Source organism: Psychrobacter cryohalolentis K5 (assembly GCF_000013905.1).
Classification (GTDB): domain Bacteria; phylum Pseudomonadota; class Gammaproteobacteria; order Pseudomonadales; family Moraxellaceae; genus Psychrobacter; species Psychrobacter cryohalolentis.
Genome location: NC_007969.1, coordinates 1,787,813 through 1,845,483, shown reverse-complemented (window position 1 = coordinate 1,845,483; position 57,671 = coordinate 1,787,813). Strand labels below are relative to the sequence as shown.

Here is a 57,671-nt window from a genome sequence, read left to right as displayed (position 1 = left end):
TAAATGTGCGATGCATAATGACGTACTTGGCGAGATTCATATCGCTTCACGTACCCAAGATAAATGCGATGCCATCGCTCAGAGCGTTATAGAAAAGAACAGCTTTAAGCAGCCAGCGGTATTGCACACGCATGAAGTCGATGCCATGGATACCCAAGCGCTGATACAGCTGATTGAAGATACGGGTATTCAAATCCTTATCAATGTCGGTTCGGCATTTGTGAATATGACCGTATTGGAAGCTTGTATTGAGACTGGCGTAGCATATATTGATACCGCTATTCATGAAGATCCTCGCAAGATTTGCGAGACGCCGCCATGGTATGACAACTATGAATGGAAACGCAAACAGCGTTGTGCCGATAATAATGTCACTGCGATCTTAGGTGCAGGTTTTGATCCTGGTATGGTCAATGCCTATGCACGTCTTGGTTATGACATGATGGATGCAGGTTCAGTGACTGATATTGATATTATTGATATTAATGCTGGTAGTCATGGTAAATACTTCGCCACCAACTTTGATCCTGAGATTAACTTCCGTGAATTTACTGGTACGGTTTATTCTTGGCAGGACAGTAAGTGGCAGTCTAACAAGATGTTTGAAGTAAAGCGTACAGATGACTTGCCTGTTGTTGGTGTGCAAAACAGTTACTTAAGTGGTCATGACGAAGTGCATTCTTTATCAGCCAACTTAGACGTGCCCAATATTCGTTTTTGGATGGGCTTTGGTGAGCATTATATCAATGTCTTTACCGTTCTACAAAACTTGGGCTTATTGTCTGAGCAGCCAGTGATGACTGCTGAAGGACAAGAAGTGATACCGTTAAAAGTAGTGAAAGCGGTCCTACCAGATCCAAGCTCACTTGCGCCGAACTACACGGGTAAAACCTGTATCGGTGACAAGGTCAAAGGCAAGATCAATGGTGTCGATAGTGAGGTATTTATCTATAATATCGCAGACCATAAAGATGCCTATAATGAAGTTGGTAGTCAAGGTATCTCTTATACCGCAGGCGTGCCACCAGTCGCCGCGGCGATGCTAGTTGCAACAGGCGAGTGGGATGCAGGAAAAATGGTCAACGTTGAAGAGCTTGATGCCAAGCCATTTATCAATTTATTAAATAAAATTGGTCTGCCTACGCGCATCAAAGATAGCGAGGGCGATAGAGCGCTTGAGTTTGATATCTAAATTATCGTGTTGGTTTTTATTGTTCGTTAAATAAAAAGCACCCTATTGAGGCAGACTCGATAGGGTGCTTTTTTACGTATCTGCTTCTATAATAAAAACGAGTATCATAAAACTGATAGCTATAAATGGCATAAGAAGAATGGCTATGTCTTTAGAAAAATATAAAGTATTTAACTTGATTGAGGATATGACAAAGTTAAAAGTGTTATTTATTCTAGAATCTCCCTATATCAATGAATATATCCATCAGCATCCAGCGGCAGGCGAGTCGGCGCTTGAGCTTACTCAATTTTTGATGACTCAAGGGTATTTAAAGGATTTTGATGCCCAATTGCCATTAGGCTGTAATATCAAAGCACTAAATTATCAGCCACTGGGTATTTTGAACTGCTCTACGTTGCCACTGAATAAAGCGTTTTACCCTTGCGCTTTAAATAGTGAAGACTTAGCAAAAGTAAATGAATTGGCAGCTATCAAACAAAATTTAAATCAAAGTAATCCGAATAAAGTACCTGTGGATTTGAAGAAAAACGGTATTTTTAAAGACTTTGTGAGCCGATTAACTGAAGTGCTTGAGCAAGCGCCACCTGATATTATCATCGTACCTTGCGGCGATACCGCAATTGGGTTTATGGATGCTTTTAAAACAATTTATCAGAAGCCTTTGACGGTTTTAGATAGTTTACCGCATCCAACTGAGTCAGATTGGGCTGAGAAAATAGCCACTATTAATTTGACCGATTATATCGCGCCTCAGATATTGCCTTAGCTATGATTGTACTCTGTCTATAATCGCCAAATAGTAAATGCAAATCTTTCAAAGATGTATACTGATGTGCAAAAGATAAGCTCGAGAGTCTGTAGGAAAATACAGAGGATGATAAATACCAAGTTATTTTCTACAAATATAAGCTCTTCAAACCGATGCGACAATCCTTTAGATAGAGCCTTATAAAGGCTGTGAAATTTCATTCTACTTCTATTAACAGTAGTGTGTTTTTTACCGTAAATCAGCGATATCCCTATCATAAAAATAAGAGCGTAATATGCAATTAGAAATCAATGTTATCGATGCCTTTACTAATACTGTGTTTAAAGGCAATTCAGCGGCAATGATTATCACAGAAAGTTGGTTGTCTGAGAAACTCATGCAATCTATTGCTTTTGAAAATAATTTATCAGAGACGGCTTTTATAGTCTTGGATAATAAAGGTACTTATCATATTCGATGGTTTTCACCGCTTACGGAGATTGATTTTTGTGGTCATGCGACCTTGGCTTCTGCCTTTGTACTGTTTAAGAAAAACCCTACTTTGACGTCTATTAAGTTTTCAGCTGAAGCAGTTGGGGTTTTAGCGGTCAAGCAAACCGATCATGATAAAATACAGATGGATTTTCCCAATACTAAGCCTGAGAAAGTCAGTGATATCCCTGATAGTTTGCTGGCAGGATTGTCTATTGTCCCTATTGAAGTCTATAAAAACTCACAGGCATATTTTGTGATTTATGACTCGGAATCTGACGTGTTAAATGTAGAGCGTGATAATGACGCGCTAAAACAACTTGCGCCTCTCGATGTGGTTGTCACTTGTCAGGCTAAATCTGCTGACTACAAAGACTACGATTTTATTTCACGTTATTTCTGGCCTGCCAATGGTGGTGATGAAGATCCAGTTACGGGTTCGGCTCATACTGGACTAGCGCCATTATGGGCACAGCGACTGGGTAAAAATACATTGGTTGCTTATCAAGCGTCAAAACGTGGCGGGGTACTAGACTGTGTGGTTGCAGGAGATAGAGTGCTTATCTCCGGTCATGCTGTGCATTATTTGACGGGATTTATTACGGTCGAGGAGTAAGTTTTGTCTGAATTAAAAACAGTGGGGCTTTTTGCTCTTACTGCATTGGCTGAAATCGCAGGTTGTTATCTGCCTTATCTGTGGCTACGAGAGGGTAAGTCAGTTTGGTTGCTCATACCTGGTGCCCTGAGTTTGATAGCTTTTGTATGGCTGCTGTCATTACATCCCACTGCTGCCGGTAGGGTCTATGCCGCTTATGGCGGTGTTTATATTTCGATGGTGATTTTATGGTTGTGGACAGTGAACGGGATACGTCCAACGACTTGGGATATTGTAGGTTCTGCTATTGCTTTACTGGGCATGGCAATTATTATGTTTGCGCCGCGCAGTGCCTAGCTTATGAGTCAAAGTGCGCAAATTAAAGCTTATTAATTCAAGATTTAGTAAATTCAATATACAGTCAAAATACCCTAAAAACGTTACGGTACTGCTGGTATAAATTTTTTGTAGCTTCTGTCTGCGTAGGCACAGCAAGCAAGAAAAATTCATACCAGCAGTACAATAAGGTATCGATATTGCTTTTCACTGATCATATAAATAAAAAAATGCCAATCAAACCATTAAGCTTGATTGGCATGTTAAGGCATTTATTATTAATGCTTTCCTAAGATGCTACCATTATCATCTTTCTTTGATTGCTTAGCCGCTTTTTTCTCTTTTGCCGTTAACAGCGGCTTCTTTTTGACATTCTTCTTACTATCTTGACCTTTACTCATGATGTTTTCCTTTTATGTGACCGTTTAATACTTATTAAAATCAGTATAGCCCTAAGAGTGATTAATAGCTAGCTTCAAGCAAATGGACGCTGGCGTTAATAAGTGCTTACTTACGAATACATCACGATTTGCTATAATGAGCATCAAGCCGATAAATCGCGGCAAACCTTTATCCTATTATTATTTAGCACAATGATGCTTACTGTTTTGGTTGATTAATTATTATGCGTATCCGTAAACTGTTTAAATTTGAAAACGCCCATATTGTGCGTAACTGTAGCTCTGAGCGCTGCAAACACTCGATTCATGGTCATAGCTATCAGATTGAGCTGATACTTGAGGCCAAGCGTTTAGATCATGGGCAGATGGTCTATGATTTTGGCTTATTAAAATCTTCTATTAAAGACATTATCGACAGCTTTGATCATGCGATTTGTTTTTGGAGTAAAGACGATCCTGAATACATCGCTGCCTGTAAGAAATTCAGTGCACGCTGGATCAGCTTGCCGGTATCGCCGTCAGCAGAGCAATTCTCGCGGGTGATATTCTTTTGGGCGCAAGAGATTCTACAACAGACACAAATGCAAAATGGCGAAGCGGATGTGAGCGTATATTCAGTGATTGCGCACGAAACTGCGACTGGTTACGCGCAGTGTTTTGCTGATGATGTGAGCAATGAGCAAATGGGTAAGTTGGTGCTAAAGGATTTCGAATTTAGCGAGCAAGTATGTGCAGAGTGGCATGACCCTGAGCTATATGCCAAACTGATACGTGGTGAGAGTTTCGTTAATCCAGCAGTAACAATGCAAGTACAGGTAGATTGAGTTTAATGAATAATAATCAAACGATTGAAGACGCAGCTATAAGTGGTAAGAACTTGCAGACTTTGACGCTGCATTCAGAAAAAGATACCCAGCGTTTGGCTGAGCAATTGGCAGCTTTGCCGCTGATAGGTAGTGTATGGCTGGCAGGAGATTTGGGTGCAGGTAAAACCACATTAACTCGCTATTGGTTGCAGGCGCTAGGGCATAAAGGAGCGGTAAAAAGTCCGACTTATACCTTGGTTGAGCCTTATAGTATTACCCAAAATGACGGCTCAATTAAACCTGTTTATCATGCTGATTTATATCGTTTGCAAGATCCAGAAGAGCTGTCTTTTATTGGCTTTGATGAGTATTTGGATGAGCCAAATGCGTTGGTTATCATTGAATGGGCGAGCCGTGCGGACAGCTATTTGCCGCTGCCTACTATGTTTATTGATATGACTCAAAGTAATAGCAATGATGATAAAGAATCTCGCCAAGTTGCAATACGATTGTCAAAGGCAGGACAAGTACAAGGTTTTGACTTATCCAGTCTAAATCTTTAGTCCAAATCGTGCTACAGATGTTTAAAGGCTTAAAATCCGCCTCTATTATTTTCAATATATGATACCCATCAATGCTACATAGCCACACCAATACACGCATTAAAAAACTATCACCGCTGCTTATTAATCAATTAGCGGCGGGTGAAGTCGTGACGCGTCCAGCAGCGGTGGTTAAAGAGCTCCTCGAGAATGCAATTGATGCTCATGCCACAGATATCGAGGTCCGCATTACCCAAGGTGGCATGGGTATGATTGAGGTGATTGATAATGGCGTTGGGATTCATCCTGATGATATGGTCATGGCAGTCACGCGTCATGCCACTAGCAAAGTCGCTGATGTGGCACACTTGCATGGTATTACAACGTTGGGTTTTCGCGGGGAAGCACTGGCAGCGACGGCTGCTGTTTCCCGTTTGACCTTAACCAGTAGTCATAATGACAGCGGTATTGGTCGTCAGTTGCAAGTTGCCGGTATATTGGGCGATACGCCAAAATTAATACCCGTTGTGCATCATCGCGGTACTACTATTACAGTCAAAGATTTATATTTCAACGTACCAGCACGCCGCGGTAATTTGAAATCTATCGCGACTGAGTTCAGTCATATCGAAACGATTGTCCGTGAAGTGGCTTTAGCACGCGCTGATGTGGCGCTGACGCTTTTTCATGATAATAAAAAACGGCTATCACTATCGGTAAACACTATAAATAAAGTTACTGAAAAGTATCTGCCGTTATCACGTTTGGAACAAGCGACTGGATTGGCACTTGCAGAGCAGGCAATTGAAATCGCGGTTGATTTATCTAGCCTAACGCAGCAATTTGGAAGTTCTTCTGCTACTAATGCTAATGGTGAATATGCTGATAATGTACGCACTATGCAAGCGGCGAGTATTGGCGGTTGGTTGTGGGCAAGTTATGATGCCAACCATAGTTTACCAAAGCTCATTTATGTAAATGGCAGATTGGTAAAAGAGGCATTAATTAGCAATCAGCTTCGTCAAATGGTTCAAAGTGTACAGCTAGCAGGTATGGGTTATGCGCTTTATTTTGAGTTACCAACTCAGTGGCTCAATGTTAATGTTCATCCTTCCAAGCAGCGTATCAAGATTAGCCCACTGAACAATATCATGGCGCATTTAAGTCATGCGATTCGTGCGAAGTTAAGAGGGCTTAATACCGCGAAAATTGTTCGCTCTAAAGAGCGAGCACCAAATGATAATATCTCCACAAGAAAGTCGTTTAATGCGTTAGACGCAATAGCATCATATACCAACAATGCAACGGCAAGTCAGCAAGTTCAAGCTCCTAAGCAACCATATCAGCTGTCAGAAAATGAGTCGTTATTCGAAAGTATTAAAGACTTACATATTGATGAGCCTGTAGAAGACAGTCGTCATGCTGTTAACAGTTACCCTGTAAACACACCACCTTTACCAGTTTGCTTACAAGTTATAGATAGTGTCACTGGTCTGGTAGCTTCTTCAGTTATATATAGCAATGACGATAAAGCGCTGCCTTGGTTGCTATTTTATTATCAAGGACAGTGTGCGCTAATTAGTGCTGAGAGATGGCAGTCAAGATTAAAAGTATTGTTTGAGTCAAGTGTCTTTAGCAGCACTATGTATGACAAAGCCAAAGAATTAAATAGCACTACTATTAATCAGCAATTGGCGAAGATAATCAAGCAGATGTCATCACAAGATGTACAAGCTTTTGTATCAGATATGGAAGCTATACTGAGCAAATATGCTATCCACTCTATAGATAGTCATCAATTAGTCACATTGATGTTATCATCTGCGCTTAAATAGCGCTATTGTGAAAATAACGTATTTTCTATAGTTAGGACATATCGCTGAGCTATCAATAATTTACCTTATTGTTCTTAAAACCATGACCATCAAAGGCAAGTATATGCGACTTTCGTCTGATAGCCTATCTTCTTACTTAAGTCCCAATTTGGCGGACAATAGCGTGGTGTGCTTGATGGCACCAACCGCGAGTGGTAAGACTGCTTTGGCTTACGAGCTTTATAATAGCGGTCGTTATGAGCTGATTTCGGTAGATTCAGCATTGGTGTATCGTGACATGACGGTCGGTACCGCAAAACCAAACGCTGCTGAGCTGGCACGATACCCTCATCATTTGGTCGATATCATTGATCCTATGCAAAGCTATAGTGTCGCTGAGTTTGTCAACGATGTGGCAAGATTGATTGATAGCTGTCATCAGAATGGCAAAATACCCTTGTTGGTCGGCGGTACGATGATGTATTACATGGCATTACTCGACGGACTCTCACCAGTGCCTGATAGTGATGACAGTGTTCGCGCGCGCGTTGAGCAGTGGCGCCAAGATGAGGGTATCAGTGCGCTATATGATTATCTTGGTAAAGTTGATGCTATCAGCCATGAGCGTCTTAATGCAACTGATACCCAGCGTATTACCCGTGCTGTTGAAGTATATTTGCAAACTGATATTCCTATTAGTGACTGGCAGCGTCAGCCCAAGCAAGCATTGGCATATAATCCCAATCAGCAATGGCATGCTTTGGCGGTTATGCCAGATCGTCCATGGTTGCATACGCGTATTGAGCAGCGATTAGATATCATGTGGCGTGAAGGGTTAGTAGCAGAGGTTATCAGTTTGCTTGAGCATTATCCTTTGACCCCAGGCTTACCTTCGATGCGCTGTGTTGGTTATCGACAAGTATTAGAGTATTTGGTACAGACTAATCACCCTGTATTTGAACAGCCTCATTTGGATAAAGCGCAGTTTTATGATGCTTTTGCTCAATCGGAACCATCAAGTAACGAAAGTAAAGAGCAAGATACCACGATTCAAAGTAGCATAACTCAGACGCATCTACCAATGGCAACTGCCCAAACCGAAGCGCTTGCTTGTCAGCAAATGCAAAATAAGGCATTATATGCTACAAGGCAGTTAGCAAAGCGCCAATACACGTGGCTGCGAAAAGTGATGCAACTGTCTAATACGGCAGCAGTGCCTACAACAGAATCAATAACAGCGTCGTCGACATCCACTGTTGGCTCTGATGATGTGACAGATTTTCAAAAAAATAAGTTAATATTGCACTCATTTAGCACTATGGAGCAGGCGAGAGCGTATTTGGTTTAATGAATGATATCAGTCGTTTGCCTATATCTAGATTTGCCAGACCATTAGTGTTCTGTAATATCAATGGTCGAGCTGTAGTAATAAAAACACAGCATGACCGTATAACATCATACAAAGATACCAAAGTAATGACAATTAGTTTCAAAGTATAATGTATATAACTGTTATAATTTGATTATATGAAAGTGTTAACTGTTGCAAGCGTTAACTGCTTTTTAGTGATTATTCATCAACATTTGGTGATAGAGGTGACCCATGCAACACTTGGTTACTTAATTTATGAAAATAACGACATATTCACGATAAAGTAGAATGATTTAACAAGCTTTAGCACTTATTTAGATACGTTTTATAAATAAAACTTATTATTGTATCTACCCTTAGCCATTATAATTGCAGTAACCCTTAAAATAATTGGCGCTAACAATAATTATATAATATTTAGGAGAGATTTCATGTCAAAAGGACAAACTTTACAAGATCCGTTCTTGAACTCACTACGCAAAGATCGCATTCCTGTTTCTATTTTTTTAGTCAATGGTATTAAGCTGCAAGGTCAAATAGAATCATTCGATCAGTATGTGGTTTTGCTGAAAAATACCGTCAGTCAGATGGTATATAAGCATGCTATCTCAACAGTCGTCCCAGCACGTAATCCTCGTAGCAGTACAACGCCAAGCGCGACTACTCAAAGCCAAGGCGCAGCACCGATGGGCTATCCGAGTCAAAGTGGCGGTGTGAGCGGTGGTTTTGAGCGTGGCGGTAGCGCAAATCCAGCTACTGGCGGCGGCTTTGAAGAACGTGGTTTTGCCAATCGTAGTGGCTTTAATCGTGGTGGCTTTAGTCAAGGCCAAGAGCGCGGCTTTGAGCGCGGTAGCTTTGGTCAAGGTCAAGAGCGCGGCTTTGAGCGTGGTGGTTTTGGTCAAGATCGTGGTTTTGAAGCGCCGTTAGAGAATGTGGGTTATGACAACAAACCTAATGACGAGTCTGATGATAGTAACTCTTAGACCCTCCTACTAAGACATGAGATATCATATTGAGACCTACTACTATAGTGGGTTTTTTTGTATTGATATTCTTATAAGCAATAACATTTTAATGTGTCCAAGATAGCCTTATGGCTGTATTCCTACAGCATCATATTAATATTGACCATAATTATTAATATGGTTCATAGTATTATAAAATGTATAGTAAAATGATTCATCAAATTATAAGAATATACAGCCAAAAACATAGAGTCATTGCAAACAAAAAATTAATAAAATATAGAGCCACTGTATGAATAGTCCTGAACGCAATCTAACCCATGAGCAATTTATTAGTACCGCTATTGATGCCATCAATACTGAAAAGGCGGCACTAGCATTACTGACCGAGCAAATAGATGATAGATTCGCTCAGGCTTGTGACATCATTTTGGCATGTCAAGGCCGTGTGGTTGTGACAGGAATGGGTAAGTCGGGATTGATTGGTCGTAAGATAGCGGCGACATTTGCGTCCACTGGTACGCCATCGTTCTTTATGCATCCTGGTGAAGCAGGGCATGGTGACCTCGGAATGTTGGTCAAAGGGGATGTGTTGCTTGCCATCTCTAACTCTGGCGAGTCAGATGAGATAAAAATGCTCTTGCCTGTGGTCAAGCACTTAAATATTCCGCTGATTAGTATCAGTCGAGATAAACGAGGTATGCTGCCACATGCTGCGGATATTATCTTGACTCTTGGTAAGTCGCAAGAAGCTTGCCCGCTCAATCTTGCTCCTACCTCAAGTACCACAGCAACTCTAGCACTCGGTGACGCATTGGCAGTTGCCTTAGTGCATGCCCGCAATTTTACCTCAGAAGATTTTGCGTTATCGCATCCTGCAGGTGCATTGGGTCGTCAATTACTGACCCGCGTAGAAGATTTGATGCATACTAAAACAGAGGACTTGCCACTCATCAATCAGCAAGCACCGTTACAAGAAGCATTATTTATCATGTCAGCTGGGCGATTGGGCATGACGGTGGTCACAGATGCTGAGAAAAAAGTAGTCGGTATATTTACCGATGGTGATTTAAGGCGAGGATTGGAAAAAGGCATTGATTTGCAGACCCCGATGCGTGAGCTGATGGTAAGTAGCCCTCGTCGTATCAGTAAATCTATGCGAGCATCAGATGCGCTTAGCGTGATGAATGAGAATGCTATCAGTCAATTGCTTATTATCGATGATGACCAGCGCCTAGAAGCCATTATTACAGTACATGATTTACTACAAGCTGGTGTAAAATAAGCGTTATATTAGAATATCTATTAATAAAAGAGATGACTGATGCAAGACTTAATCAAGAAAGCCGGACAAGTGAAGTTATTGGTCATGGACGTTGATGGTATTTTATCAAATGGTCAAATTATCTATGATGCCAATGGTGTTGAGACCAAAGCGTTTTCTGTCTATGATGGTGTAGGCGTCAAGTCATTAGCCCGTTATGGTATTTTGACTGCGATTATTACCGGTCGTAGCAGTCCTATGGTCGATAAACGCGCCACTGAAATTGGCGTAGATTATATTGTCCAAGGACGTGATGATAAGTTAGTAGCATTAAACGAGCTGCTGGCAAGCCTTGATCCGGCGCTTAATATCACAGCTGCTGATTGCGCTTATATGGGTGATGATTTGCCAGATATCAAAGCCATGCAAACAGTAGGATTTGCTGTTACTGTGCCAAATGCCCAAGCAGAGGTTATCAATCGCAGTGATATGGTAACCACGCGAGCCGGCGGTACAGGCGCCGTACGTGAAGTATGTGATCTCATTTTAAAGGGTCATGGACATTACCAAGACTTTATCGCGCACTATACGCTTGATGAAGTAAAAAATCAGGATGACTTATCGTGAATACTCGTGTTTTAATAGTCATTACCTTGATCATAGCTGGTCTTGCTGGTTGGTTTTTTAAGCAGCAAGGAGAAATCACGCCGCCAGTCAATATTGAAACCTCTGATGTCGATTATGAAGCAACAGATATTAAGGCGGTACAAACGAATGAGCAAGGCGAGACCGAATATGAGCTGAGCGCTGAGTCATTGACGCACAATCCGGTTACCAATAAAGATGAGATGAAAGGCATCACCATGAATTGGGAGCCGTCAGATAAGCAGCGTTATCGTATCGAAGCGGGTACAGCGGCTATCAGTCAGCAGACGGGCGAGCTGAGCTTATCAGGTGGATTTTCTTTAATCAGTGAAGGCAAAACAGCTAATCCTGAAGTTGAACCTATTAAAGTCACTGGTGCTACATTGAAAGGCAATACTAAGTCAGGTCAAGTGTATAGTAATGAGCCAGTTAAGGTTGAACAAGGTATGAACCGTTTTGAGGCATCGAGTATGAAAGCCAATCTTGAAACGGGCGACTATGAATTTGGTCAAGTGGCTGTCTCTTTTACGCCCGCTGACCGTCAAGACAAAGCCCTGTTTTAATTAGCATATTATTTAGTGAAGCATCTATAGTCAGGGAAAAGTAATATCGATACATCAAGTACTGCTGATATTAATTTTTCTTGCTTGCTGTGCCTATGCAGACAGAGGCTGCAAAAAATTTATACCAGCAGCACTGTAGTGTTTTTGAGATATTTTAACTATAGCAGGAAGTTTGCAAACTCTACTACCCATTATAAAACGAGTAATTTTCATGAAATCTAATTCTTTGCCTACTTTACGCTTGCTATCGACACGCTCTATTCAAGTGTCGCATAGATTGCGTGCACTGCCAGTAGTTATGCTGTTGGCGCTCCCACTATACAGCCATGCTCTGCCGTCAGATGCCAATCAGCCTATTAAATTATTGGCAGACAAAGCCACTTATAGTGAGCGTAGTGGTATTACAAGTTATTCTGGTACAGTAGTTATTACTCAAGGTACGTTTAAGATGACCGCTGATAATATTACGGTCAATTTATCACAAGGTCGAAGTATCAATTCTGCAGTAGCAACAGGGCGTCCAGCGACGATGCAGCAAGTTGTGACGCAAGAAAAAGGTCTGGCAAAAGGTCAGGCAAATAAGATTGACTATAACGCTGTGACGGGTATCGTGACACTAACGGGCAATGCAAAATTGGTACAAAATGGTGCAAGCTTCGCAGGTAATGTCATTCGTTATAGCCTCAAAGCTGGTGATGTGGAAGCGACTGCTGGCGGCAATCAGCGCGTCGAATTGGTATTCCCGCCTAACAATAGTACCAGTCAGAGCGGTATACGTTAGGCTATATGACGACTTAAGTCATATATCCTGTGATAAATATAAACCAACGACTAAACATTTCAGTGGTTGCTATCCATTTAAATGCGACCACCTTATGAGTAAGTTATGAATGATAATAAAAATAATGCCATTTTAGTAGAGAATCAAACCATAACAGCGAATGATGCTGTTGAGCCGGTCGCTCGTTTGTCGATGCAAAACTTGGGTAAGCGCTATGGTAAGCGCTGGGTCGTCAAAGATGTCTCATTCTCTGTTGAGCAAGGGCAAGTCGTTGGATTGCTAGGTCCAAATGGAGCCGGTAAAACGACCAGTTTTTATATGGTAGTCGGACTGGTCAATATGGATAAAGGCCGTGTCACCTTGGGGAATATGGACTTATCTAAATATGCTATGCATGAGCGTGCGCGTGCCGGTATTGGTTATTTACCGCAAGAAGCCTCTATTTTTCGTAAGCTATCCATTGAAGACAATATTTTAGCCATTTTACAAACTCGTAAAGATTTGAATGGTAACCAGCAGCGTCAAGAGCTTGAAAAGCTCATTGGTGATTTTCACTTAGAACATGTACGAAAATCTCTAGGTATGAGCGTATCAGGCGGTGAGCGTCGTCGTTGTGAGATTGCTCGCGCTCTAGCAGCTGACCCCAAGTTTATCTTATTAGATGAGCCTTTTGCCGGTGTAGATCCTATCTCTGTCGGTGATATCAAAGATGTCATTTTAGCGCTCAAACGACGTGGTATCGGTGTGTTAATCACTGATCACAATGTTCGTGAGACTTTAGCGATTTGTGAAAAAGCCTATATCGTATCAGAAGGCGCTATCATTGCTGAGGGTACCTCAGAAGAAGTTCTGGAAAATGAGCTGGTGAAATCTGTGTATCTTGGTAAAGATTTTCAGGTATAGACTAATTGATTGATTACTGAATTATGCTGACATAAGATTTGTTACTTTGCATTCTTAGTCAGCCATCTCTATATTGTGCCGTTTGCAAAAATCCTTCTATAAAACATTGCTTCTTACAGCAACTGCTTGTTTATCTTAATATTTATACTTTAGTTCTTATCTTCAAAAATACGCTTATAAGCGTCATTCCCTTTCATATACTCTCTCTTTTAAACTTGAACACCTGCATAAGGCTTCTATATTATGGCAAAAAATAAAACCAGTTATGTCTGTCAAGCTTGCGGTGCTAATTTTGGCAAGTGGGCAGGGCAATGCAGTGATTGCGGCGAATGGAATACCTTGACTGAAGCGCCTAACGTCAGTATGCCACATCATAATAAAAACGTAGCAAAGCCCAATGCTGGTCGCGCCATACCTCGTAATGCAAGTGGTGCTGGTACACCGGCGGGCAATTATGCAGGAACGCATAGTGCTGTGATGCCGCTCAATGCGGTGAGCGTAGGTTTAGATACTAGGTTGCCGACGGGTATTAGTGAATTTGATCGTGTGTTGGGCGGTGGATTGGTTGCAGGTTCTGTGGTACTGATTGGTGGTGATCCCGGTATCGGAAAATCGACCATTCTATTGCAAACCGCGACCAATATGGCAAAAGCGGATTCACTGGCAGGAAGCGCTTTGTATGTGACTGGTGAGGAATCATTGGCACAGGTTGCTATGCGGGCAAAGCGCTTGGATTTGCCTGCGGACAGACTTCGTGTGCTTGCTGAAACCAATGTCGAGACTATTTGTGCTGCCTTGACTCAAGAGCAGCCAGCAATTGCTATTATTGATTCTATTCAGACTATTTATACTGATGCGATTAACTCTGCACCAGGCGGGGTCAGTCAAATTCGAGAGTCAGCGGCGATTTTGACGCGTTATGCTAAGCAAACAGGTACAGCGCTGTTTCTAGTGGGACATGTCACCAAAGAAGGCACGCTTGCTGGTCCACGCGTTCTTGAGCATATGGTCGATACGGTATTGTACTTTGAGGGTCAGTCTGATTCGCGTTTTCGTATGATTCGTGCCGTTAAAAACCGTTTTGGCGCGGTCAATGAGCTAGGTATTTTTGGCATGACGGATATGGGACTAAAAGAGGTTGCCAATCCATCAGCGATATTTTTGAGCCGCTATGATAAGCCCGTGGCGGGTTCTGTGGTTATGGTCAGCCGAGAAGGCACAAGACCGCTATTGGTAGAGGTACAAGCCTTAGTTGATGACTCGCAAGGCTCACCAAGACGTATGGCATTAGGATTAGACTTTCAGCGCTTGTCTATGCTGTTAGCAGTGATGCATCGCCATGGCGGTATCCATACCAGCGGGCAAGATGTCTATGTCAACGTTGTTGGCGGTGTCAAAGTCATAGAAACAGGGTCAGACTTGGCAGTATTATTAGCCTGTGCATCTAGCATTAGAGAAAAAGCCTTGCCATCGTCGTTGGCGGTCTTTGGTGAAGTGGGGTTATCAGGAGAAATTCGTCCTGTACCCAATGGACAAGAGCGTTTAAAGGAAGCCATGAAGCATGGTTTTAAGCATGCCATTATTCCTAAAGCCAATGCGCCTGCCAAAGATGCGCCGCAGTTTAAAGGCATTAATGTCATTGCAGTCGAACGTCTTGATGATGCGATTGCGAGTGCATTCGAGTTATAGTTTGTTGATCTAACATTTATAACTATAAACCTTATAAATTTAAGACACGAAAAAGCGCCTAACTATCAATTAGTTAGGCGCTTTTAGTTAAATCTAAAAATATTTGTACAAAACCGTTAAAGGCTTAAACCGCGAATGGTCTAAAACGTTAATGGTTTAAGAAGAAGGTCCTGAAACACGTTCAATAGCGACGTTGCCGACACCTTTAGCAGTAATACCAAGTTTTTTGGCAGCACCATAAGATAAATCCATCACACGATTACCATGGAACGGACCACGATCATTTACTTTAACGATGACGCTTTTACCATTGGTTTTGTTAGTCACTCTAACATAGCAGTTTAATGGCAATGAGCGATGTGCAGCCGTTAAACCATTCATATCAAAAGTTTCACCACTGGCGGTTTTGCGACCATGAAACTGGCGACCATACCAAGAAGCTAAACCGGTTTGCTTGAATTTACTGACAGAGTTAGAGGCAACAGCTGTTAAGCGCTCTAACACATCTTCATCATTACTGACTTGGGCGGTATCACTGGCTAACAGTGAGCTGCTAAGCGCTAATGAAGCAGGTTGGCGTGCAGACTTGACTAAGCTTGATGCGCCATCATGTTGACGACTAAGTTCACCAAGTACGCGGTCGATATGGGAGGCGTTATCTTGCGAGATCATAGCAAGGGAGGTTCTTGATTCTACAGCATTTGCATTAGAAGCGATTGCAGAGCCAGCAAATAGTACCGCTGACATTGTAAGTAAACCAGATAAACGCTTATTCATAAATACCTCTATGACTTATACCTTAGAACCTAACTCTAAAAACATCTTAGATTGAGCGAGATAGTGTTAGACCAATCTAACAATACCGCAAACTCCAAAACCGATATCAATCTATCTTCTTTATAATGACTGATTTTATCATTCGGCTTTTATAAGTTCTAACGTATGGTAATTTTTAATTCATGATCATAACTGGATTGATGATTGTAAATAATCCACTTATGACACGCTCAAATGATAGTTAACAATCTTAATTAAAATATTCATCAACAACTAAAATCAGATACTAATATTCGATAAACAGCCTTTTTAACATTGCTAAGTTAATAAAGGGTTTCGAGAGTTTTACGTATGAGTTTGTTATTAAACCGTTAATTAAGTAGTGACTTTGAAAGTCTAAAATCTACAAGTTGCTAACTATACGGATGAGCTACAACGACAATATAATTAAATGCTAACTTTCTTAGTAGGTCTGTACGGGTTATGTATAAATGACACTAAGACGAGATTAACGCAAATAATTGTAAAAGACAAGGAATAAAACAGACTGGTATTCAATCCTAAATACTGAATATTAGGTATAATTTGCAAGAATGGTATTTGAAAATATTAGTAATTAAATCATAATCTTATATATTTATAGGGAGTAATAAAATTATAGTTTTTATCACAGTTCATGCATAATTGATTACAAATAAGATGGGCAAAAATGAACTTATTTACTAAGATTTTTGCACATTCTATCTTTACGTATAGTTACTTAGTAATTAGATTTTAAGTCAAATTTGTACGGTTATTTGTTAATCGATTCAATTTTGAAACATGCTATGTTATGTTTTCTTTATGTATTCAGCCATCTATGTATCATCGCCATTTTTACTATTTTAGATACTGACATAAGCTATTGAATACTTAATTTCTGAAAAATCCATTGCACCTTGATATAGCTTATAGGGGGTATAAAAAAAGAGACCGTATTATTAAAATATTGTCTCTTTAGATATAAAAACAGAGATACTTAGTCTGACTTGTGCGTATGAATGGACATCAGTAAACCAAAACCTGCCATTAAAGTAACAATGGCAGTACCACCATAACTGATAAAAGGCAGAGGTACGCCAACGACAGGTAAAATACCGCCGACCATACCAACATTGACAAAGACATACACAAAAAATGACATCGCAATCGCGCCTGCTAATAGTCGGCTATAAGTATCAGGATGAGAAAAGGCGATATATAAGGCGCGGGTCAATAAGCATGCATAAATAAACATCAATAGTATGACGCCAAGCAAGCCAAACTCTTCAGAGAAAGCCGCGATAATAAAGTCGGTATGACCTTCTGGTAAGAAATGCAAATGCGACTGCGTACCCTCTAAATAGCCTTTACCCGTTAGACCGCCGGAGCCGATAGCAGTTTTGGACTGAATGATATTCCAGCCAGCACCTTGCACATCTGCCTCAGGATTGAATAGTGTGAGTACACGGGTACGCTGATAGTCGTGTAACAAAAAATTCCAAGCAAAGGCAACAAGCGGGATCGACAAAGCAACCGCACCAGCTATCAGTTGCCACGATAGCCCTGCCAAAAACAGCACAAAGATACCGCTAGCAGCGACTAATAATGAAGTGCCAAGATCTGGCTCTTTAGCGATTAATAAGACTGGCACCACAATTAACGCCAAGGTAATGCCGATACTGGGTAGTGAAGGGGGCAGATCACGCTTAGACAAAAACCACGCACACATCATAGGCATGCCAAGCTTCATAAACTCTGAGGGCTGCACACTACCAAATCCTGGTAGATTAATCCAGCGCTGCGCCCCCATACGTACTTCACCGATAATATCAACCAACACCAATAGTATCAGACCTAATACATAAAAGATGGGCGTAAAAGTACGATAAAGGCTCGGTGGTATCTGCGCCATGATAAACATAACGGTAAAAGCGACACCATAGCTGACCATTTGTCGTAGCACCATACTCGTATCTTGAGCGGCTGCACTATATAAAATCGTTAGCCCAATACAACAAACGGTCAATAATAAAAGGGTCAACCAAGGGTCAATATGACTACGTTGCCAAAAGGTCGGTGTCTGACCTTGACCGAAATGGTGGCTCTGTCGGGAAAAACGATATTGCGGGTTAGAAGACATAGGCAAAGTGTGACTGGCAGTTGGCGTGGAAGAAGGGCTATATTTAGCAGAAGACTTAAGAAAATCGATAATTATAGGGCATTTAACCGATTAGATGATAAAAAAAGTAACTTGTCGGTAATAAAGTAACGTCAATATAAAAATAATGAGGATAAGTGTTAATAACGAATAAGTCGCTGCCAATTGGTGACGATAGTTTAGCTTGCTTGCTTAAAATTTGATAGTATCGATAAAACGTTTTTAGCGGTGTTTGTTGCAATGATCGAAATAACAAAACAAGTTTACAGGCAAATCCACAAGCCTATTATTGCACTCTGTATTTGTGCCAGCATTATGAGTGCCCATGCCGCTATTATTAGTGATAATAGTGAGCGCCGTATCCAAGTACGTCAGGGTAGCAGTGTGAACAACAGCAATGCCAATACCTATATCACGCCATCTGCACAAAGACCGCCTTATAATGCAGGGGTCACTATCTTAAGTGGGTCGGGCGGCGATAGTATGCAAGGACTGATTCAGCAAAAGCAGCGTGAGTTTGAATTTGATGCCAGCTTATCAATAGAAGAGAATAAACGTGTCATTACCAATAGAAGTACGCCGCGTTATAACACCACCTATAGCACGGGTAATAACAATTACAATGATTTTATCAGCATGGATTTTAATACTTGGCTCAATAGTAATAGCTATCGCGCAAGCCAAGTAGCAAACTATCAGCGCTATTTAAGCGCGCGTGTCGGCGCTCGAAACGTACCGCCTTTGTCACAGCTACTGACCACCGCTCGCAGTTGGGACAAATGTGGCTATGAGCCGTATCAACTGCCTCCTCAGGAGCTGTGGTCAAACATTGTACCGACATTGCAGCTATATAGTCAGCTGAAAAGCCAAGGGATACTGCCAGCAAACAGTGAGATACGCTCGGTATATCGTAGTCCTGGATTAAATGACTGTGCAGGCGGAGCTAGTAGTAGTAAGCATATGACAGCTGGCGCGATTGATATTTGGGTGCCAGATTATGAAAGTAGTCCATGGCAGCTGAGCCGAATGCAAGACAGCTTATGTGAGTTTTGGCAATATCAGGGTCAGTCGCACAATTTTGGTCTAGGGTTGTATTCTACAGGTGCTATACATTTAGATACCGATGGTTATCGTAAATGGGGCTTTAATCATGCCAGTAGCAGCTCTGCCTGCCGCTACTGACGATAATTCTAAGATAGAAAAAAAGCTCAGCCCGTATATATAATGGGCTGAGCTTTTTTATAGCACTATGAAAGATAAATTAACTATTTAGCCGCCTTCTTATCCCAAGGATTGACCTCACCAACGGTCACAATTAAGAAGTCATCAGGCTTTAAGGTATCACGCAGGGTCTGATTCACCTCTGCTAATTTGACTTGTTCGATACGATTGACATAGTTGCTAAGATAGCTTGTTGATAGCTGATAAAAATTCATCATACCAAGCAAACCATTAATACCAGCGTTACTGGCAAAACCCATTGGGAAGCTGTTTTTTAAATTGTCCGTGGTCAGCTTCATCTCAGTACTAGTAATGCCATTTTTTAACGTGTTATTAATAACGTCTAAGCTAGCATCAATCGCAGCACGAGCCTTGTCATTGCGAGTCGAAAAACCTATCTGATAAGGTCCACGTGTCAGCATCGGACTCATCGAGCCTGAAATACCATAAGTATAGCCAAGGTTTTGTCTGATTTCCGTCATCAGTCGTGCATTAAAATCGCCCCCTGCGAGCACCTCGTTGCCAACGGCAAAACTGGTTTGCTTTTGCTGCGCTTGCGGATCCGTTGCACGCTTATCACCAAGTTGCCCCATCAGTACTGTCGTTTGAGTGCTAGGAAAGGGAATATGAATATGCTGAGACTTCGTCAATGGTTTTGGTTCAGGCAGAATAGGCGCTGCTTGACCAGTAGGTAAACCCGCCGTGATGTTTTCTGCCAGTTTTTTGGCTTGCGCTAAAGTGAGATTACCTGTCATAGAAAGGCTAGCGTTGGCGGCAACCAGATAGCGATTTTTAAAATCTATCAGCTGTTGTCTTGTGATATTAGGTACTGTTTCAAGGGTGCCAACAGAAGGATGAGCATAAGGATGGCCGCCATAGAGTGCTTTATCAAAAGCAAGGCTGGCAAGGCTGTTTGGGTCTTGTTTTTGCTGCTGCAAGCCGACCAATAAACGGGCTTTATTGCGGGCTAAAATTTGTTCATTAAAACTTGGTTCGATGAGCATTTGGGTCATCAAATCGATGGCAGGTAATAGATGTTTATCGTCAGATAAACTGCGTAATGAGACCGTAAATATATCTTTATAGGCACTGCTGCCTAGATTGATGCCTAAGGTTTCAACCGCGCGAGTAAATTCGTTTTCATCTAAACGTTTTGAGCCTTGTTCAAGCATGGTCGCTGTCATATTGGCGATACCAAAACCTGTGCTACTGATACTGCCATCGCGCGCGCTACCAGCATTAAAACGTAAATCGATGTCGACAATGGGTAATGCCGTCGTCGGTACAAAAAGTACTGGCACACCCGCTTTGGTCTTAAACTGTTGAATCTTTGGAACGGTGACTTTTAAAGGCTTGGCATTATCAAGGCTAGTCAACTTAGACAAAGCAGCAATAGGCGCATTGACATCAACTGCAGATGCCTGAGTACGATAATCCTCACCAGTAATGCCATCAGCCTGCGCGGTCATGGTCAAAGTAGTCAGCCCCAAAAATAACCCCATACTCAAATAGGGTAGTCGCTTAAATGTCGGCTTTATTGATGACACCAGAGCAGTATTCTTTTTGGCTTTTAAAATGGTATTTTGAGTCATAGCTTTCTTCTTATTAATAGCGTTTTTAGTCGTTGGCAGTTTTGGTCATGATATTTGATAACATCATCTGATATTACATTAACCTTATTTTTTCTTAACGACCTTTTTGACTGGTTCTTTAGGTGGGATAATATGCATGACCGTCAAATTGTCTTTGACCAAATACTTTTTACTAGCTGCTTGTATGTCTTCAACCGTTACGGTATTCATTTTGGTGGGTAGCTGAGCAAGTAACCTATCATCGAGACCGATAGATTGTAGTGAGCCAATTATACGCGCTTGACCTTCCATGCTGTCTTGCGCGTATACCAGACCAGTGACCGTATTGGTTTTGGCGCGCTCAATTTCATCGGTGGCAATTGGATCGGTTTTAAGCTTTTCTATTTCAGAGATGATGGCTTGCTGCGCTTGCGCTAAGCTGACGCCTTCACGCGGAGTCGCTTGTATCAAAAATAGCCCGTCGCCACGATCTAATAGATCATAAGACGTACCCACCGTGGTCAGGAGCCCTTGCTCGCGTACCAATCGACTCTCAAGGCGCGCTGATAAACCGCCATCCAATACGTCTTGCGCAAGGGATAGCGCGTAGGCTTGTTTTTCGTTACTTGCGCCTGCTGTCACAAGGCTTGGTACGTTATAACCCATCAGCAATACAGGCACTTGTACTGCTTGCTCAGATTCTACTTGCTGATAACCGCGAAAGCCTTTTTGACTCACTTCAGGACGTTTTGGCAGCTTACTCGGTTTTAGCTCACCAAAGTAGCGCTTTACTTGGGTTAAGACTTCAGTGGGCTCAACGTCGCCAACAATAACCAAGGTGGCATTATTTGGTGCATACCATGTTTTATACCAGTCTTTTAAGTCTGAGAGCGTAATCGATTCAAGCTCATTCATAGGTCCGATGACTGACTCGCCTTTGGGGCTATTTGGCAATGCCAGCAAACGAAATGATTCATAAGCTTTAGCAAGTGGATTGTCATCAGTACGCTGACGACGCTCCTCCATGACAACTTGATGCTCTTTGACAAACTCTTTTTCATTAAATACTAAGTTTTTCATCCGATCTGCTTCAAGCTCAAGTGCTAAAGGAAAACGGTTGGCAGGGAACAGCTCGTAATAACCCGTATAATCATAGCTAGTAAAGGCATTATTGACGCCACCAAACTTAGCAATTAAGCGTTCATAATCAGCGCTTGAAACGTTACTAGTGCCTTTAAACATCATATGCTCAAGCACATGCGAGATACCACCTTTATTGACCGGCTCATCAGCTGAGCCAACCCGATACCAAATCTGAGTCATCACCACAGGCGCACGGTGGTCTTCTTTTACCACTATTTTTAGACCATTTTTCAGCTGATATTCATGGCGACCAGACATATCCATAGTCAGCGCTGATGATGGCTGAGCGTCCTTGGTAACTATGTCTTCAGGCACTGGATGCTTGACCGCAGTCACAGGATTGGCGTTAATGGCACTGGTTTGACAAGCAGCAAGCGTGGTCGCCATGGCTAAGGCAGATGCAAGACGTAGAGAAAATGTGGTTCGGTATAAAGGGACAGACATGATATGTTCTACTTATATAAAAGGGAGACTTTTAAACGGGCAGCTTATAAATGGATGAGAGCGTATAGTAAGTTCAATGTAAAAGAGTTACGTTCAGAATAGCATTATGCTGGTATAAATTTCTCTCGCTTGCTGTGCGCTTCGCACTCCAGAGGCTTCGCAAAATTTATCCCAGCAGTACTGTGTTCTTTTTAAATTGAATTGACTATATATCTATTTTCATCATGGTACTGATACTTATACCATCATAAAGATTTGTGCGCCCCAACCATGACACTGGCAGTCGGCTTGAATTCTTGAGTCGTGTTACAACCTGTCGCTGATAGTGCCATCGTCGCCAGTAATAAAGCAGCAGTGATATGGGTAATGTTTTTATAATGATTGGATAAAGACAACATAAGACATTCCTAATATAAGTAAGAAGCATGGAGATAAAGGGTATAAACAGGTATTTAATTAGCTTTGCTAAGAGTAGGCGAAGTTTGCCATCGCAAAGGTCAGATTTATGTGTCCAAACCTTAAGCGAAACTTGCTCAATGAGCGATCTTATTTATCATCTTTTTCACACTAAAGGTTTAATAGTGCTTTTGTATCACTTGATGATTTTTGCCATTTACAAGCAATCTAGGATGCGAAAGGCTGAGCTCAACTTGAATTATGCTAAACTAGACTAAAAATAATCTCTGCATTGAATCATAGAAAACGGACAATACAACGATATACAGATCCGGTTTTACCATAAACATATTACTCATACTGATGAACTTTAGGGCAAACTTATGAATAACCCCAATAATAGCAATCGTGTGGTCATTAATCTTGACAGCGGACTTGATGAATTAGATGACGATGATATTACCTTACCCAGTCTGCCAGTGCAATCTGTCCCTATTATCGATGCCCCTGAAAGAAATGGGGTAAGTAATAGCAATGAGCCAGTAACGCCTACAGTCAATAAGCAAGTATCAAGCACCGATGCAGCTGAGAGCATTGCCCTAGGCGCGCCTATCCTCATGACGCAAAAGCAGATTCATACAGACAATACCTCAGAGAGCTTTGCAAATACCAATGATACAGAGAATACAACACCAGCTGTTTCTGCGTCAAAAATCCCCACTATGCCCTTACAAGCACAATTAGGCGATTTGCCAAGCGTTACGCCTAGCAATGCAAGTAGCATTAATAGTAGTAGTAATCAAGCGTCCTCTGAGCCACAGCAAACGATTCCAGTAGAGTCGCAAGCAAATAAAGCGTTGCAAGAGGAACAAGAAAGCAGCAAAAAAGGCAGCTGGTTTAACCGGATGAAAACCGGTTTAAGTAAGTCGCGTAAGAACTTAGCCGAAGGGATGGTCAGTATCCTTATTGGTGGCAAAGAGATTGATGATGAGCTATTAGAAGAGGTTGAAGACCAACTGTTGGTGGCTGATATCGGTGTCAATGCAACCAATCGTATTATCAAAAGCCTTACTGAGCAGACAGATCGCGGTGATTTAATCTACGCGCATTCACTATACAAGGCATTACAGACTGAATTGGTCGATATCTTAACGCCAAAAGTTGCGCCGCTTATTATTGATAGCAGCAAAAAACCATTTGTTATCTTGGTCGTAGGCGTGAATGGCGTAGGTAAAACGACGACTATCGGTAAACTTGCCAAACGTTTGCAAGGCGAGGGTAAGTCTGTGATGTTAGCAGCAGGGGACACTTTCCGCGCAGCTGCTACTGAACAGCTGCAAATCTGGGGTGAGCGTAATCATATTCCAGTTGTGGCGCAAGGTCATGGCTCTGATAGTGCATCAGTTATCTTTGATGCCATGCAATCTGCTAAAGCAAAAAATATTGATGTGTTAATTGCCGATACTGCTGGACGTTTACAGAATAAAACCCATCTAATGGCAGAGCTCGAAAAAGTCGTACGTGTGATGCGCAAAGCGGATCCAAGCGCGCCACATGAAGGTATGATTGTGCTTGATGCTGGCACGGGTCAAAATGCCATTAATCAAGTGGAATTATTTAATAAAGTGGTGCCATTAACCGGAATCACGATTACAAAACTAGACGGAACTGCAAAAGGCGGTGTGGTCTTTAATATTGCCGAAACGACGGATGTACCTATTCGTTATATTGGCGTAGGTGAGTCGATTGATGATCTGCGTGCCTTTAGTCCAAAACAATTTGTCGCCGCGTTGTTTGAAACTGATGACAAAGAATAGCGCTCAACAGTTTATTTTAGCCAATACTCAAGTCTTGAAAATACAACGATTTGAAAGGAGTAGTTATGATAGTCACCACAGCCGCTTTTGGATCTAATCAGTTAACATTAATTGCGAGTGTCAATGAGCATAGCAGTCCTAAGCTGGTTGAGGTCAATTGGCTGCTGGCAGGTGACTCTTGGCACAGCTCAAAATCTATTCCCAAGCTTAAAAAGCATTATGGTATTGACGATCAAAGCTTCACATTCATAGATAAAGACAGCCTAAGCAAAAATGAACCTACTCAAGCATTATTAATAGAGGCTATAGCACAATTAACGGAGTATTTTAACGGTGAGCGTCAAGCGTTCGATTTGCCACTAGATGCAAGCTTAGGAACTAAGTTTCAGCAGCGAGTTTGGCAAGCACTACAAGATATTGCTTATGGTGAGACGATTAGCTATGCAACGCTGGCACAAAATGTCGATAGTCCCAAAGGCTTTCGTGCGGTTGCGAATGCCAATAGTAAAAACCCTTTTAGTATTATCGTTCCGTGTCATCGTGTTATTGCAAGCGACGGCAAACTTGGTGGTTATACAGGCGGCTTAGATAAGAAAACGCATTTGTTAGCGCTTGAAGGCGTCACGTGCAAAGCTTAGTTTGAAGTAATTGCTCGTCACATGTCACATATTGTTGAACAAAAAAGCCAAACGCTAAAAACGTTTGGCTTTTTTAATACAAAGCACAAAAATTACTGCTCAAGTTGCGCCATGACTTCGTCTGAGAAATTGACGTTGCTATAAACTTCTTGCACATCATCAATATCTTCTAACATATCAATCATCTTCATGACTTTTTCGGCATCTGCAACGTTGTCTATTTCAGCACTGGTTGATGGCGACATAGTTACTTCAGCATTGTCAGAGACTAAACCAGCAGCATTAAGCGCGTCTTTAACATGACCGAAATTTTCCCACTCAGTGATGACAAGCAAGCTTTCGCCATCATTTTCGATATCAAGCGCACCTGCATCTAATGCCACTAGCATAACTTCATCTTCTAAACTTGTGTCATTAAAGCTTATTTCACCGCGTTTATTGAATAGGTAAGCCACAGAGCCAGTAGTACCCAGATTGCCATCATTTTTGGTAAAAGCATGGCGTACTTCACTGACTGTCCGATTGAGATTGTCAGTCATGGTTTCGACTAATACTGCGACGCCGCCGATGCCATAACCTTCATAGCTGACTTCGTCCATATTGTCATTGTCATCACCGCCTGTACCACGAGCTACCGCACGATTGATGGTGTCTCTTGTCATATTGACGGAGAGGGCTTTTTCAATAACCGCACGTAGGCGCGGATTCTTATCAGGGTCAGGATCACCTTGCTTGGCAGCAGAAACAATTTCACGAATAATTTTGGTAAATACTTTACCTTTTACCGCATCCTGACGGGCTTTACGGTGTTTGATATTTGCCCATTTTGAATGGCCTGCCATATGACGTCCTTAAGTATTACGAGTGATGTATTGTACAGCTAAAACATTTATTGGTAAAAATTTTTTATAGTTAATGCAGTTTTTATTACCTGATTGCGCTGTTAAGCTCAGGTAAGTGATCTGTCGCTAAGTTAACGATTTGTATGTTGTTAATAGCGCTTTTTTGCTACACTGCTATGTTCTGGCTTTTGACCCGTCATCGATTATTTTCGTAGTGACGGATAGCAGCCAATAACCACATTACTTTCAATATTATAAACCACTTTCACGTATTTTGACCAATCTTAGCTTATGCATATACGCCTAAGTTGTCCGGTTTTAGATATCCATTGATCCTATGATTTGATTGACTTTATGAAGCAGCCGAATACCGAAGCCGTTACTCATTTGCGTAACCGCATTCATATTATTATTGAAGGTACAGATACTCGTTTGGGTAAGCTGTTTGATATTGTATTGTTGATCGCGATTTTGGCCAGTGTGGCGGTCGTGATGCTCGATAGTGTGCTCTATATGCGCTTGCAGTATGGCACGCTGTTTTTGTATGCAGAATGGTTTTTTACTATTTTGTTTACGATTGAGTATATGCTCAGGTTGTTCTCAGCACCCAATCGTTTTCGTTACGTGTTTAGTTTTTTTGGGATAGTGGATTTATTGTCCGTACTACCGAGCTACTTAAGCTTAATGTTTGTGGGCGTACAGTACTTACTTGTCATTCGTATCTTACGTATTTTGCGTATCTTTCGGGTACTTAAGCTTGAAGCCTATATGCAACAAGCAGGATTTTTGGCGTCTGCGCTTAGAACCAGTCAGCAAAAAATCACGGTATTTTTCTTATCACTGGTGTTACTGGTCACCATTTTCGGCTCGATTATCTATGTCGTAGAAGGACCAGAAAACGGCTTTACCAGTATTCCGCTATCTATCTATTGGGCAGTTGTTACTATGACGACGGTTGGTTACGGCGACATGTCACCAAAAACACCATTGGGGCAAGCCATTGCAACCATGGTCATGATTACAGGTTACTCAATCATTGCTGTACCGACAGGGATTTTCACCTCAGAGCTTGCACGTAATATGCGCCCGCAGCTCAATCCTGTCACGTGTCCGAACTGTGGTAAATTTGGTCACGCAGTAGGTGCGGATTTTTGTGACCGCTGTGGACATGCCTTGCATGTATAATCAATACTAAAACTTGTCCTATATATTTATAGCCATTTAACGCTCTAAAAACCTATATATTCATGTACCAGTGGCGACAAATCTATCGTCACTCCTAGATTGACTAGGTTCCAGTATTGTCCTGATATAGTACGATCGAGCATCATCGTAGAGGCTGATGGTTGAAACTGTCCAAAGTATTTCAAAGAAGTGCGCATTTGGGCGATGGCTTCATGATGGGTTTGACTGCTTGCAAAATCAAAATTACCGTCTTGATAGGGTTTGATAGATAAGGGTTTCAGCCCAATCTCTAACCATTTTCCATAAAACTCGCCCGGTACGATTTTATCGTCTTCACGGCGTATATCCAGAGCAACCAAATCTTGCTCAAGGGCAGTGACATCACCTTTTAAGGCATGCTTGGCAAATCGGCGAAATAATTGAACTTCGCTGTCGCTATAGCTACGAATCCCGCCAAAATCATAGGCAACTACACTGCCATCAGCACGGAACGCAAAGTTGCCCGGATGAGGGTCGCAGTGCATTCGATATAACCCAAACAGCTGCCCTGCGGTAAAATGAAACAAGCGCACTGCGATTTTTTGCTTAATATCATTATCCCACGTTGCTGCCACTGTTAAGGTTTCGCCGCTCTCTTCTGTCAAGGTCAAGATTCTTTTAGAAGAGTGACTGCTAATCACTTTTGGGATGATGAGACCCGTATCTTCGGCATGAAAAGCGCCGAATACCCGCAGATTATGCGCCTCTTTAATATAATCAAGCTCATCATGTAAGCTTTGGCGAATTTCGTGAAATAACTGCTCTTGCAATTGCTTACTCATATTGAGCACGCCAGCGATTTTTAGTGCCATACGCACTTGTTTTAGGTCGCTATCACAATTTTTGTCGACATCAGGGTATTGCACCTTAACCACAACCCTTTGCCCAGATGGCAAAATTGCGCGATGTACCTGTCCGATGGAAGCTGCAGCAAATGGCATTTCTTCGAATTCAGTAAACAATTCATGAATAGGTGCTTTGAGCTCACTTTCAACTTGTGTGCGTATCTGCGCATAGGGCATCGCCGGTGCATCTTTTTGCAGTTTCTCTAATGCGGTTGCAACTTCAGGTGGAAACACATCTTTATACTGCGAGGCAATTTGACCTACCTTCATGACCGCACCTTTCATCTCACCTAAAGTTTCAGCGATTTGAATACCGACATCTTGCATCAATTCTGAGCGCGCTTGTAGGCGTTTTTCTTCGTCACTTGAGAGATGCTTTAAGGAGTTTTTAGCTGCTTTTCCAGCAATACTTGCTGTCATGCCAGCAAGTTTCATAAAGCGCGTTCCGGACGATTTTGCCATGCCTATCACCATATAGTGGGGTATTTAGTGGGTTATTATTTAACCCCTAATATTATTATTTTAATCGAATGAATGCTGTTTAACTACTGTGCTAAAAGTATCGCGATAACGGTTTGTGTAGTACTTGTCGCAGTAATTTTTGTCATGTGTTCGGCAGTATTGTTTAGATAAAAACCTTAACGTCATTAAACTACTTATTCAGTGTTATTGCATAAGTATGGGTCAGCCAATAATCCAATGCCATATCATAGCCCAAATGCCCCAAACCACAAATCACGCCAACTGCTACATCACATAAATAAGAATGCTCGCGAAACGATTCACGTGCGTGGACGTTCGATAGATGCACTTCTATAAATGGCTTTTGGGTAGCAAGTAGCGCATCGCGTATCGCAACAGACGTATGAGTAAAAGCAGCAGGATTGATGATTATGGCATCGATCTGTGCGCTTGGCTCTGCCAATAGACCGTAATACTGAATATCATCGACCAGTTTGCCTTCGTGATTCGACTGACTACAAATTAGCTCAATACCATGTGCCGCGGCGCGCTTGATTAAAGCACTCTCAATATCAGCAAGCGTCATATGACCATAAATATCAGGCTCACGTTTGCCGAGTAGATTTAGATTGACACCATTAATCAATAATAGCTTATGAGTAAGGGTTTTATTGGCTTTTTTATGGGAAGCAGTGCTGGTCGTTGCTGATTGAGATGAGGCGGTCATAATGGTCTCTATGAGTAGCAATGAATATGTCTAGATAAATTATTGGTGAGTATAAGCGTACTACAATAACAGGTGTTAGGAAACATAGCGCTCTCTATCCTTTTATATTAACAGCTTGCAAGCTAACTTATAAAAAAATAATTCTAAAAAATAGATCGAGGTATAAAAATCATATTAAAAGCCTTTGTGTTGCTAAAAACCCGTGTTATGATATTTTTTACACAATAAACATTACATGTTTGTTGCTAACTCTAGTTTGGTAGATAATTAACGCTTTTTTGATAAAGTAGTTTTAATTTCTATCAAAGAAAAGACTAGGGGCAGTAAAATGACTATATGCTAAATACTAAAAGTAAGTATAAGGCTTTCATATGTCGCTAATACTGTATTAGATAGTCACTTTTAAGTTTTGATTTCATCATCTTGGTACCCGTTTATATGCAATGATGCAAAGGAATTTGGGACTAAGTAAACTTTTTAGGAAGTAATATTATGTCAGCTCGCGAGCAAGGTATCGTTAAGTGGTTTAATGACTCAAAAGGCTTTGGTTTCATTCAACGTGATAGCGGAGAAGATATTTTTGTGCATTTCCGCGCGATCCAAGGTGATGGTTATCGCTCTCTAAAAGACGGCGAAAAAGTTGAGTTCAGTGTAGTAGAAGGTGATAAAGGCCTACAAGCTGAAGAAGTCAGAAAAGTAGAAGAGTAATCGTAACAGTCATTCGTGCAGTTTAGCTATAATGTCTGTACAAACTACTGATATACTACTGAGTCAAGCTCGTCCTGTCTTACTTATGTTGATTTTAACGCAGCATATTTGGTAAGCATCGACATGGGGCTTGGCTTTTTTATGCTTATCAGTTTTATGGGGCTTGCCTGCTGACTAATCGTTGCTATAAACCGTTAAGCCTTATAGCCTCTCATTTATTTATGATACACAAGCGATTTATATAAAAGGATATTTTTTTGAGTAACTTTACGACGTTTACGGATTTGCCACTTTCAGCAGCGACCTTGCGTGCAGTAAGTGACTTAGGTTTTACTGAATTGACGCCGATTCAAGCAAAAATACTGCCGCATACGCTGGCAAACCAAGATGCGATCGGACAGGCGCAGACGGGTACGGGCAAGACGGCTACATTTTTATTGACCATTATGGAGGCGTTACTTAAGCGTCCGTTTGCTGCTGATGAAGAACGTCATTTAGGTGAGCCACGTGCTGTCGTTATGGCACCTACCCGTGAGCTTGCTCAGCAAATATTCGATGATTGTATCGCTTTGACCAAATATACTTCTTTGCATAGCGTCTGTATTATGGGTGGTACCAATTATGAAACCCAGCAGCATGAGCTTGAGCGTCAATACGTCGATATCTTGATTGCCACACCTGGTCGTTTGATTGATTTAATGCACAAAGGTATGGTTTATCTTGATCGCGTAGAAGTATTAGTATTAGATGAAGCAGACCGCATGCTCGATATGGGGTTTATACCTGATATCAAACGCTTAGTCGGTCGCATGCCACCCAATACCGACCGTCAAAGTTTATTGTTTTCTGCTACCTTTAACCAAGATGTGATGGGTTTGGCTTATCGCTGGTTACATGAGCCAGAGTTTGTCGAAATTGAGCCTGAGCATAAAACCAGTGAGCTGGTAGACCAACATTTTTATCTCTTAACCGAAGATCAGAAGCTAGAAGCGGTTGAGCGTATTATCACGGATAGTACGGTAGAGAAAGTGATTATTTTTGCCAATCGTAAAGACCAAGTAAAGCGCCTATATCATAAGCTGCGTCAGGGACATAAAATTGTCATGTTATCAGGCGATGTGATTCAGCAAAAACGCGAGAAATATCTACAGCGCTTTAAAGACGGGCATGCCTCTGTTTTGGTCGCGACCGATGTAGCAGGGCGCGGTATTCATGTTGATGATGTCAGTCATGTGATTAATTATACCTTACCAGACCAGCCAGATGACTATGTACACCGTATCGGTCGTACTGGGCGCGCTGGGCAAACCGGTATTAGTATTAGCTTTGTCAGCGAAGATGATGCCTTTAATATACCAGCATTAGAGAAGCATTTGGATACGAAGTTTAAGCTTGAGCAGTGGCAGCCTTAATCAGATTTTTTTAATTAAGCTCTAAAGTCTTTAGACAGTAAAAAGCCCTTGATAAATCATTAAGGGCTTTTTTTATGCATGTAATATTGGTTATAACATTAAGCAATTATCATTGATTAGTAATGCTATTCCATCGTCTCCGAGTCATTATTCATATTGTGCATACTGTGATCCATTTGGCTCATATCATGGTGAGTCGTATTATCCGTATCAGTCATCATCATAGTATCACCATGCGCCATGCCCATGCTATGACCGCTGCCATGATTACCATGCATACTGGACATGGCGATAGGAACGAAGACCACAGCCAAACCTGATAATACCATCACAGCACCATTAAGCTGTCTTAAGCGAAAACGTCCAATCTTATCCCGTAACCAACCAACGGTCTCATGAGTAGCGACTAACATCGGTACGGTTCCTAAACCAAAGACGAACATCAAGGCAGCACCGCTGAGAGGGTTGTGCGCGACCACAGCGATAAGTAGGGCGCCATAGACTAAGCCACAAGGTAAGAATCCCCATAGAAGGCCGGCAGACAATGCTCGCGGAAAAGTGTTGAGTGGAAATACTTTTTGACGAATAGGGCTTAGGTATTGCCAAAATCGCATACCAAAACGCTCAAGTCTCTTTAAAAATGGTGCACCAAGCATGGTCATGCCGACGAACACCAATACCAAACCAAGCAAAATACGTGGTGCACTATTGCCTTGCATCAGTGGTTGTAATACGGCAGTACCTAACAGTCCTGCGATCAAACCCAAAAATGCGTAGCTGGTTAAGCGACCGAAATGATAGGTCGCCACCAATGCACGGCGCTTGGCGGGGCTGACATCCTTCATCGACAGACCAAAGGCAGTTACTAAGCCGCCACACATACCTAAGCAATGCGGCGAACCAAAAAAACCCATTAATAATGCCGCAACGAGTAAAGCTGTGGTCATGGGAAGGTACTCCTAAAAATGGTAAAAAGCGTACCGACTTACCACTGTCTTATGCAGATAGAATAAGTGGGTAACGCATTAGTAAAATAGCCCAAGGCTATGTTTTTGAGTGCTTGTCTGTATCAGAGAGAGAAGGGGTGACAATATGCGCATTATTTAGCTTATTAGATTCTTTTTCAATCGAAGTAGTAGCGCTCACTTCTTTTACTTCTTGAATAGGTGTTACATTTTCTTGAGCTTGTATGACTTGTCGACGTTCTTGGCGATCATCTAAAATAATGCGCTGGGAGGCGTTATCTAAATCCTCAAATTGATTGGATTTGACCGCATAACGTACTGCCCAAATCGCGACCACAAACAGCATGAGACTTAATGGAATTAGTAAAAATATACTGAGCATGGCACATCTCTTTAATCGCAGTTTCTTTTACTATTATACACCTGTTGCTAGTGAGATGGTTGACCTGTAAGGATAAAGGGAAAAAGGTAGGTTATTATGAGGGTATGTTTCTAAAATTGAGGTATAGACTCTAGTCGTCAGCAGTTTTGGCAACTTTACCTCTTGGAGTCAACAGCTGCTGCGACGTCACTTCTTTAGCTTGGCGACAATTTGCTTGAGGTCGTATCACATCGCGTAGATAGGCGGCAACCTCATAAACCGCCCGCCTAGAATGGCTTAAGTTTTGTGCTGGCTCCATCCAGTCACGTATGACGGGTAAGGGGGCATTAATCGCCGTGCTATTGATACCGTTTAAGGCAAATTGTCTGCGAGCACGTGCCATATGGTAGCTGTCGGTGATGAGATAGACATGATGCAGAGGGATACGCTTTGCCGTAAATCGCGCATTCTCGCAAGTATTCATACTGGCGTTTTCGCTGATTAACCCATCAATACCATGCTCAATCAGCCATTGACCAAGCCAAGGCGCTTCAGCACCACTGAGTACAATGGGCAGAGGAAGGTCGTGATAGGCTGTAGCGGCAGCACGGGCACGATTAAGGCTATAGCGATTGAGGATAATTTGATTGTTATTATCATTGGTTAGACCGCCACCCAATACCACATAAGCGGTAGGCGGCGAGCTCATAGCAACAGGTGGCATTTTTGGTAGCGGCAGATGAGCCAATATATAGACTACTGCTTGAGAAAATAGCGGCGTGAATAAACTGATGAGGACTAAAATAACTGTCGTTGCACCCAGCAAAAACGTGACATTGATAATACGAAACAGCTTGATCATACGCTCAGCTGAACGTAAATAATGTCGCCATAGGCGATTAGACCATGACTGCTTAGACCACATGCTCATCGTATCCAATGGAGCCATCGGCATTTACCCATACTGGCTCACGCGACAGTTGAATCGCAAATTTCTTATAGACAGTATCTATAATATATTTTTGAGCAGCGGCGACATCTTGTTTGGTAGCAATATACGGCGCGTGATTGGTCAATACTAGCGCTTGCTGCTGATGGGTAAAAATAGGCTCTATACCGCCGCCTTTTAGACCCGCTTGTTCGATAAGCCAGCCGGCTGCCACTTTAGTCATTGCGTCAGGCATTGGGTAGCCAACGATAGCCGGATAAGATGATTGCAGCGTAGCAAATTGATCTTGAGGGACAATAGGATTTTGAAAAAAACTGCCGCAATTTGGTAATTGCTTCGGGTCAGGCAGCTTTTGCTGACGAATCTCAATGATGGCATGCATTACGTCAGCGGGCATCGGTTTGGTGCGACCTTGCTGTGTCGCATAGCTCTGTGCGACGGTCTGTACATCGCCATAGCTTGCCAGCACCTTTGTCGCATCAGTATGCAATCTAAAACCCACACGGCTGATTAGCCACGTATTCGGCTGACGTTTAAATATACTATCACGGTAGCCAAACTCGCAGTCGACCGCGGTCAAATCATGCCACGTTTGACTTGGCAGATGGTAAGCACGTACATACTGTAAGCAGTCTTCTAGCTGAACACCATAAGCGCCAATATTTTGTATGGGAGCGGCGCCCGTAAGACCAGGTATGAGTGCAAGGTTTTCGAGTCCATACCAGCCTTGAGCGACCGTATGTACCACCAAGTCGTGCCAGTTTTCACCTGCCATTACCTCGATATCGACATGAAAGTCTGTTTGCGCTGTCACCTGTATACCACGCATTTGTGGTCGTAAGACAATCGCATTGAGCTTTGCTGGTAGTAGCACATTGCTACCACCGGACAAGACAAATAATGGCTTTCTATGTTGAGTATCTTGCTCATAATATGCCATAAACTCATCAAGTTGCACCTCATCCGTTAAGGTAACTACAGAGTCAGCCATACATGCCAAAGCCATAGTATTGCTATAAGACAAATCAGCTAAGTCATCAGATAGAGTATGTGGTGCAATGGGTTTAGAGCATAAAGCTGAAGTCATAACATAGCCTATGGGGCAAGTAAACAAAAAGTCATATGGTATTTATTATAAAGGATGCTAGGTATAAAGGTAGCAAAAATATAGCGCCTTATGATTACTATATCTTCCAGCTTTCAATCCAAGCTTGTGCACTTGATTCGATACGTTCGATTACCTCTTCAAAAGCATCGCCATCACCAGTATATGGGTCTGGCACATCATCACCGCCGTAAGTGGGATCTTCCTCACTAAATAAAGCCAATTTGGCTAATTTTTTATCGGTATTTGTTATACCGTTTTTAATACTCTGCAAGTCTGCTAAATTTTGTGCATCCATCGCCAATATTAAATCAAAATCGCGAAAGTCATCAGCACTGACTTGGCGCGCGACCAATTTATTGATGTTGTAACCATGAGCTTTAGCGTGACGCTGCGCGCGCTCATCAGGTGCATGCCCAATATGCCAATCCCCAGTGCCTGCCGAATCTACCTTCATCGACAGCCCTGCAATCGCTGCTTGCTGACGAAAAATCTCTTCAGCAGTTGGTGAACGGCAGATATTCCCCAAACAGACCAATAATACAGATGACGGAGTAGACGCTTTGATGGGCATATGATGACCTTTTGTCGCAATAAAAAAACATGCTATCAAAATCAACATTAGAGATGTGATTTATAAGCATGCTATAGAGTGTAAGTTAATGGGTGATAGCGTAACGGTTAATACCTTGAATGGCAAGGGCAGAGAGTAAACAATAGGGTCAGCACTTCATGCATACCCGCTAGCCGTATTATTACTTAAGATGAGGCGATGTTATTGCTGATCTTACCAACAGAGCTAATCTTGATTGCTCTTAAAACGATGTAAATCACGGCGCTCTTTTTTATTGGGTTTGTTGTCTGGACGGGCAAGGTTGGCAAGTTTACGCTGCTCAGCATAATAGGCACGGCGAGCGATGCTTTCTTCGGTTTCTGAATACAATACTTCAGCTGCTGTTGCGTTACCGCGTTGCGCCGTTAGTGCTTCAACAACGACTGTCTTTTCAGTCATGGCAGTGGCTGATCCTTGACGAATCTGCAATTCATCGCCAACGGTAATCTCTTTACTGGTCTTTGCGCGGCTACCTGCGTAATGTACGCGCCCGCTTTCGATGGCTTCTTTGGCAAGAGTGCGAGTGCGGTAAAAGCGTGCAGCCCATAACCATTTATCAAGACGCATACGAACAGCATCAGGATTGCTATGACTGGGCTGATTGTGGTTTTTATTATGTTTACTCATCAAAACCTCATAGATATCAATAACGTAAGATTATAATGGTGGTATTTTTAATAATTAAAAGAGCATTGAGCGATTAACATCGTTTTTGTCATTGAAGTTATTGACACCACTGCTGTTCACAGGGGATGCCGTCATGGTTATCATCCATTTTTGTATTAGGACAGTGCTATAAGATTTAAGTGGCTTCTGTGCATTATGTCATTTGGGAGCAATGCTTTCGGCCACTGATGAATTGATAGTCTATGTTTAGTTTTATTTCAAAAACAACTGATAACCAACATTATCATTAAGCATGGTGCAGTCGTAACCGATATCGAGCAGCGCATCTTGTAGCTGGCGAGAGTTACCCTCAGAAGCTTGTAAACCGACCAATACTCGACCTTCAGCAGCGCCATGATTGCGATAATGAAACAAGGTAATATTAAAATCGTCACCCAATTTTTCTAAAAAGGTCAATAAAGCACCTGGACGTTCTGGGAAAGTGACTTGTAATAATTGCTCATTTTCAACATGCGCATGGCCACCAATCAGATGGCGGATATGGGATTTGGCGACATCGTCATCGGTCAAGTCGTGTGCTGTATAGCCATCAGCTACCAATTGCGTACGGATGGTTTGACGCTCTTTGTCACCTTCTTTTAATGCAATCCCAACGAATATCGCCGCAGGTTCCATAGAATCAGGTGATTTTTTACTATCAGCACGGTAATTAAACTCAGTAATATTACGACCGTGTAGGCTACGACAGAAGTTTAAGAAAGCGCCAGTCTGCTCAGGGATCGTTACGCCAAAGATGGCTTCTTTTTTCTCACCAATCTCAGTACGCTCAGCGATGTAGCGCAAGCGATCAAAATTCATATTAGCACCGCAAATGATGGCGACGCAGTTTTTGCCTTGTAGGTTATGAGCCTCGATGTATTTTTTCATACCAGCAACTGGCAGCGCGCCAGCAGGCTCAACGATACTACGGTTCTCTTCAAAGATATCTTTGACAGCAGCGCAAACTTCATCATTGGTACAAGTGACGACTTCAGGATCGACGACAGGACCGGACTTATCGCTCTTCTGCATACGAACAATATCAAACGGTAATTCGCCGATTTGGGCAACTGCCACACCATCGACGAACAGTCCTACTTGTTCAAGTTTGACTCGCTCATTGGCTTCAAGCGCCGCTTTTAGTGACGCTGATTGGTCGGCTTCTACAGCGATGACTTTGACATGCGGGGCAACTTCGCCCAAAAATGCAGCGACGCCAGAAATCAGACCACCACCACCAACTGCTACAAAAACGTAATCCATATTGCGCCATTGCTGGGTGAGCTCAAGCCCGATGGTACCTTGTCCAGCAATCACCAGCTCATCATCATATGGTGGGATAAAAGTCAGACCTTCACGCTCAGCGCGATCAATGGCATAGCGATTGGCTTCATCAAAGCTATCACCGTACAAGTCGACATTGCCGCCAAGTGCTCTGACGGCATCTACTTTGATATCAGGAGTAGTAGTTGGCATAACGATAATGTTATTAAGAGCAAGTTTACGAGCAGAGTAGGCAACCCCTTGGGCATGGTTACCTGCCGATGCGCAAATCACGCCACGTGCTTTTTGCTCATCATTTAATTGGCTAATGCGGTTATAAGCGCCGCGCAGTTTAAAGGACTTTACCGGTTGCAGGTCTTCACGTTTAAAACGAATGTCATTAGTAAAACGTTGGGTCAGTTTGGGTGCCGCTTCAAGTGGTGTTTGAATAGCAACGTCATAGACGGTGGCTTGCAAGATGGCTCGTACCCAATGTGACAGCATAATGATTCCTAAACTAGAGTATGTATGAAAAAGTGCGGTGAATTATAAGTAAACAAGCGAGTCGCTATCAGCGACAAAAAATGCAGAGAATGATAAAAATCAAATAGATTAGCCTATGCTGATTTTAAACATGTTGCAAGACACAATTACAGTTTTTGCGGCGGTTTGGTCGTTGATGCTCATCAAACAAAGATAAATTAGAGCAAGTACTGCTTTTTTTTGCTTATTTATCCAAAAACAACTTGAGTCATTTCCATATGTCTGTATTATTGGACATATGGAAATGACTCAAGTTATCATAAGTTTTGCCGCCCTCTCACAAGAAACTCGTTTAAAGGCATTTCGACTGCTAGTCAGTCACGAGCCTTTAGGATTACCTGCGGGTGAAATTGCGCGCCAACTGTCTGTACCACATAATACGATGTCCACACATCTTTCGGTGCTGGCACGAGCAGGATGGGTGATATCAGAGCGCCAAAGTCGCCAGATTATCTATCGTGCTTCTTTATCACATATGCAGACCGTCATTGAGTTTTTATTACAAGATTGCTGCTCTGGACATCCAGAGCTGTGTGCGGCTCTTGTTAATAATTTAAATGGTTGTTCAACCGATAGTCGCGGTGGCATTAATGAGCTGGATGATGTTGAAAACCACCCCCATTGTTAAACTGCTATCAATCAAAAACATCCCAATTCTATATTCATAAAAAATAGGTGAGATTACGATGACATCTTTGATTTTTCACAACCCAAAATGCGGTACTTCTCGTAATACCTTAGCCATTATGCAAGCGTCAGGGGATAATCCAGAGGTGATTGAATACCTTAAAACACCGCCGAGTCGCGAGTATTTGGTTGAGCTGTTGGCAAAAATGGCTCTCTCACCACGAGAGCTGTTACGCAGTAAAGAATCGATTAATGATGAGCTGGGTCTAGACAACCCTGCGCTATCTGATGATGAGATTATCGATGCCATGATTGACCATCCTATCTTAATCAATCGGCCTATCGTAGTCACAGATAAGGGCGCAGCATTGTGCCGACCATCGGAGCGAGTGTTTGAGTTACTGGAGAACCCCGTGAGTAGCTTCACTAAGGAAGATGGGGAAGTGATTTATCATGGCAAATAATACAGCAGATTTGAATGTGGTCGATTTAGATAATTTGCCTAATGTTGATTCAAGTCTTATTCATCCTATCGATATTGAGTCTTTAATAGGCGCAAATGACCCACGCCATGCGCCAAAAATACTGGTGTTATACGGCTCATTGCGCACGCGTTCCTTTTCAAAGCTAGCAGCCGAGGAGGCGAGTCGTCTATTGCGCTGGTATGGTTGTGAGGTGAAGATGTTTGATCCATCTGGCTTGCCATTACCGGATGCTGTTGATGCAGACCATCCTAAAGTGCAAGAGCTGCGTGAGCTTGCGCAGTGGTCAGAGGGTATGCTGTGGGTCAGTCCCGAACGTCACGGAAGTATGACCAGTATCATGAAAGCGCAAATAGATTGGATCCCGCTGTCATTGGGTGGCGTCCGACCAACCCAAGGCAAGACTTTAGCGATAATGCAAGTCAGCGGAGGTAGTCAAAGCTTTAATACGGTCAATCAGCTGCGTATTCTTGGGCGCTGGATGCGCATGATTACTATCCCAAATCAGTCGTCTATTCCAAAAGCCTTTTTGGAATTTAACGATGATAATCGCATGGATAAATCGCCTTTATATCTGCGCCTTGTTGATGTTTGTGAGGAGTTAGTGAAGTTCACGTGGCTTACTCGTGGCCGCTCAGCCTATCTGACTGATCGCTATTCTGAACGGGTTGAAAGTGCTGAAGAAGTATCAAAACGCGTTAATCAAAAATCGATTTAATTTTTAATTCTAAATTGACCTAATATCGATTGGATACTTATTCAATAAAATAGGCTAAATCAAGTAGGCTTCATGAAGCCTACTTGAATAAATGTCACTAAGTTTTCTTAAGTAAGTCTGCTTAATTAAGGTTGCTCATGCTCGCATTGATTATTTTTATCGTTACTTTAGGGCTAGTAATATGGCAACCTAAAGGTTTGGGCATTGGTTGGAGTGCGATGGGCGGGGCGTTGGTCGCCCTAGCTTTTGGTGTGGTGCAATTATCTGATGTCGGTGTCGTGTGGGACATCGTTTGGGATGCTACCTTTACCTTTGTCGCCCTGATTATCATCTCTCTTATCTTAGATAAGGCTGGGTTTTTTGCTTGGGCAGCATTGCATGTAGCGAGATTGGGTAATGGACAAGGGCGTCTATTGTTCCCTATGATTGTGATATTAGGCGCTTTTATTTCTGCGTTTTTTGCCAATGATGGGGCGGTATTATTACTGACCCCGATTGTGATTGCGATTTTATTACGGTTAAATTTTTCGCCGCCATCTGCATTGGCATTTATCATAGCGACTGGTTTTATTGCTGATACTGCAAGTTTGCCATTGGTCACATCTAACCTCGTTAATATCGTTAGTGCTAACTACTTTGATATTGGTTTTGGACGTTATGCTGCGGTTATGGTACCGGTCAATATTGTCTCTGTACTAGCGACGCTAGTGGTGCTATGGATATTTTATGCATGCCACATTCCAACACACTACTCGATGGCGGACCTTAGTGCACCTGAGTCAGCGATCGAAGACACCTTGGTTTTTAAAGCTGCCTTTCCGCTACTGGCTTTGTTGCTTGTCGCTTATTTTGCGACAGAGTCGCTTGGTATTCCTATCTCGCTCGTTACTGGCGCAGCTGCATTACTGCTCATGGCGATTGCAGGGCGATTTTGGCAAGGCGGTCGTGGGGCGGTGATGTCCGTGCCTGAAATTGTCCGTAAAGCACCTTGGCAGATTGTTTTATTTTCTATCGGTATGTACTTGGTTGTTTACGGTTTGGGCAATGCAGGATTGACTGCCTACGGCGCTCAAATCTTGAATTGGTTAGGGCAACAAGGAACCCTAATAGCAACCTTGGGCACAGGATTCCTCTCCGCTATCGTGGCATCTATTATGAATAACATGCCCTCTACCTTGATAGGCGCACTAGCGATTGATAGCGCCCAAGTACCGACCGCCACTCGTGAGCTGATGATTTATGCCAATGTTATTGGCAATGATTTAGGACCCAAATTTACGCCTATGGGCAGTCTTGCGACTTTACTATGGCTGCATGTATTGGCAGAAAAAGATTATAAAATCAGCTGGGGGCAGTATATGAAAATTGGTTTGATTATCACCCCGCCAGTGTTATTAGTCACCTTATTAGCTTTAGTATTTTGGTTGCCCTATTTGTCTTAGTCGTAAAAATTAACGTCATATCTTATTATTAGAGGTGCTATTACGCTGACATCCATCAAATTCATCGGTTATAATAGCGGCGCATTTTACCTCTTTTACCCTTTACTTTTTTTAAAGCGATACGTTTATTTTGCCAAGGACTTATGATGAGTGATCAGCAAGCACAAAAGCAAGCCGCCGCCCGCGCCGCCTTACGCTATATCGAAGATGATATGATACTTGGCGTAGGGACAGGAAGTACAGTGAACTGTCTGATTGAGTTATTACCAACAGTAAAGCTCGCTGGCGCAGTTGCAAGTTCACAGGTGACAGAAGATAGATTGCGTGCACTTGGTATCGAAATTGTTGACTTAAATTTTGCCGGTCAGCTCGATGTATATATTGATGGTGCTGATGAAGTAAACGCGCATTTGCAACTGATTAAAGGTGGCGGTGGTGCGCTCACGCGTGAAAAAATCGTTGCCGCGGCATCGAACAAATTTGTTTGTATGGTTGACGCCAGTAAAAGTGTCGAGATACTAGGGCGCGAATTCCCAGTGCCGATAGAGGTATTGCCACAAGCCCGCTCATATGTGGCGCGCGAGTTGGCCAAAATGGGCGGTGAGCCTGTTTATCGTGAAGACTTTGTCACCGATTATGGCAATGTGATTTTGGATACTTATGATTTAGATGTCAGTAATCCAATAGCACTTGAACAGCAGCTTAATAATATCGTCGGTGTGGTCTGTAATGGTATCTTTGCTGCCAATCAAGCCGATGTGTTGTTAAAAGCCAGCAGTAATGGGGTTGAAGTGCTGACTCGATAATCAATAAGCGCTTGTCTATTAGACACTAACTTGGTTATCACATATTAAAAAAGGCAGAGCACAAGTTATGTGCTCTGCCTTTTTGATATTTATGACTGTATAAATAGCTTTTGAAAAATGGTACCTATATTTTGATTTTGTCTTTTAGCAAAAACTCCATCAAGGCTTTTTGCGCATGTAAACGGTTTTCAGCCTCATCCCATACCACTGAGCGTGGGTCATCTAACATATCATGAGAGATCTCCTCACCACGATGCGCTGGCAAACAGTGCATAAAGACTACTTCAGAATCGGCTTTATCTAGCAGTGATGGTGTCACTTGATAAGAGGAAAAACGACGCGCACGCGTGTTTTGTTCAGACTCTTGACCCATGCTTGCCCACACATCAGTGACAATTAAGTGAGAGTCTTTTGCCGCTTCTTGTACGTTTTCAACGATACTCACGCAATGTGAGAAGCGTTTCATCAGCTCAGGGTCAGGCTCAAAGCCATAAGGCGCGGCTACTCGTAGCTCAAAGCCAAACTGATTGGCAGCTTGCATGTAGGATGCACACATATTGTTGCCATCACCGACCCAAGTGACGATTTTATTTTCGATACTACCGCGATGCTCGTAGTAAGTTTGCATATCAGCTAATAGCTGGCATGGATGAAATTCATCCGTTAAGGCATTAATGATTGGTACGCTTGAGTATTTTGCAAAGGTTTCGACTTTTTCATGACCAAAGGTGCGAATCATAATGATATCGACCATGCTAGAGATAACGCGCGCGGAATCCTCAATTGGCTCACCGCGTCCAAGTTGGGTATCATTTGGCGATAAGAAGATAGCGCTACCACCAAACTGTCCCATGCCGGTTTCAAACGAGATACGCGTGCGGGTGGATGATTTCTCAAATATCATACCGAGCGTACGACCAACAAAGGGCTGGTATATCTCGCCTGCATGTTGCATATGACGCAATTCGCTGGCGCGTTTGATAAGATTTTCTAGTTCTTGTTTGGTTAAATCAGATAAGGTCAAAAAATGGCGCAAACTCATAGCAATCCTAGCAGTCGAACAAAGTCAATGAAAATGATACGTTATCAGCCGGCAATGATATCGCGTCAATGCGTATACTGGAATGACAACAAACTTTTAGTATAGCGCAATTACTCTCAATGTAAATATCCAATTTGCCATGATTTATCAGTCATGCAAAGCTGCATTCGATGAGACATTATCTGACATGGCGATTACATCTGTATACGATTTGGGCGTACGCTTAGACGACACAATAGCTCATAGCCAATCGTATCAGCATGGGTGGCAACTTCATCAACATGCGGCGCATCACCCCATAGTATGACCTTGCTATTTAAAGCGCTACTCTCTGGTACAGCGCTCACATCGATGACAATCATATCCATTGCGACACGCCCAATCACTGCACATGAGTAGCGTTGCTGATTTACGGCGTCAATGACTGAAACATAAGCATCCCCATTGACAACGCGGGGATATCCATCACCATAACCAATACTAACGAGAGCTGTTTTAACATCTTGCTGGGCTATCCAGCGGCTGCCATAACCGATGGCGTCGCCAGCTTGTACGGTCTGCAAGGCAATAATTTGTGCGCTAAATTCCATAGCTGGCTGCAAATTTAGCGTATACGCGCTTTGGTCGATAACAGGCGCACTGCCATATAACATAATGCCTGGACGTACCCAATCATGATGATGCTCTGGGAAATTAACGATACCAGCAGAGTTGCACAACGATCCTTTAATATTAGTACTGACTGTTTGTCGTAAAGTACTTAGCATGTCATTAAAACGCTGGATTTGTATGGCATTTAATGGGTGATCTTGATTGTCGGCATTGGCAAAATGGGTGGTCAAAATCAGCTGATAGCCAGCATCATGCAGAGATTTTGCGGCTGAACTAAGCGTTTGGTTATTAAAACCTAAACGATTCATACCCGTGTTGTACTTTATCCAAACCATTCTAGTGGCGCTATCAACAGGTGGTATTTGCTCTAATGCCCAGTCCAATTGCGGCGCATGATGAATCACGCAACTGATATCATGCTCAATGGCTTGTTGCCACTCATCAACAGTAAAGGCCCCTTCAATAAGACCAATGGTTTTATCCCAGCCCAATTGCCGTGCTTCTAACGCTTCTCTTAAAGTAGCGACCCCGATACCATCTGCTTGCTGTAACGCTGGTAGGACGGCGGCGACGCCATGTCCATAGGCATTGGCTTTTACCATCGCAAGGACGTTAGATTTTGGTGCTAACGCTTTTACTTGATTAAGATTATGAGTAATGGCGGCAGGCTTGATCGTAATTGTGCGCATAATAAGCTTCTTATTTAGCAAAGTTATGAAGGAATAAATTTATAAAGCCAGTAATTCATCAATTGAGTTGATGAGTCACTGGCCATTTTTATGAGCAATTTTGATGAGTAATTATCTGTCAGTTTTATTATTCGTCGTTCTCAAAACTGACATTTTGATAGTATTCTGGCGTCAAATTGATAAAGCGGGTAAATTGTCCTTCAAAACCCAAACGTATGGTGCCGATAGGGCCGTTACGCTGCTTACCAATAATGATTTCAGCCACACCTTTGTGGTCTGAGTTTTCATTATAAACCTCATCACGATAGATGAACATAATCAAGTCGGCATCCTGCTCAATCGCACCAGATTCACGCAGATCCGACATAATAGGACGTTTGTTAGGACGATTTTCTAGACTACGGTTAAGCTGCGACAAGGCGATAACTGGACATTCAAGCTCACGTGCTAGGGCTTTTAAACTTCGAGAAATCTCAGAGATTTCCCCAACACGGTTGCCATCTAGACCGGGTACTTTCATTAATTGTAGATAATCGACAATGATAGCGCCAAGTTTGCCATCATGATTTTTGGCAATACGGCGGCAGCGTGAACGCAGCTCAGAGGGTGGCAGGGCAGTACTGTCATCAATATATAGATGCTTTGACTGCAAATGCTGAATGGCGTTCATCATTTTTGCCCATTCATCTTCATTCATTTGCCCAGAACGCAGATGTGTTTGGTTGATTGCGCCCCAAGATGATAGCAAACGCATCACGATAGATTCTGCGGGCATTTCCATCGAAAATACCACTACAGGCAAATCTTCATTAAATAAAATCCCTTCTGCTAAGTTCATCGCAAAGGTGGTTTTACCCATTGATGGACGCGCAGCCACAATGACTAAATCGCCTGCTTGCAAGCCTTGGGTTTTATTATTGAGCTCAACAAATGGGGTTTGTAGTCCAATCATGCCATCTGGATTTGATTTGAGCTCTTGGATTTTATCAATGACATTGGTCAATACGGCAGTAATACCGACAGGTCCACGCTGCTCTGCACGTTTATTATGCTGCTCATTGATGCTAAATATCTTCGCTTCTACGTTATCCAAAATATCGCTGACGGTTTGGTCTTTGGGATTATAGGCTAGGGTCAACATATCATTGCCGGTAGTAATCAGCTGACGTAGTGTAGATAGCTCGCGTACACGCTGGGCGTAAGCCGTCAGGTTAAACAAAGTTGCTGGACTTTGGCTCAAGATATCCGCCAAATAGCTGTCGCCGCCTGCGCTTTTTAGCAGCTTTTGTGCCTCTAACCAATCATGTACCATAACCGTGTCATAAGGCTCATTGACTGCAGCTAAATGCGCAATAGCATCAAAAATATACTGATGTCGCCCAGCATAAAAATCGTCTTTGGTAACGATATCTGCAATCTTATCGTATGCCTCTTCGATACTCATCAAAGACGCCAGCAGCGCCTTTTCAATATCGATATTGTGCGGTGGTGTTTGATTGAGTAAGTCGTCGGTTTTTTCAGTATCTGCCATGAGTGCCTAATATTTCAAAAGTCGGTATAGATGGGTATTGTTGTAAGTATTTATTTTAGTAATGATACAGCAAAGCAAGCGCAATGCATTTCGATGAGAGAAGTACCAAAACGTCATCTCACGCGTGCCAGTAAATGCTACAATCAAAAGCGAAAGTTTAACACATTATGTGATTTTTTCAGCCCAGATAAGTAATTATCTATAAAAATGCCTGCTTCTATGAAATGAAGTTCATGGCATATAACACAGCTTAAAATACGCTCATTTATCATAAAAAATACAATAGAATCAGCTTCTTAATATAATAATAGGATGTTAGTGCTATGCAAGAAAAATTGCCATTATTAATCACGACTGGTGAACCTGCGGGTATTGGTATGGATATCGTACTGCTGCTAGCGGCTGAGGGTAAGTTACAGGATTTTGATCGTCCAGTTTGGGTCACAGCAGATAGCACGGCAATGCAAAAACGTGCCGATGAGCTCATTGCTGCAGGCATACTAAAAAGCTGCCCACCTTGGAAAACGATCAATGCAAATGAGGCAATTATAGAAGACGATGATTTTTTAAATCAAATGTCACAGCAGAGTATTAACAGTGGCGCTATTAATAATGATAATGCTTTTATCTTATTAAATATTCCCTGTGCTGCGCCCGTCGCTTGTGGGAAAATTGATATCAATAACTCCGCAATGGTGGTAACGCAGTTGGAAATAGCGCATAAACTGGCAGCCAACAAAACAGTCGCCGCTATCGTCACCGGACCACTACAAAAATCTGCATTGATAGATGCTGGTATTAAACTGTTAGATGGCACGATGTTTAGTGGGCATACGGAATTTTTTATGCAGCAAAGTGGCTGTGATAAAGTCGTCATGATGCTTGCTAATGAAGCCATGAAGGTGGCACTTGTTACAACGCACTTGGCATTAAAAGACGTGCCTGCAGCCATCACTGCCGATAACGTACGCCAAACAGTGCAAATTGTTATCGATGATATGTGTAAGAAATTTGGCTTGACGCAGCCGCGTATCTTAGTTTGCGGTCTAAATCCGCATGCGGGCGAGGGCGGGCATTTGGGCATTGAGGAGATTGAGATTATCAATCCAGTGCTACAAGAATTTATCAATATTGGGATAGATATATCAGAGGCGATGCCAGCGGATACTTTATTCACGCCGAGACATTTAGCCAACTGCGATGCAGTGATTGCCATGTATCACGACCAAGGGTTGCCTGTACTCAAGTCACATGGCTTTGGTGATACAGTCAATTTGACTTTGGGACTGCCTTATATTCGTACTTCTGTCGATCACGGTACTGCGCTTGATTTGGCAGGACGTGGCGGTGCTAGTGCCACCAGCCTATACCAAGCACTCATCATGGCAAATGAGATGGCCGATAAATCGCTTATTGATAGACTTCTTGTATAAGTCGATACTTTGGCGAGATTTGTCACTCAGTATTGGATAACGTTACCGTCAGTAATACCTATTTATGAATCATCAAACACGCCTTAATATAAGTGGTTCCATTATACCAGTCTGTTTTAAGTGGTCTGTTAATAGGTTTAGAGGGTGAAATAGCTGGTTCCATTGGGGTATACCTCAGGAAAATTAATCTAAGTCAACTCTTCTCTATTCAAAATTATTTACTATAATTAGTCTTATATTCATCGCAACCTGATGATTGAAATCCAATATCACATGCTTTGTCATACCATTCTTTAGCAATAGCATAATCTTGACGTACGCCCTGACCTTTTTCGTACATAGTGGCTATAGCATATTGAGCAAATGGATAGTCTTGACTAGCTGCTTTTGTGTACCAATAAATTGCTTTATTATAATCTTGCGGCACACCATAACCTTTGTGGTATAAGTCACCTAGAGTGAACTGAGCCGCTACGTCTCCTTGATCAGCTGCTTTCGTGTACCAATATACTGCTTTATTATAGTCTTGAGATACACAGTAACCTAGACTGTACATGACGCCTAAGTTGGACTGAGCCGCTATATCTCCTTCATTAGCTGCTTTATTGTACCAATAGGTTGCTTTGTCACAATCTATATTTATTTCTATACCTTCTCTATATCTCTCGGCAAGATTAAACTGCGATTTTACATCGCCTTGTTCTGCCAGTCTTTGTAGCTTTGCAACATCACTTTCTTTCTTAACCTTCAATTGCGTCTGTAAAGCTTGTTGATTAGTTGCACTTTGAATTTGTTGGCAACCCATCAACAAAAATGGTGAAGATAAAAGAAAAAGAAGGGTAGTTGTCATTTTAGACTTAGAAAAGATCATAGAGTCGCGTCACTAACTGTGGTTTATTCGTTAATCATACCATTTGCTAAAAAACTTAGTCTACTAGCAAAAAAAGCCTTTCTTGAGGGGCTATGTTTTTTACTAATTACAAATAACTCTATACTCTCTTTATCATAAGACGCGTTGTTGAAATACATTCGATGCCTGTATAGCGCACCGATCACTAATAGAATATGTATGGTAAGTACATCATGAAGTACCCTGTGAGTATTTCAGCGAGTTAAAACATTGATACTAGTAGCCTACAGCCTAGTGTTCAAGTCCTCACTAGGGTACCGTATATATAACCAATATTATAGCAAATGGTTTAGAACAAAAAAGCTACTGTGTCGGTTGCGCCAAGGTATGGGTAGTTTACGGATCAAATATCTCAAAAACACAGTCAAATAATAAGCTGTGATATAATTCATCCCAATAAAACACTCATTTTATCGTCATTGCTCACTTTTACCTCTTACTCATTAAGACTATTCTATGTCAAAAACTACATTTGATGCTCAATCTATTACCAACAGCCTACGTGCTGCCAAACACCAACCGCGTAAACGCTTTGGTCAAAACTTCTTACATGACCGTAGTGTTATCCGTGAGATTGTTGAGAGCATTCGCTTAGAGCGTGATGACAATTTGATTGAGATTGGGCCAGGGATGGGCGCACTGACTGAGCCGTTATTGGCAGAAGTAGATGCGATGACTGTAGTCGAGTTGGATCGTGATTTGGCAGATAGCTTGCGTATCCGTATCGGGGCTAATAGTCATCCAAATTTTGAGATTATCAAAAACAATGCCATGCATGTGGATTATCGGGAGCTTTATAGCGATGAGCGCGGCAAATTACGCGTGGTGGGTAATCTACCGTATAACATCTCAACGCCCATACTCTTTCACTTACTCAGCTATGCCGATGTGATTGAAGACATGCACTTTATGCTGCAAAAAGAAGTGGTTGAACGTATCACCGCTGACGTCGGTAGCAAAACCTATGGTCGCCTATCGGTCATTATGCAGTACCACTGCCATACGGATTATTTGCTCACCGTACCACGTGGTGCTTTTAATCCGCCGCCAAAAGTGACCAGTGCCGTATTTCGTCTGACGCCGCACATTATTAAGCCAGTCGTGGCAGAAGATGAAGAGTATTTTGCATTGGTAGTGCGCGAAACCTTTAATCATCGCCGTAAAACGTTGCGCGCTATATTCAAAAAATCAACGTTATTGCCAACGTTGAGCGAAGACGATTTTGCAGCTTGCGCCATTGATCCACAAGCCCGTCCTGAAACCTTAAGCGTGAAAGATTTTGTCAATTTGAGCAATCAAGCGCGTAAAGTAGAAGGCTGATTTATCAGTGCTATTCATACCGTAGATATCATTCATTGCTAAGTAGTATCTACAATATTCACAAGAAAGATTGAGAGCTTATGAGTTATCGTCATCAGTATGTTATCGGTGATTTGCAAGGCTGCTATGCTGCGTATCTTCAGCTACTTAAAACATTGGATTTTGATCCAGAACAAGATAAATTATGGTTTGCAGGCGACTTAGTGGCACGTGGCGAGGACTCTTTAAATACCTTGCGTCATGTCAAAGATTTGTGTGAGCAAGGGGCAGCCGCGACTGTACTTGGCAATCATGATATCAATTTGCTAGCCGTATGGCGTGGGGCGACGAAAATTAAGAAAAAAGATAAGACAGCACCGATTTTTGCAGCTGATGATTGTGATGAGTTGCTAGAGTGGCTACGTCATCAGCCATTATTGGTTTATCCTGATAAGCATACGGTGCTGGTGCATGCTGGTATTCCGCCGCATTGGAGTATTGAAGACGCCGAAAAGTATGCACATCAGTTAGAGTCGCAGTTGCGAAGTCATTTAAAACAGCTTGATAGATTGTTGCCAAATCTCTATAGCAAGACGGCAGATAATTGGCATGCAGACATTCATGGATTTACGAAAATGCGAGCGATTGCCAATTATTTTACTCGCATGCGCTTATGTCAGCAGGATGGGCTGCTTGAATTTAGCTTTACATCAGGGCTAGATGAGCGCATGCCAGAGGATTTTTTACCTTGGTTTGAATGGCAAGTGCCGCGCACTCGTAAGGTGTTATTTGGGCATTGGGCCGCGCTCAAAGGTGAAGTTGATCTGCCTTATGCTCGTGCACTAGATGGTGGCTGTGTTTGGGGTAATCATTTGCTAGCCTATCGCTTAAGTGATGGCAAGACCATCACGTCAAGTGCGCAGTGCTTGCCGATATCTTCTTAATTTTTTAGTGATTCCAAAAACCAATCAAGCCATCAAATTAACCCATTAACTGGGTAGATTTGGTGGCTTTTTTGGTTTAGGTAGTGGCGTTTTGGCGTCGCCTGCAACTTTGTTATCAGCAGTGCTGTCTTGACTAATCGCATCAGATACCGTCTGATTATTCTCATCAAAAGCAGCATGCGTTTTACCATATTGAATATCCTGACTATAAGGGACGCTGCTAAGTGCTTCCTCTGTCAGACCATCATCAAGCTCAATGGTTTTATGTATGGCTGGTTTATTGACGGTAATATGAGCTTCGCGGTTGTTTAGTTCAGGACTCAGCTGATGCTCTGCTGATGGATTAGTATAATGTATATCAGTGACCGCCTGCTGTCCTTCTATTTTCTTCTGCAAGGCTTTTGGGAGCACTTTGACATCAGATAAGCGCCTTACCACATAGTTTTTAGGAAGTGGCTGATTGCTATTTTGTGATGCGGTATCATCGAAAATCATCTGACCTTGGCTATCAATACGTGCATACTTCATCGGTTTGTCGCGTGGCCAGAAAAAGTCAGAAGGATGCGTCATTAAGTGGCTGAAGAGTTGCTTAGTTAAGCGACTCCAATCAACGAATTTCACCTCTTTTGAGCGTAAAGCGACAAGAAGTGCCAGTGAGAAACTGACGATCAAGTTGACCATACCGATAAGTAAGACGCCAAAGACAGAAAGCAGCACCACTTGCCACTCTAGCTGATTGGACGACATATTAAATAAGCCATGAGCCAAGTTCGCTGAAGCAAAGGCAATATGGCGAATATCAATTGGTAAGCCAAATAAGAAACCAATCGTTGCAGTACTTCCTAGGAAAACCCCAAAGATAAAGTTGCCCATGATGGCACCAAGATTGGCTTCTATAAAGCCGCCTAAACGTTGTAGCCATGCTTTGGGCAATAAATACTGTAATAGCTTATGACGCTGAATACGGGCGCCTATCTGGTTGTAGACCGCCAAATTATCATAATAGCCAGCAATCAGACCCGATAAGAATAAATATACCCCAGCAATGGCAGCATGTGGCAAAGCTAGTGAGCGAAAAGGGTCGAGATCATGAAGTAGGTGAGCCGCCTTATCGGTATCAATCATCGGCGCGCCAGTATATTGCAACCAAGCAAAAGAGATGATCAAGGCGACTGGTATAGCCATCATAATATTACCCATGATGGCAATGAACTGGGTGCGTAAAATATCGACCACCAATTCAGACAGCTTATTTAACTGATGGGACTTTTTACCCGAGCTGTCTGATATGGTTGAGGCGATAGCTGCCGCTGTCATGGCAGGCTGTTTGGTAGCGACTGTACCATGGACGATGTGGATGAAAACAAAGCCCAAACCATAAATCATACTATTGACAAAGGCGCGACCCATTGGTGCGAGAGCTAAGTGATATGCCAATATCTTAGTCGTCGCCATAAAAGCAATGATAAAGCCACCGATAGAGGCTTTTTTAAACATCTTCTGATAACCGGATTTATCAGTACTAATATAGTGTTCGCCAACGCGGCTGGCGTTTTCAGTGACTTTTCGCGATAGCAGCTTAGTATTATTGTCAATCAAATAGCCAATACTATAACGATGACTGGCAGTCGTAATCAGCGCTTGAATCAACTCAATTATTGCCCGATCGCGCTTATCGTAGTTGTTTGCTACCAGCTCAGTCAATATACGCATGCGCTGTAAGCTTTGATCTAAGCGTAGCATCATGTTGGTTAGGCGAATAGAGATACCGGTTTTGTAAATGCGCTTGCGTATGGTGGCAACGATGTCTTCGCATTGCTCAATCATGACCAATAGAGGCGCTGGATCCACAGCTTTTTCGGGAATGATATCAGTTAAGGTGTCGAGCTCATGTGCTTCTCGGTACTGATTGACGTACAAGACTGCTTCTTGATTTTGTGCCACAAACGACGCTGAATAATTCAGCATTTGCGGGTAAGATTCCATCAAATCTGGATGCAAGCCAATACCGCTGATACGATACGATAAAATGATAATCGCGTTCAAAATACTGTTTTTTGCCGTCGCAACTAAGTTTAGATGCTGCTCATGGACTTTGAGTAGCCCGACCAGCTCATCCCATTTTTCTTTTTCGATATGGGCAAGCCAGCGCTCATCAGAGCGTTTATCAAATAAATAACCGACCAATTCTACGACAGAATCTTCTTGTGGCAGTAGTGGCAAAAAACGATGACCAATCAAACGGCGCAAACTGTAAAAGAAACCCTGATCTGACATAATGCCAGTATCGGTATAAAGAGCGATCTGGCGGTATTCGATAATAAGTTTTAGGACGAAACTCGACAGCCCATCGCCATATTCTGGATGCTGACGTAAAACCTCAATAAGATTTTGAATATTCTGATTGGCTAAAGTAGGCTCTTTATCACTTACTCGTAGCTCATCGATTAAGCGCTTAAGTACCGCGGGATCTGGTACATCACTTAAGGCAGTAATCTGTTGTAAAATGTGTTTTATCTCTGACACATCGTATCCCTTATGGTAGTTATTTCAATCATCGTTATTATGTAGTATGTGAAATAAGACATATTCTTCTTTTAGTGACTGGCTGTAATTATCACTGTGGCGGTACATATCTTTATTAATTTACCGCTTGTTAATTTACTGCGCCCTCATTTATAAGTTTTAGTATATTTTTATTAAGTTTAAGGCATCTGGTTTTGCGTTATTTTAATCGTAACGGCTCATCAATAGTCAACTATTTTGTTAGCAGGTATTTTGATGACTATTGTGTCAATTTTATGAAGATATTTTTGGCAAAAAAAGGGACAGTAGCGTGACTGTCCCCTTAATCATAGTGCGGCAGGGCTTACTTTATTATAAAAGTAACCAATTAGCTAGCAGGTACGTCAAAGTAATTCAGGTCAAAGTTCATCATCGGATCACTACCAGCTTCAACCATCTGAGCATGGGCATCGATACGTGGCAAGATACGACCAACGAAATAATCAGCAAGCTTGGCTTTATTGGTGTAAAACTCACCTTCTTTGCCATTGGCCGCCTCAACCATCAACGCAAACATATACGAGTAGGCTAGGTAACCAAAGGCATGCATATAATCAACCGCACAGCCGTTAATTTCATTCTTACGCTCACCAATATTATTGAGCACCGTTGTGGTTAGTGCTTCAATTGTATCAGCAGCATCTAGCGTCGCTTGCTTGATACCGTGCTCTGCTTGCATATTATTGACAAAATCACGAATTTCACCTAAGAAATGGGTAACGTATTTGCCGTTATTTTTCGCCACTTTACGACCTAGTAAATCAAGCGCTTGAATACCATTGGTACCTTCATAGATCTGGGCGATACGCGTATCACGAACGATTTGCTCCATACCCCATTCACGTATATAGCCATGACCGCCAAATACTTGCTGGCAATCAATAGTGGCTTCTAGTGCTTTGTCAGTCAAGAATGCTTTAGCCACTGGCGTCAATAGAGCAACACGTGCGGCAGCAGCTTGAGCGGCCTCTGGATCGGTACTAAATTTCTCTTCATCAAGGTTTTTGGCAACGTACATCGCAAAGCAGCGTGACGCTTCAGTGTTGGCTTTGGCATTCAATAGCATACGGCGTACATCGGCATGATGAATGATGGCATCTGCTGGTTTTTCTGGGCTTTGCAGTTGGGTATCGCTACGACCTTGACCACGGTCATTGGCATATAACGCCGCATTTTGATAAGCAAGCTCAGAACCACCAAGCCCTTGTAGACCCATGGTGACACGCTCATAGTTCATCATAATGAACATTGATGACAGACCCGTGTTTTCTGCACCAACCATCCAGCCTTTGGCGCTATCAAAGTTCATCACACAAGTGGCAGAGGCTTTGATACCCATTTTATGCTCGATAGAGCCGACTGCTAAGGTGTTGCGCTCGCCTAAGCTGCCATCTTCATTGACCAAGAATTTCGGTACGACAAATAGTGAAATACCTTTTGAGCCTTCTGGTGCATTCGGTGTTTTTGCCAGTACCAGATGAATGATATTGTCAGTTAGGTCATGCTCACCGCCAGTGATAAAGATTTTGGTACCAGAGATATCATAGCTACCGTCATCATTAGGAATAGCTTTGGTTTTGATGATACCCAAGTCAGTACCAGCATGTGGCTCTGTCAAGCACATGGTGCCAGCCCATTCGCCGTTGTACATTTTCTCTAAGTAAGTTTGCTTTTGCTCTTCAGAGGCAGCCGCGTTTAGGCACAATGTTGCACCAACGGTCAGGTTAGGGTAGAGAGCGAATGATTGGTTGGCAGTGAATACCATCTCTTCAGTCAGCATAGTCACCATTTTTGGGAAACCTTGACCACCGTATTCAGAATTACCACTTAAGCCAACCCAGCCAGATTCAGCATACTGCTTATAAGCTTCTTTAAAGCCAGTTGGAGTCGTAACGACGCCATCACCTTGGAAGGTTGCGCCTTCTTCATCACCGCTACGGTTGATAGGTAACAAAACGTTTTTTGTCAGTTTTGCCATTTCTTCCAAAATCATATCGACCGTTTCCATATCGACATGAGCAAGATTCTCGTTATTTTGCCAAAATTTAGGCGCGTTAAACACATCATTTAAGATAAAGCGCATGTCATTAAGAGGGGCATTATAAACAGCCATAAACATTCCTTTGGTTCAAATAAATAACAGTGAGTTGAACAAATTTATAAGAGATCTTTTGAGTTGGGATTAATATTCATTATTAAAGTTTAGCAAATTAGCTTGCGCACGGGTGTATTTGTTCGTGAATTATGCGTACACCAAAAGTATGGATTATTTTATTTAAAAAATGACTATGGCAGATGTTAAGTGATAGTAAATAAAATCGGCAACACACCTTAGTATGTTGCCGATAGAAAATACATTATTTAGCGCTACAAAAAAATGATCAATCAATATTTTTTGGTGTTAATTAAAACGCAAATTGATCAACATCCATGCTCATATACGGCTCAACACCAGTGCTGATACGCTGTACGTGAGTGGTGGTACGTGGCAACAGTTTGGCAAAGTAGAACTGTGCGGTTTTTACTTTCGCGTCGTAGAAGGCTTGTTCGCTACTACCGTTAGCAAGTTCAGTTTGTGCCACTAATGCCATGCGTGCCCATAAATAGGCTAGCGTCACATAACCGCTGAAATACATATAATCGACCGCCGCGCCGCCAACCGCATCTGGGTTTTCAGTCGCTTGCATGCCGATGCGTGCAGTCAAATCACCCCATTCTTTAAGATGTTTGGCAAGTGGGCGAATGAATTGACCCATCTCGTCGTTTTCTTTGTTTTCTTCACAGAATGTCTGGATGATTTTGACGAAGTTTGCTAGCAGCTTGCCTTGTGAGCCCAATACTTTACGACCTAATAGATCAAGCGCTTGGATTTCAGTAGTACCTTCGTAAAGACATGCAATACGCGTATCACGGACGTTTTGCTCCATACCCCATTCACTGATAAAGCCGTGACCACCATAAACCTGTACGCCATGGTTGGCTGCTTCTAGACCAGTTTCTGTCAAGAACGCTTTAGCAATAGGCGTCAATAATGACAGCATTTGGTCAGCAAATTTAAGCGCATCGCCTTCGCCTTTTGCGACAGTATCGGCAAAATGTGAGAGGTAATAGACTAAAGCACGGCCACCTTCAGCAAAGGCTTTTTCAGTCAACAGCATGTTACGAACCGCTGGATGTACAATGATAGGGTCAGCGACTTTTTCAGGGGCTTTAACACCAGATAATGAACGCATCGCTAGACGATCTTTGGCATAAGTCAATGAGCCTTGGAATGCATATTCTGCTGCTGTTAAACCTTGCACTGCGGTACCAATACGCGCCACGTTCATAAAGGTAAACATGCACTGTAGACCACGGTTTTCTGGGCCAATCAGATAACCTGTTGCGCCATCAAAATTCATCACGCACGTGGCTGAGGCTTTGATGCCCATTTTGTGTTCGATAGAGCCACAAACGACGTTATTGTTTTCACCTAGGCTGCCATCTTCGTTGACCGTTACCTTAGGAACGATAAACAGTGAGATGCCTTTTGTACCAGCAGGCGCACCTGGTAGACGAGCCAATACAATGTGAATGATATTATCCGTTAAGTCATGCTCACCAGCTGAAATAAAGATTTTTTGACCAGTGATGCTATAGCTACCATCTTCTTTAGGCTCGGCTTTGGTTCGGATAATACCCAAATCAGAACCTGCATGTGCTTCAGTCAAGCACATGGTGCCTGACCATTCGCCGCTGACCATTTTTTCTAGGTAGGTTTGTTTTTGCTCGTCTGTACCGTGATGCTCGATGGTTTGAATGGCACCATGAGATAAACCAGGGTACATAGAGAATGACCAGTTAGCCGTACCAACCATTTCATTAATGACTGTCGATAATGAAAACGGCATGTTTTGACCGCCGAAGTCTTCTTCAGCAGATAGGGCTGGGAAGCCAAGCTCACAATACGCTTTGTATGCTTCTTTAAAGCCTTTTGGCGTGGTAACTTGACCATTGTTAAATTGGCAGCCTTCAGCGTCACCACTTTGATTCAATGGTGATAGCTCATTTTCAGCAAAGCTTGCGGCCATCTCAAACAGACTGTCCATTAGCTCACGATCTGCTTCTTGGAATGCTGGTAAGGTTTTATAATGGCTTTCGCTGTCAAGTAACTCATGCATCACGAATTGGATATCACGTAAGGGTGCTTTGTATTGCATAACTTCCTGTCCTTTTTTGGTATATGACCGACAGCGATGGGATGACTGTTGTAAGTCTGAGTTGCTAGTATCTTGCTGGCATGGAGTGTGTCTGCATTATTAACAAACAACGATACCGATCATATGAAATAACATTGAGAAAAGAATTAAGACCGTATCTGTAAATTCTTGGTAAAAGATAGGCGTTCACTGGAAAATATACAAGTTTGGAGACAATACTGATAAGTCATCAACCTATCTTGCATCCTATGTACAATATAGCCTACACGCTAAGCGCGTTTATCGATATGGTAGAGGAACGATATGAGGGTGTTTTATACTCGCTCTCTAATCATTGCTATTTTTAGACAAATGTTGTTGCATTAACATGTTGGTTGTAACTTCAGCAGA

The 57,671-nt window shown here is 42.3% G+C and carries 52 protein-coding genes and 2 pseudogenes (2 of these 54 running past the window's edge); 29 read left to right on the top strand and 25 right to left on the bottom strand.

All coding sequences use genetic code 11. The features are described from left to right. The 4 genes from PCRYO_RS07655 to PCRYO_RS13175 all read left to right on the top strand — a co-directional run. Positions 1-1,192, top strand: the 3' portion of a protein-coding gene (locus tag PCRYO_RS07655) for a saccharopine dehydrogenase family protein (protein WP_011513832.1). The gene continues 83 nt to the left of window position 1, outside the view; the window shows 1,192 of its 1,275 coding nt (coding positions 84-1,275); its start codon lies beyond the left edge, outside the window; it ends in the stop codon at positions 1,190-1,192. A 145-nt stretch (positions 1,193-1,337) separates the two neighbouring features. Then, positions 1,338-1,961 (top strand): hypothetical protein, encoded by a 624-nt coding sequence (locus PCRYO_RS07650; RefSeq protein ID WP_105575699.1) that lies wholly within the window; start codon positions 1,338-1,340, stop codon positions 1,959-1,961. Between the two features lie 277 nt (positions 1,962-2,238). Further along, positions 2,239-3,051 (top strand): PhzF family phenazine biosynthesis protein, encoded by an 813-nt coding sequence (locus PCRYO_RS07645; RefSeq protein ID WP_011513830.1) that lies wholly within the window; start codon positions 2,239-2,241, stop codon positions 3,049-3,051. A gap of 3 nt (positions 3,052-3,054) precedes the next feature. Continuing rightward, positions 3,055-3,387: a YnfA family protein gene (locus PCRYO_RS13175; RefSeq protein WP_011513829.1), complete on the top strand. Its 333-nt coding sequence runs from the start codon at positions 3,055-3,057 to the stop codon at positions 3,385-3,387. A 257-nt stretch (positions 3,388-3,644) separates the two neighbouring features. Here the strand turns inward: PCRYO_RS13175 and PCRYO_RS13415 are convergent, their stop codons facing one another. Continuing rightward, entirely contained in the window at positions 3,645-3,767 is a 123-nt protein-coding gene (locus tag PCRYO_RS13415; protein ID WP_020443648.1) for a hypothetical protein, read from the bottom strand. A gap of 224 nt (positions 3,768-3,991) precedes the next feature. Here PCRYO_RS13415 and PCRYO_RS07635 point away from each other — a divergent pair, with 224 nt between their 5' ends. From PCRYO_RS07635 to radA, 11 genes are all read left to right on the top strand, one after another. Continuing rightward, on the top strand, positions 3,992-4,591 hold the full coding sequence (locus PCRYO_RS07635; RefSeq protein WP_011513828.1) for a 6-pyruvoyl trahydropterin synthase family protein: 600 nt from the start codon (positions 3,992-3,994) through the stop codon (positions 4,589-4,591). 5 nt (positions 4,592-4,596) lie between these two features. Beyond that, the gene (gene tsaE, locus PCRYO_RS07630) at positions 4,597-5,136 is read left to right on the top strand and encodes a tRNA (adenosine(37)-N6)-threonylcarbamoyltransferase complex ATPase subunit type 1 TsaE (protein ID WP_011513827.1); all 540 of its coding nucleotides are present in this window, start codon (positions 4,597-4,599) and stop codon (positions 5,134-5,136) included. Between the two features lie 71 nt (positions 5,137-5,207). After that, on the top strand, positions 5,208-6,950 hold the full coding sequence (gene mutL, locus PCRYO_RS07625) for a DNA mismatch repair endonuclease MutL (protein ID WP_011513826.1): 1,743 nt from the start codon (positions 5,208-5,210) through the stop codon (positions 6,948-6,950). A gap of 103 nt (positions 6,951-7,053) precedes the next feature. Beyond that, positions 7,054-8,277, top strand: a complete 1,224-nt coding sequence (miaA, locus tag PCRYO_RS07620; RefSeq protein ID WP_049751812.1) for a tRNA (adenosine(37)-N6)-dimethylallyltransferase MiaA — start codon at positions 7,054-7,056, stop codon at positions 8,275-8,277. Between the two features lie 455 nt (positions 8,278-8,732). Then, positions 8,733-9,284: an RNA chaperone Hfq gene (gene hfq, locus PCRYO_RS07615; protein WP_011513824.1), complete on the top strand. Its 552-nt coding sequence runs from the start codon at positions 8,733-8,735 to the stop codon at positions 9,282-9,284. Positions 9,285-9,558: 274 nt separating this feature from the next. Next, positions 9,559-10,551, top strand: a complete 993-nt coding sequence (locus PCRYO_RS07610) for a KpsF/GutQ family sugar-phosphate isomerase (RefSeq protein WP_011513823.1) — start codon at positions 9,559-9,561, stop codon at positions 10,549-10,551. A 39-nt stretch (positions 10,552-10,590) separates the two neighbouring features. Next, the gene (locus tag PCRYO_RS07605) at positions 10,591-11,157 is read left to right on the top strand and encodes a KdsC family phosphatase (protein WP_011513822.1); all 567 of its coding nucleotides are present in this window, start codon (positions 10,591-10,593) and stop codon (positions 11,155-11,157) included. Next, positions 11,154-11,738 (top strand): LPS export ABC transporter periplasmic protein LptC, encoded by a 585-nt coding sequence (lptC, locus tag PCRYO_RS07600; protein WP_011513821.1) that lies wholly within the window; start codon positions 11,154-11,156, stop codon positions 11,736-11,738. Before PCRYO_RS07605 ends, lptC begins: the two co-directional genes overlap by 4 nt. Before the next feature lie 211 nt (positions 11,739-11,949). Next, complete coding sequence (lptA, locus tag PCRYO_RS07595; protein WP_011513820.1) at positions 11,950-12,519, top strand: lipopolysaccharide transport periplasmic protein LptA; 570 nt, start codon at positions 11,950-11,952, stop codon at positions 12,517-12,519. Positions 12,520-12,624: 105 nt separating this feature from the next. Continuing rightward, positions 12,625-13,422, top strand: a complete 798-nt coding sequence (gene lptB, locus PCRYO_RS07590; protein ID WP_011513819.1) for an LPS export ABC transporter ATP-binding protein — start codon at positions 12,625-12,627, stop codon at positions 13,420-13,422. Between the two features lie 243 nt (positions 13,423-13,665). Next, on the top strand, positions 13,666-15,111 hold the full coding sequence (gene radA / locus PCRYO_RS07585; protein WP_011513818.1) for a DNA repair protein RadA: 1,446 nt from the start codon (positions 13,666-13,668) through the stop codon (positions 15,109-15,111). 156 nt (positions 15,112-15,267) lie between these two features. On the opposite strand, the pseudogene PCRYO_RS13500 reads toward radA, so the two are convergent. Next, positions 15,268-15,615 (bottom strand): annotated as a pseudogene (locus PCRYO_RS13500) (septal ring lytic transglycosylase RlpA family protein); the annotation flags it as partial. A gap of 1,291 nt (positions 15,616-16,906) precedes the next feature. Beyond that, on the bottom strand, positions 16,907-18,049 hold the full coding sequence (gene rodA, locus PCRYO_RS07575) for a rod shape-determining protein RodA (protein WP_011513816.1): 1,143 nt from the start codon (positions 18,047-18,049) through the stop codon (positions 16,907-16,909). Between the two features lie 333 nt (positions 18,050-18,382). Here rodA and PCRYO_RS07570 point away from each other — a divergent pair, with 333 nt between their 5' ends. Beyond that, entirely contained in the window at positions 18,383-19,249 is an 867-nt protein-coding gene (locus PCRYO_RS07570) for a D-Ala-D-Ala carboxypeptidase family metallohydrolase (RefSeq protein WP_226939351.1), read from the top strand. Positions 19,250-19,332: 83 nt separating this feature from the next. Here PCRYO_RS07570 and PCRYO_RS07565 read toward each other — a convergent pair whose 3' ends face one another. The 3 genes from PCRYO_RS07565 to PCRYO_RS13170 all read right to left on the bottom strand — a co-directional run bounded on the left by PCRYO_RS07565 (position 19,333) and on the right by PCRYO_RS13170 (position 22,844). After that, positions 19,333-20,880 carry a M16 family metallopeptidase gene (locus tag PCRYO_RS07565; RefSeq protein WP_011513814.1) on the bottom strand — a complete coding sequence of 516 codons (1,548 nt, stop codon included), beginning with the start codon at positions 20,878-20,880 and terminating at the stop codon, positions 19,333-19,335. Positions 20,881-20,964: 84 nt separating this feature from the next. Continuing rightward, a complete protein-coding gene (locus PCRYO_RS07560; RefSeq protein WP_011513813.1) occupies positions 20,965-22,446 on the bottom strand; it encodes a M16 family metallopeptidase in 1,482 nt (493 codons plus the stop codon). 245 nt (positions 22,447-22,691) lie between these two features. After that, entirely contained in the window at positions 22,692-22,844 is a 153-nt protein-coding gene (locus PCRYO_RS13170) for a hypothetical protein (protein WP_156772646.1), read from the bottom strand. Positions 22,845-23,225: 381 nt separating this feature from the next. On the opposite strand from PCRYO_RS13170, the gene ftsY reads away from it, so the two are divergent. Then, positions 23,226-24,659, top strand: coding sequence for a signal recognition particle-docking protein FtsY (gene ftsY, locus PCRYO_RS13495; RefSeq protein WP_011513812.1), 1,434 nt, complete (start codon positions 23,226-23,228; stop codon positions 24,657-24,659). A 65-nt stretch (positions 24,660-24,724) separates the two neighbouring features. Further along, positions 24,725-25,297 carry a methylated-DNA--[protein]-cysteine S-methyltransferase gene (locus PCRYO_RS07550; protein WP_011513811.1) on the top strand — a complete coding sequence of 191 codons (573 nt, stop codon included), beginning with the start codon at positions 24,725-24,727 and terminating at the stop codon, positions 25,295-25,297. A gap of 92 nt (positions 25,298-25,389) precedes the next feature. On the opposite strand, the gene PCRYO_RS07545 is transcribed toward PCRYO_RS07550, so the two are convergent. After that, a complete protein-coding gene (locus PCRYO_RS07545; protein WP_011513810.1) occupies positions 25,390-26,139 on the bottom strand; it encodes a YebC/PmpR family DNA-binding transcriptional regulator in 750 nt (249 codons plus the stop codon). A 354-nt stretch (positions 26,140-26,493) separates the two neighbouring features. On the opposite strand from PCRYO_RS07545, the gene PCRYO_RS07540 reads away from it, so the two are divergent. Continuing rightward, positions 26,494-27,324, top strand: a complete 831-nt coding sequence (locus tag PCRYO_RS07540) for an ion transporter (RefSeq protein WP_011513809.1) — start codon at positions 26,494-26,496, stop codon at positions 27,322-27,324. A 44-nt stretch (positions 27,325-27,368) separates the two neighbouring features. Here the strand turns inward: PCRYO_RS07540 and PCRYO_RS07535 are convergent, their stop codons facing one another. Further along, positions 27,369-28,670, bottom strand: a complete 1,302-nt coding sequence (locus tag PCRYO_RS07535) for an ABC1 kinase family protein (protein ID WP_011513808.1) — start codon at positions 28,668-28,670, stop codon at positions 27,369-27,371. A gap of 190 nt (positions 28,671-28,860) precedes the next feature. After that, positions 28,861-29,397, bottom strand: a complete 537-nt coding sequence (gene aroQ / locus PCRYO_RS07530) for a type II 3-dehydroquinate dehydratase (RefSeq protein ID WP_011513807.1) — start codon at positions 29,395-29,397, stop codon at positions 28,861-28,863. A gap of 492 nt (positions 29,398-29,889) precedes the next feature. On the opposite strand from aroQ, the gene PCRYO_RS07525 reads away from it, so the two are divergent. Together PCRYO_RS07525 and PCRYO_RS07520 are read left to right on the top strand one after the other, a co-directional pair. Further along, positions 29,890-30,105, top strand: coding sequence for a cold-shock protein (locus tag PCRYO_RS07525; protein WP_011513806.1), 216 nt, complete (start codon positions 29,890-29,892; stop codon positions 30,103-30,105). Between the two features lie 257 nt (positions 30,106-30,362). Then, positions 30,363-31,517, top strand: a complete 1,155-nt coding sequence (locus tag PCRYO_RS07520) for a DEAD/DEAH box helicase (RefSeq protein WP_011513805.1) — start codon at positions 30,363-30,365, stop codon at positions 31,515-31,517. A gap of 125 nt (positions 31,518-31,642) precedes the next feature. On the opposite strand, the gene PCRYO_RS07515 is transcribed toward PCRYO_RS07520, so the two are convergent. The 8 genes and pseudogenes from PCRYO_RS07515 to ilvA all read right to left on the bottom strand — a co-directional run bounded on the left by PCRYO_RS07515 (position 31,643) and on the right by ilvA (position 37,943). Continuing rightward, positions 31,643-32,464 carry a sulfite exporter TauE/SafE family protein gene (locus PCRYO_RS07515; protein ID WP_011513804.1) on the bottom strand — a complete coding sequence of 274 codons (822 nt, stop codon included), beginning with the start codon at positions 32,462-32,464 and terminating at the stop codon, positions 31,643-31,645. 97 nt (positions 32,465-32,561) lie between these two features. After that, positions 32,562-32,864, bottom strand: a complete 303-nt coding sequence (ccoS, locus tag PCRYO_RS07510) for a cbb3-type cytochrome oxidase assembly protein CcoS (RefSeq protein WP_011513803.1) — start codon at positions 32,862-32,864, stop codon at positions 32,562-32,564. A 130-nt stretch (positions 32,865-32,994) separates the two neighbouring features. Next, complete coding sequence (locus tag PCRYO_RS07505; protein WP_227500785.1) at positions 32,995-33,792, bottom strand: YdcF family protein; 798 nt, start codon at positions 33,790-33,792, stop codon at positions 32,995-32,997. Next, positions 33,758-34,879, bottom strand: a complete 1,122-nt coding sequence (murB, locus tag PCRYO_RS07500) for a UDP-N-acetylmuramate dehydrogenase (RefSeq protein ID WP_011513801.1) — start codon at positions 34,877-34,879, stop codon at positions 33,758-33,760. Before murB ends, PCRYO_RS07505 begins: the two co-directional genes overlap by 35 nt. 97 nt (positions 34,880-34,976) lie before the next feature. Then, positions 34,977-35,471, bottom strand: a complete 495-nt coding sequence (locus PCRYO_RS07495; protein WP_011513800.1) for a low molecular weight protein-tyrosine-phosphatase — start codon at positions 35,469-35,471, stop codon at positions 34,977-34,979. A 225-nt stretch (positions 35,472-35,696) separates the two neighbouring features. Further along, positions 35,697-36,137 carry an RNA-binding S4 domain-containing protein gene (locus PCRYO_RS07490; RefSeq protein ID WP_011513799.1) on the bottom strand — a complete coding sequence of 147 codons (441 nt, stop codon included), beginning with the start codon at positions 36,135-36,137 and terminating at the stop codon, positions 35,697-35,699. A gap of 97 nt (positions 36,138-36,234) precedes the next feature. Then, a pseudogene (locus PCRYO_RS13330) lies at positions 36,235-36,294 on the bottom strand (excalibur calcium-binding domain-containing protein); the annotation flags it as partial. A 95-nt stretch (positions 36,295-36,389) separates the two neighbouring features. Continuing rightward, entirely contained in the window at positions 36,390-37,943 is a 1,554-nt protein-coding gene (gene ilvA, locus PCRYO_RS07485) for a threonine ammonia-lyase, biosynthetic (RefSeq protein ID WP_011513798.1), read from the bottom strand. 283 nt (positions 37,944-38,226) lie between these two features. On the opposite strand from ilvA, the gene PCRYO_RS07480 reads away from it, so the two are divergent. The 5 genes from PCRYO_RS07480 (at position 38,227) to rpiA (ending at position 42,057) form a co-directional block, all read left to right on the top strand. Next, positions 38,227-38,610 carry an ArsR/SmtB family transcription factor gene (locus tag PCRYO_RS07480; RefSeq protein WP_226939349.1) on the top strand — a complete coding sequence of 128 codons (384 nt, stop codon included), beginning with the start codon at positions 38,227-38,229 and terminating at the stop codon, positions 38,608-38,610. Between the two features lie 58 nt (positions 38,611-38,668). Next, positions 38,669-39,073, top strand: coding sequence for an arsenate reductase (glutaredoxin) (arsC, locus tag PCRYO_RS07475; RefSeq protein ID WP_011513796.1), 405 nt, complete (start codon positions 38,669-38,671; stop codon positions 39,071-39,073). Next, entirely contained in the window at positions 39,063-39,809 is a 747-nt protein-coding gene (gene arsH / locus PCRYO_RS07470) for an arsenical resistance protein ArsH (RefSeq protein ID WP_011513795.1), read from the top strand. The genes arsC and arsH overlap by 11 nt, the downstream gene beginning before the upstream one ends. A gap of 137 nt (positions 39,810-39,946) precedes the next feature. Continuing rightward, entirely contained in the window at positions 39,947-41,251 is a 1,305-nt protein-coding gene (locus tag PCRYO_RS07465; protein WP_011513794.1) for an arsenic transporter, read from the top strand. Positions 41,252-41,397: 146 nt separating this feature from the next. Next, a complete protein-coding gene (gene rpiA / locus PCRYO_RS07460; protein ID WP_011513793.1) occupies positions 41,398-42,057 on the top strand; it encodes a ribose-5-phosphate isomerase RpiA in 660 nt (219 codons plus the stop codon). Between the two features lie 124 nt (positions 42,058-42,181). Here the strand turns inward: rpiA and argF are convergent, their stop codons facing one another. From argF to dnaB, 3 genes are all read right to left on the bottom strand, one after another. Next, complete coding sequence (gene argF / locus PCRYO_RS07455) at positions 42,182-43,099, bottom strand: ornithine carbamoyltransferase (protein ID WP_011513792.1); 918 nt, start codon at positions 43,097-43,099, stop codon at positions 42,182-42,184. Positions 43,100-43,293: 194 nt separating this feature from the next. After that, a complete protein-coding gene (gene alr / locus PCRYO_RS07450) occupies positions 43,294-44,400 on the bottom strand; it encodes an alanine racemase (protein WP_011513791.1) in 1,107 nt (368 codons plus the stop codon). Between the two features lie 127 nt (positions 44,401-44,527). Then, positions 44,528-45,931 (bottom strand): replicative DNA helicase, encoded by a 1,404-nt coding sequence (gene dnaB / locus PCRYO_RS07445; protein WP_011513790.1) that lies wholly within the window; start codon positions 45,929-45,931, stop codon positions 44,528-44,530. A gap of 323 nt (positions 45,932-46,254) precedes the next feature. On the opposite strand from dnaB, the gene pdxA reads away from it, so the two are divergent. Then, positions 46,255-47,364, top strand: a complete 1,110-nt coding sequence (gene pdxA, locus PCRYO_RS07440) for a 4-hydroxythreonine-4-phosphate dehydrogenase PdxA (protein WP_011513789.1) — start codon at positions 46,255-46,257, stop codon at positions 47,362-47,364. Positions 47,365-47,578: 214 nt separating this feature from the next. Here the strand turns inward: pdxA and PCRYO_RS07435 are convergent, their stop codons facing one another. After that, positions 47,579-48,214 (bottom strand): tetratricopeptide repeat protein, encoded by a 636-nt coding sequence (locus PCRYO_RS07435; protein ID WP_192941322.1) that lies wholly within the window; start codon positions 48,212-48,214, stop codon positions 47,579-47,581. Positions 48,215-48,730: 516 nt separating this feature from the next. Here PCRYO_RS07435 and rsmA point away from each other — a divergent pair. Both rsmA and PCRYO_RS07425 read left to right on the top strand, forming a co-directional pair. Beyond that, complete coding sequence (rsmA, locus tag PCRYO_RS07430; RefSeq protein WP_011513787.1) at positions 48,731-49,594, top strand: 16S rRNA (adenine(1518)-N(6)/adenine(1519)-N(6))-dimethyltransferase RsmA; 864 nt, start codon at positions 48,731-48,733, stop codon at positions 49,592-49,594. Positions 49,595-49,674: 80 nt separating this feature from the next. Then, positions 49,675-50,517, top strand: coding sequence for a symmetrical bis(5'-nucleosyl)-tetraphosphatase (locus PCRYO_RS07425; protein ID WP_011513786.1), 843 nt, complete (start codon positions 49,675-49,677; stop codon positions 50,515-50,517). A gap of 45 nt (positions 50,518-50,562) precedes the next feature. Here PCRYO_RS07425 and PCRYO_RS07420 read toward each other — a convergent pair whose 3' ends face one another. From PCRYO_RS07420 to PCRYO_RS07405, 4 genes are all read right to left on the bottom strand, one after another. After that, positions 50,563-53,043 carry a site-specific recombinase gene (locus tag PCRYO_RS07420; protein WP_011513785.1) on the bottom strand — a complete coding sequence of 827 codons (2,481 nt, stop codon included), beginning with the start codon at positions 53,041-53,043 and terminating at the stop codon, positions 50,563-50,565. A gap of 367 nt (positions 53,044-53,410) precedes the next feature. After that, positions 53,411-55,195 carry an acyl-CoA dehydrogenase C-terminal domain-containing protein gene (locus tag PCRYO_RS07415; RefSeq protein WP_011513784.1) on the bottom strand — a complete coding sequence of 595 codons (1,785 nt, stop codon included), beginning with the start codon at positions 55,193-55,195 and terminating at the stop codon, positions 53,411-53,413. A gap of 292 nt (positions 55,196-55,487) precedes the next feature. Next, positions 55,488-57,281 carry an acyl-CoA dehydrogenase C-terminal domain-containing protein gene (locus tag PCRYO_RS07410; protein ID WP_011513783.1) on the bottom strand — a complete coding sequence of 598 codons (1,794 nt, stop codon included), beginning with the start codon at positions 57,279-57,281 and terminating at the stop codon, positions 55,488-55,490. 327 nt (positions 57,282-57,608) lie between these two features. Continuing rightward, a protein-coding gene (locus PCRYO_RS07405) for a putative bifunctional diguanylate cyclase/phosphodiesterase (protein ID WP_105575664.1) crosses the window boundary here: on the bottom strand, positions 57,609-57,671 show its 3' end. The gene runs 1,662 nt beyond the window's last position; the window shows 63 of its 1,725 coding nt (coding positions 1,663-1,725); the start codon falls outside the window, past its right edge; its stop codon occupies positions 57,609-57,611.

What these genes read in the sequence shown, in the direction of transcription:
- PCRYO_RS07490 (WP_011513799.1), bottom strand. Translation starts at nt 36,137, where the DNA reads ATGAGTAAACATAATAAAAACCACAATCAGCCCAGTCATAGCAATCCT.
- PCRYO_RS07610 (WP_011513823.1), top strand. Translation starts at nt 9,559, where the DNA reads ATGAATAGTCCTGAACGCAATCTAACCCATGAGCAATTTATTAGTACC.
- tsaE (WP_011513827.1), top strand. Translation starts at nt 4,597, where the DNA reads ATGAATAATAATCAAACGATTGAAGACGCAGCTATAAGTGGTAAGAAC.
- PCRYO_RS07535 (WP_011513808.1), bottom strand. Translation starts at nt 28,670, where the DNA reads ATGGCAAAATCGTCCGGAACGCGCTTTATGAAACTTGCTGGCATGACA.
- arsC (WP_011513796.1), top strand. Translation starts at nt 38,669, where the DNA reads ATGACATCTTTGATTTTTCACAACCCAAAATGCGGTACTTCTCGTAAT.
- PCRYO_RS07465 (WP_011513794.1), top strand. Translation starts at nt 39,947, where the DNA reads ATGCTCGCATTGATTATTTTTATCGTTACTTTAGGGCTAGTAATATGG.
- PCRYO_RS07560 (WP_011513813.1), bottom strand. Translation starts at nt 22,446, where the DNA reads ATGTCTGTCCCTTTATACCGAACCACATTTTCTCTACGTCTTGCATCT.
- PCRYO_RS07570 (WP_226939351.1), top strand. Translation starts at nt 18,383, where the DNA reads ATGAGTGCCCATGCCGCTATTATTAGTGATAATAGTGAGCGCCGTATC.
- PCRYO_RS07565 (WP_011513814.1), bottom strand. Translation starts at nt 20,880, where the DNA reads ATGACTCAAAATACCATTTTAAAAGCCAAAAAGAATACTGCTCTGGTG.
- aroQ (WP_011513807.1), bottom strand. Translation starts at nt 29,397, where the DNA reads ATGACCGCCTCATCTCAATCAGCAACGACCAGCACTGCTTCCCATAAA.
- PCRYO_RS07410 (WP_011513783.1), bottom strand. Translation starts at nt 57,281, where the DNA reads ATGCAATACAAAGCACCCTTACGTGATATCCAATTCGTGATGCATGAG.
- PCRYO_RS13415 (WP_020443648.1), bottom strand. Translation starts at nt 3,767, where the DNA reads ATGAGTAAAGGTCAAGATAGTAAGAAGAATGTCAAAAAGAAGCCGCTG.
- PCRYO_RS07645 (WP_011513830.1), top strand. Translation starts at nt 2,239, where the DNA reads ATGCAATTAGAAATCAATGTTATCGATGCCTTTACTAATACTGTGTTT.
- PCRYO_RS07435 (WP_192941322.1), bottom strand. Translation starts at nt 48,214, where the DNA reads ATGACAACTACCCTTCTTTTTCTTTTATCTTCACCATTTTTGTTGATG.
- lptA (WP_011513820.1), top strand. Translation starts at nt 11,950, where the DNA reads ATGAAATCTAATTCTTTGCCTACTTTACGCTTGCTATCGACACGCTCT.
- lptB (WP_011513819.1), top strand. Translation starts at nt 12,625, where the DNA reads ATGAATGATAATAAAAATAATGCCATTTTAGTAGAGAATCAAACCATA.
- PCRYO_RS07540 (WP_011513809.1), top strand. Translation starts at nt 26,494, where the DNA reads ATGAAGCAGCCGAATACCGAAGCCGTTACTCATTTGCGTAACCGCATT.
- PCRYO_RS07495 (WP_011513800.1), bottom strand. Translation starts at nt 35,471, where the DNA reads ATGCCCATCAAAGCGTCTACTCCGTCATCTGTATTATTGGTCTGTTTG.
- miaA (WP_049751812.1), top strand. Translation starts at nt 7,054, where the DNA reads ATGCGACTTTCGTCTGATAGCCTATCTTCTTACTTAAGTCCCAATTTG.
- pdxA (WP_011513789.1), top strand. Translation starts at nt 46,255, where the DNA reads ATGCAAGAAAAATTGCCATTATTAATCACGACTGGTGAACCTGCGGGT.
- mutL (WP_011513826.1), top strand. Translation starts at nt 5,208, where the DNA reads ATGCTACATAGCCACACCAATACACGCATTAAAAAACTATCACCGCTG.
- PCRYO_RS07505 (WP_227500785.1), bottom strand. Translation starts at nt 33,792, where the DNA reads ATGGCTCCATTGGATACGATGAGCATGTGGTCTAAGCAGTCATGGTCT.
- argF (WP_011513792.1), bottom strand. Translation starts at nt 43,099, where the DNA reads ATGAGTTTGCGCCATTTTTTGACCTTATCTGATTTAACCAAACAAGAA.
- radA (WP_011513818.1), top strand. Translation starts at nt 13,666, where the DNA reads ATGGCAAAAAATAAAACCAGTTATGTCTGTCAAGCTTGCGGTGCTAAT.
- ftsY (WP_011513812.1), top strand. Translation starts at nt 23,226, where the DNA reads ATGAATAACCCCAATAATAGCAATCGTGTGGTCATTAATCTTGACAGC.
- rpiA (WP_011513793.1), top strand. Translation starts at nt 41,398, where the DNA reads ATGAGTGATCAGCAAGCACAAAAGCAAGCCGCCGCCCGCGCCGCCTTA.
- PCRYO_RS07425 (WP_011513786.1), top strand. Translation starts at nt 49,675, where the DNA reads ATGAGTTATCGTCATCAGTATGTTATCGGTGATTTGCAAGGCTGCTAT.
- PCRYO_RS13170 (WP_156772646.1), bottom strand. Translation starts at nt 22,844, where the DNA reads ATGTTGTCTTTATCCAATCATTATAAAAACATTACCCATATCACTGCT.
- PCRYO_RS07515 (WP_011513804.1), bottom strand. Translation starts at nt 32,464, where the DNA reads ATGACCACAGCTTTACTCGTTGCGGCATTATTAATGGGTTTTTTTGGT.
- arsH (WP_011513795.1), top strand. Translation starts at nt 39,063, where the DNA reads ATGGCAAATAATACAGCAGATTTGAATGTGGTCGATTTAGATAATTTG.
- dnaB (WP_011513790.1), bottom strand. Translation starts at nt 45,931, where the DNA reads ATGGCAGATACTGAAAAAACCGACGACTTACTCAATCAAACACCACCG.
- alr (WP_011513791.1), bottom strand. Translation starts at nt 44,400, where the DNA reads ATGCGCACAATTACGATCAAGCCTGCCGCCATTACTCATAATCTTAAT.
- rodA (WP_011513816.1), bottom strand. Translation starts at nt 18,049, where the DNA reads ATGTCTTCTAACCCGCAATATCGTTTTTCCCGACAGAGCCACCATTTC.
- PCRYO_RS07545 (WP_011513810.1), bottom strand. Translation starts at nt 26,139, where the DNA reads ATGGCAGGCCATTCAAAATGGGCAAATATCAAACACCGTAAAGCCCGT.
- PCRYO_RS07635 (WP_011513828.1), top strand. Translation starts at nt 3,992, where the DNA reads ATGCGTATCCGTAAACTGTTTAAATTTGAAAACGCCCATATTGTGCGT.
- PCRYO_RS07650 (WP_105575699.1), top strand. Translation starts at nt 1,338, where the DNA reads ATGTCTTTAGAAAAATATAAAGTATTTAACTTGATTGAGGATATGACA.
- PCRYO_RS07550 (WP_011513811.1), top strand. Translation starts at nt 24,725, where the DNA reads ATGATAGTCACCACAGCCGCTTTTGGATCTAATCAGTTAACATTAATT.
- PCRYO_RS07480 (WP_226939349.1), top strand. Translation starts at nt 38,227, where the DNA reads ATGACTCAAGTTATCATAAGTTTTGCCGCCCTCTCACAAGAAACTCGT.
- PCRYO_RS07415 (WP_011513784.1), bottom strand. Translation starts at nt 55,195, where the DNA reads ATGGCTGTTTATAATGCCCCTCTTAATGACATGCGCTTTATCTTAAAT.
- PCRYO_RS07605 (WP_011513822.1), top strand. Translation starts at nt 10,591, where the DNA reads ATGCAAGACTTAATCAAGAAAGCCGGACAAGTGAAGTTATTGGTCATG.
- ilvA (WP_011513798.1), bottom strand. Translation starts at nt 37,943, where the DNA reads ATGCTGTCACATTGGGTACGAGCCATCTTGCAAGCCACCGTCTATGAC.
- rsmA (WP_011513787.1), top strand. Translation starts at nt 48,731, where the DNA reads ATGTCAAAAACTACATTTGATGCTCAATCTATTACCAACAGCCTACGT.
- PCRYO_RS07525 (WP_011513806.1), top strand. Translation starts at nt 29,890, where the DNA reads ATGTCAGCTCGCGAGCAAGGTATCGTTAAGTGGTTTAATGACTCAAAA.
- murB (WP_011513801.1), bottom strand. Translation starts at nt 34,879, where the DNA reads ATGACTTCAGCTTTATGCTCTAAACCCATTGCACCACATACTCTATCT.
- hfq (WP_011513824.1), top strand. Translation starts at nt 8,733, where the DNA reads ATGTCAAAAGGACAAACTTTACAAGATCCGTTCTTGAACTCACTACGC.
- ccoS (WP_011513803.1), bottom strand. Translation starts at nt 32,864, where the DNA reads ATGCTCAGTATATTTTTACTAATTCCATTAAGTCTCATGCTGTTTGTG.